General features: G+C 70.7%; 50 protein-coding genes and 1 tRNA gene. 21 read left to right on the forward strand and 30 right to left on the reverse strand.

Annotated features, from left to right (window positions below):
- A partial coding sequence (locus ABT009_RS25660) for an acyl-CoA dehydrogenase family protein (protein ID WP_351299838.1) occupies nt 1–176 on the reverse strand: 176 nt, incomplete at its 3' end.
- Between the two features lie 172 nt (nt 177–348).
- Here ABT009_RS25660 and ABT009_RS25665 point away from each other — a divergent pair.
- Both ABT009_RS25665 and ABT009_RS25670 read left to right on the forward strand, forming a co-directional pair.
- On the forward strand, nt 349–1,689 hold the full coding sequence (locus ABT009_RS25665; RefSeq protein ID WP_351299364.1) for a UDP-glucose dehydrogenase family protein: 1,341 nt from the start codon (nt 349–351) through the stop codon (nt 1,687–1,689).
- Nucleotides 1,690–1,788: 99 nt separating this feature from the next.
- Complete coding sequence (locus tag ABT009_RS25670) at nt 1,789–2,163, forward strand: VOC family protein (protein WP_351299367.1); 375 nt, start codon at nt 1,789–1,791, stop codon at nt 2,161–2,163.
- A 28-nt stretch (nt 2,164–2,191) separates the two neighbouring features.
- Here ABT009_RS25670 and ABT009_RS25675 read toward each other — a convergent pair whose 3' ends face one another.
- Genes ABT009_RS25675 through ABT009_RS25685 form a run of 3 tightly spaced genes read right to left on the reverse strand, consistent with a single transcriptional unit; the run spans nt 2,192 to nt 5,071 of the window.
- Complete coding sequence (locus tag ABT009_RS25675; RefSeq protein ID WP_351299370.1) at nt 2,192–3,379, reverse strand: dipeptidase; 1,188 nt, start codon at nt 3,377–3,379, stop codon at nt 2,192–2,194.
- Nucleotides 3,380–3,383: 4 nt separating this feature from the next.
- Nucleotides 3,384–3,887 (reverse strand): 5-(carboxyamino)imidazole ribonucleotide mutase, encoded by a 504-nt coding sequence (gene purE, locus ABT009_RS25680; protein ID WP_351299841.1) that lies wholly within the window; start codon nt 3,885–3,887, stop codon nt 3,384–3,386.
- A gap of 44 nt (nt 3,888–3,931) precedes the next feature.
- The gene (locus ABT009_RS25685; RefSeq protein ID WP_351299373.1) at nt 3,932–5,071 is read right to left on the reverse strand and encodes a 5-(carboxyamino)imidazole ribonucleotide synthase; all 1,140 of its coding nucleotides are present in this window, start codon (nt 5,069–5,071) and stop codon (nt 3,932–3,934) included.
- Between the two features lie 181 nt (nt 5,072–5,252).
- Between ABT009_RS25685 and ABT009_RS25690 the strand changes: the two genes are divergently transcribed.
- The gene (locus ABT009_RS25690; RefSeq protein WP_351299376.1) at nt 5,253–5,822 is read left to right on the forward strand and encodes a GtrA family protein; all 570 of its coding nucleotides are present in this window, start codon (nt 5,253–5,255) and stop codon (nt 5,820–5,822) included.
- A 38-nt stretch (nt 5,823–5,860) separates the two neighbouring features.
- Here the strand turns inward: ABT009_RS25690 and ABT009_RS25695 are convergent, their stop codons facing one another.
- Nucleotides 5,861–7,138, reverse strand: a complete 1,278-nt coding sequence (locus ABT009_RS25695) for a sensor histidine kinase (RefSeq protein ID WP_351299379.1) — start codon at nt 7,136–7,138, stop codon at nt 5,861–5,863.
- 73 nt (nt 7,139–7,211) lie between these two features.
- The gene (locus ABT009_RS25700; protein ID WP_351299382.1) at nt 7,212–7,889 is read right to left on the reverse strand and encodes a response regulator transcription factor; all 678 of its coding nucleotides are present in this window, start codon (nt 7,887–7,889) and stop codon (nt 7,212–7,214) included.
- 489 nt (nt 7,890–8,378) lie between these two features.
- Between ABT009_RS25700 and ABT009_RS25705 the strand changes: the two genes are divergently transcribed.
- Nucleotides 8,379–9,869, forward strand: coding sequence for an oligopeptide:H+ symporter (locus tag ABT009_RS25705; protein WP_351299385.1), 1,491 nt, complete (start codon nt 8,379–8,381; stop codon nt 9,867–9,869).
- Between the two features lie 92 nt (nt 9,870–9,961).
- Here ABT009_RS25705 and ABT009_RS25710 read toward each other — a convergent pair whose 3' ends face one another.
- The 6 genes from ABT009_RS25710 to ABT009_RS25735 all read right to left on the reverse strand — a co-directional run bounded on the left by ABT009_RS25710 (nt 9,962) and on the right by ABT009_RS25735 (nt 16,123).
- The gene (locus ABT009_RS25710) at nt 9,962–11,305 is read right to left on the reverse strand and encodes a hypothetical protein (protein WP_351299388.1); all 1,344 of its coding nucleotides are present in this window, start codon (nt 11,303–11,305) and stop codon (nt 9,962–9,964) included.
- 107 nt (nt 11,306–11,412) lie between these two features.
- Nucleotides 11,413–12,528 carry a hypothetical protein gene (locus tag ABT009_RS25715; protein ID WP_351299844.1) on the reverse strand — a complete coding sequence of 372 codons (1,116 nt, stop codon included), beginning with the start codon at nt 12,526–12,528 and terminating at the stop codon, nt 11,413–11,415.
- A gap of 146 nt (nt 12,529–12,674) precedes the next feature.
- Entirely contained in the window at nt 12,675–13,454 is a 780-nt protein-coding gene (locus ABT009_RS25720; RefSeq protein ID WP_351299391.1) for a COG1470 family protein, read from the reverse strand.
- A gap of 395 nt (nt 13,455–13,849) precedes the next feature.
- Nucleotides 13,850–14,536 carry an LPXTG cell wall anchor domain-containing protein gene (locus ABT009_RS25725; RefSeq protein ID WP_351299394.1) on the reverse strand — a complete coding sequence of 229 codons (687 nt, stop codon included), beginning with the start codon at nt 14,534–14,536 and terminating at the stop codon, nt 13,850–13,852.
- 265 nt (nt 14,537–14,801) lie between these two features.
- Nucleotides 14,802–15,428: an ATP-binding protein gene (locus ABT009_RS25730; protein WP_351299397.1), complete on the reverse strand. Its 627-nt coding sequence runs from the start codon at nt 15,426–15,428 to the stop codon at nt 14,802–14,804.
- Nucleotides 15,429–15,754: 326 nt separating this feature from the next.
- On the reverse strand, nt 15,755–16,123 hold the full coding sequence (locus ABT009_RS25735; protein ID WP_351299400.1) for an STAS domain-containing protein: 369 nt from the start codon (nt 16,121–16,123) through the stop codon (nt 15,755–15,757).
- A gap of 250 nt (nt 16,124–16,373) precedes the next feature.
- On the opposite strand from ABT009_RS25735, the gene ABT009_RS25740 reads away from it, so the two are divergent.
- Together ABT009_RS25740 and ABT009_RS25745 are read left to right on the forward strand one after the other, a co-directional pair.
- Nucleotides 16,374–17,351 (forward strand): RNA polymerase sigma factor SigF, encoded by a 978-nt coding sequence (locus tag ABT009_RS25740; RefSeq protein WP_351299403.1) that lies wholly within the window; start codon nt 16,374–16,376, stop codon nt 17,349–17,351.
- 244 nt (nt 17,352–17,595) lie between these two features.
- Nucleotides 17,596–19,380 (forward strand): RICIN domain-containing protein, encoded by a 1,785-nt coding sequence (locus ABT009_RS25745; RefSeq protein ID WP_351299406.1) that lies wholly within the window; start codon nt 17,596–17,598, stop codon nt 19,378–19,380.
- 159 nt (nt 19,381–19,539) lie between these two features.
- On the opposite strand, the gene hutI is transcribed toward ABT009_RS25745, so the two are convergent.
- The 4 genes from hutI to hutU all read right to left on the reverse strand — a co-directional run bounded on the left by hutI (nt 19,540) and on the right by hutU (nt 25,238).
- Nucleotides 19,540–20,721: an imidazolonepropionase gene (gene hutI / locus ABT009_RS25750; RefSeq protein ID WP_351299409.1), complete on the reverse strand. Its 1,182-nt coding sequence runs from the start codon at nt 20,719–20,721 to the stop codon at nt 19,540–19,542.
- A gap of 25 nt (nt 20,722–20,746) precedes the next feature.
- Nucleotides 20,747–22,126 carry a formimidoylglutamate deiminase gene (locus ABT009_RS25755; RefSeq protein ID WP_351299412.1) on the reverse strand — a complete coding sequence of 460 codons (1,380 nt, stop codon included), beginning with the start codon at nt 22,124–22,126 and terminating at the stop codon, nt 20,747–20,749.
- Entirely contained in the window at nt 22,123–23,331 is a 1,209-nt protein-coding gene (locus ABT009_RS25760; RefSeq protein ID WP_351299415.1) for an allantoate amidohydrolase, read from the reverse strand. Before ABT009_RS25760 ends, ABT009_RS25755 begins: the two co-directional genes overlap by 4 nt.
- 248 nt (nt 23,332–23,579) lie before the next feature.
- Complete coding sequence (gene hutU / locus ABT009_RS25765) at nt 23,580–25,238, reverse strand: urocanate hydratase (protein WP_351299418.1); 1,659 nt, start codon at nt 25,236–25,238, stop codon at nt 23,580–23,582.
- Nucleotides 25,239–25,379: 141 nt separating this feature from the next.
- Between hutU and ABT009_RS25770 the strand changes: the two genes are divergently transcribed.
- Nucleotides 25,380–26,801, forward strand: coding sequence for a type III PLP-dependent enzyme domain-containing protein (locus ABT009_RS25770; RefSeq protein ID WP_351299421.1), 1,422 nt, complete (start codon nt 25,380–25,382; stop codon nt 26,799–26,801).
- Between the two features lie 152 nt (nt 26,802–26,953).
- Entirely contained in the window at nt 26,954–28,315 is a 1,362-nt protein-coding gene (locus tag ABT009_RS25775; RefSeq protein WP_351299424.1) for an APC family permease, read from the forward strand.
- Nucleotides 28,316–28,358: 43 nt separating this feature from the next.
- On the opposite strand, the gene ABT009_RS25780 is transcribed toward ABT009_RS25775, so the two are convergent.
- From ABT009_RS25780 to ABT009_RS25790, 3 genes are all read right to left on the reverse strand, one after another.
- Entirely contained in the window at nt 28,359–28,943 is a 585-nt protein-coding gene (locus ABT009_RS25780) for a hypothetical protein (RefSeq protein WP_351299427.1), read from the reverse strand.
- 88 nt (nt 28,944–29,031) lie between these two features.
- Entirely contained in the window at nt 29,032–29,874 is an 843-nt protein-coding gene (locus ABT009_RS25785; RefSeq protein WP_351299429.1) for a MurR/RpiR family transcriptional regulator, read from the reverse strand.
- Between the two features lie 125 nt (nt 29,875–29,999).
- On the reverse strand, nt 30,000–31,550 hold the full coding sequence (locus tag ABT009_RS25790) for an aromatic amino acid ammonia-lyase (protein ID WP_351299432.1): 1,551 nt from the start codon (nt 31,548–31,550) through the stop codon (nt 30,000–30,002).
- 141 nt (nt 31,551–31,691) lie between these two features.
- On the opposite strand from ABT009_RS25790, the gene ABT009_RS25795 reads away from it, so the two are divergent.
- The 6 genes from ABT009_RS25795 (at nt 31,692) to ABT009_RS25820 (ending at nt 36,936) form a co-directional block, all read left to right on the forward strand.
- Nucleotides 31,692–32,741, forward strand: coding sequence for an ABC transporter ATP-binding protein (locus tag ABT009_RS25795; protein ID WP_351299435.1), 1,050 nt, complete (start codon nt 31,692–31,694; stop codon nt 32,739–32,741).
- The gene (locus ABT009_RS25800) at nt 32,738–33,385 is read left to right on the forward strand and encodes an ABC transporter permease (protein WP_181660820.1); all 648 of its coding nucleotides are present in this window, start codon (nt 32,738–32,740) and stop codon (nt 33,383–33,385) included. Before ABT009_RS25795 ends, ABT009_RS25800 begins: the two co-directional genes overlap by 4 nt.
- Nucleotides 33,386–33,389: 4 nt before the next feature.
- A complete protein-coding gene (locus ABT009_RS25805) occupies nt 33,390–34,052 on the forward strand; it encodes an ABC transporter permease (RefSeq protein ID WP_351299440.1) in 663 nt (220 codons plus the stop codon).
- 19 nt (nt 34,053–34,071) lie between these two features.
- A complete protein-coding gene (locus ABT009_RS25810) occupies nt 34,072–35,007 on the forward strand; it encodes an ABC transporter substrate-binding protein (RefSeq protein ID WP_351299443.1) in 936 nt (311 codons plus the stop codon).
- A gap of 61 nt (nt 35,008–35,068) precedes the next feature.
- Complete coding sequence (locus ABT009_RS25815; RefSeq protein WP_351299446.1) at nt 35,069–36,508, forward strand: purine-cytosine permease family protein; 1,440 nt, start codon at nt 35,069–35,071, stop codon at nt 36,506–36,508.
- Between the two features lie 11 nt (nt 36,509–36,519).
- Nucleotides 36,520–36,936, forward strand: a complete 417-nt coding sequence (locus tag ABT009_RS25820) for a hypothetical protein (RefSeq protein WP_351299449.1) — start codon at nt 36,520–36,522, stop codon at nt 36,934–36,936.
- Nucleotides 36,937–37,071: 135 nt separating this feature from the next.
- Here the strand turns inward: ABT009_RS25820 and ABT009_RS25825 are convergent, their stop codons facing one another.
- Nucleotides 37,072–37,254 carry a hypothetical protein gene (locus ABT009_RS25825; RefSeq protein WP_351299877.1) on the reverse strand — a complete coding sequence of 61 codons (183 nt, stop codon included), beginning with the start codon at nt 37,252–37,254 and terminating at the stop codon, nt 37,072–37,074.
- Between ABT009_RS25825 and ABT009_RS25830 the strand changes: the two genes are divergently transcribed.
- Together ABT009_RS25830 and ABT009_RS25835 are read left to right on the forward strand one after the other, a co-directional pair.
- On the forward strand, nt 37,192–37,644 hold the full coding sequence (locus tag ABT009_RS25830; RefSeq protein ID WP_351299847.1) for a CoA transferase: 453 nt from the start codon (nt 37,192–37,194) through the stop codon (nt 37,642–37,644). The genes ABT009_RS25825 and ABT009_RS25830 overlap by 63 nt on opposite strands.
- Before the next feature lie 266 nt (nt 37,645–37,910).
- On the forward strand, nt 37,911–39,692 hold the full coding sequence (locus ABT009_RS25835; protein WP_351299452.1) for a recombinase family protein: 1,782 nt from the start codon (nt 37,911–37,913) through the stop codon (nt 39,690–39,692).
- Between the two features lie 106 nt (nt 39,693–39,798).
- Here the strand turns inward: ABT009_RS25835 and ABT009_RS25840 are convergent, their stop codons facing one another.
- Nucleotides 39,799–41,184 carry a cystathionine beta-synthase gene (locus ABT009_RS25840; protein WP_351299455.1) on the reverse strand — a complete coding sequence of 462 codons (1,386 nt, stop codon included), beginning with the start codon at nt 41,182–41,184 and terminating at the stop codon, nt 39,799–39,801.
- Between the two features lie 188 nt (nt 41,185–41,372).
- Between ABT009_RS25840 and ABT009_RS25845 the strand changes: the two genes are divergently transcribed.
- The 3 genes from ABT009_RS25845 to ABT009_RS25855 all read left to right on the forward strand — a co-directional run bounded on the left by ABT009_RS25845 (nt 41,373) and on the right by ABT009_RS25855 (nt 44,938).
- Complete coding sequence (locus tag ABT009_RS25845; RefSeq protein WP_351299458.1) at nt 41,373–42,431, forward strand: SGNH/GDSL hydrolase family protein; 1,059 nt, start codon at nt 41,373–41,375, stop codon at nt 42,429–42,431.
- Between the two features lie 220 nt (nt 42,432–42,651).
- The gene (locus ABT009_RS25850) at nt 42,652–43,872 is read left to right on the forward strand and encodes an acetyl-CoA C-acetyltransferase (protein ID WP_351299461.1); all 1,221 of its coding nucleotides are present in this window, start codon (nt 42,652–42,654) and stop codon (nt 43,870–43,872) included.
- Nucleotides 43,873–44,164: 292 nt separating this feature from the next.
- Entirely contained in the window at nt 44,165–44,938 is a 774-nt protein-coding gene (locus tag ABT009_RS25855) for a hypothetical protein (RefSeq protein ID WP_351299850.1), read from the forward strand.
- Nucleotides 44,939–44,972: 34 nt separating this feature from the next.
- Here the strand turns inward: ABT009_RS25855 and ABT009_RS25860 are convergent, their stop codons facing one another.
- Nucleotides 44,973–45,284 (reverse strand): hypothetical protein, encoded by a 312-nt coding sequence (locus tag ABT009_RS25860; RefSeq protein ID WP_351299464.1) that lies wholly within the window; start codon nt 45,282–45,284, stop codon nt 44,973–44,975.
- 101 nt (nt 45,285–45,385) lie between these two features.
- Between ABT009_RS25860 and ABT009_RS25865 the strand changes: the two genes are divergently transcribed.
- Nucleotides 45,386–45,616 carry a DUF4287 domain-containing protein gene (locus tag ABT009_RS25865; RefSeq protein ID WP_351299468.1) on the forward strand — a complete coding sequence of 77 codons (231 nt, stop codon included), beginning with the start codon at nt 45,386–45,388 and terminating at the stop codon, nt 45,614–45,616.
- Nucleotides 45,617–45,739: 123 nt separating this feature from the next.
- On the opposite strand, the gene ABT009_RS25870 is transcribed toward ABT009_RS25865, so the two are convergent.
- Both ABT009_RS25870 and ABT009_RS25875 read right to left on the reverse strand, forming a co-directional pair.
- The gene (locus ABT009_RS25870; RefSeq protein WP_351299471.1) at nt 45,740–46,663 is read right to left on the reverse strand and encodes a Bax inhibitor-1/YccA family protein; all 924 of its coding nucleotides are present in this window, start codon (nt 46,661–46,663) and stop codon (nt 45,740–45,742) included.
- A 264-nt stretch (nt 46,664–46,927) separates the two neighbouring features.
- Nucleotides 46,928–48,103 carry a 4-hydroxybenzoate 3-monooxygenase gene (locus ABT009_RS25875; RefSeq protein WP_351299473.1) on the reverse strand — a complete coding sequence of 392 codons (1,176 nt, stop codon included), beginning with the start codon at nt 48,101–48,103 and terminating at the stop codon, nt 46,928–46,930.
- Between the two features lie 185 nt (nt 48,104–48,288).
- Between ABT009_RS25875 and ABT009_RS25880 the strand changes: the two genes are divergently transcribed.
- The gene (locus ABT009_RS25880) at nt 48,289–49,932 is read left to right on the forward strand and encodes an IclR family transcriptional regulator domain-containing protein (protein WP_351299476.1); all 1,644 of its coding nucleotides are present in this window, start codon (nt 48,289–48,291) and stop codon (nt 49,930–49,932) included.
- Between the two features lie 82 nt (nt 49,933–50,014).
- Here ABT009_RS25880 and ABT009_RS25885 read toward each other — a convergent pair.
- The 6 genes from ABT009_RS25885 to ABT009_RS25910 all read right to left on the reverse strand — a co-directional run bounded on the left by ABT009_RS25885 (nt 50,015) and on the right by ABT009_RS25910 (nt 56,041).
- Nucleotides 50,015–50,098 (reverse strand) — tRNA-Leu (locus tag ABT009_RS25885).
- 386 nt (nt 50,099–50,484) lie between these two features.
- Complete coding sequence (locus ABT009_RS25890) at nt 50,485–51,780, reverse strand: class I SAM-dependent methyltransferase (protein ID WP_351299479.1); 1,296 nt, start codon at nt 51,778–51,780, stop codon at nt 50,485–50,487.
- Nucleotides 51,781–52,107: 327 nt separating this feature from the next.
- Complete coding sequence (locus tag ABT009_RS25895) at nt 52,108–53,502, reverse strand: NAD(P)/FAD-dependent oxidoreductase (protein WP_351299482.1); 1,395 nt, start codon at nt 53,500–53,502, stop codon at nt 52,108–52,110.
- A gap of 397 nt (nt 53,503–53,899) precedes the next feature.
- Nucleotides 53,900–54,838, reverse strand: a complete 939-nt coding sequence (locus ABT009_RS25900) for a Ppx/GppA phosphatase family protein (RefSeq protein ID WP_351299485.1) — start codon at nt 54,836–54,838, stop codon at nt 53,900–53,902.
- A 130-nt stretch (nt 54,839–54,968) separates the two neighbouring features.
- Nucleotides 54,969–55,490, reverse strand: coding sequence for a DUF501 domain-containing protein (locus ABT009_RS25905; RefSeq protein ID WP_351299488.1), 522 nt, complete (start codon nt 55,488–55,490; stop codon nt 54,969–54,971).
- A gap of 74 nt (nt 55,491–55,564) precedes the next feature.
- Nucleotides 55,565–56,041 carry an FtsB family cell division protein gene (locus tag ABT009_RS25910; RefSeq protein ID WP_351299491.1) on the reverse strand — a complete coding sequence of 159 codons (477 nt, stop codon included), beginning with the start codon at nt 56,039–56,041 and terminating at the stop codon, nt 55,565–55,567.
- Nucleotides 56,042–56,111: the final 70 nt, after the last annotated feature.

Here is a 56,111-nt window from a genome sequence, read left to right on the forward strand (position 1 = left end):
GCCGCCAGCTCCGACGCCACCAGCGCATCCAGCGCCTCCTGCGGGAACCGCGCCTCCTCGTCCACCGCCGCCGCATACGGGGCGATCTTCGCCTCGGCGAGCGACCGCACCGTCTCACGGAGCATGTCGTGCTCTTCCGACGGCCGGTACAGATCGAAATCCGACGTTCCCGCCAAGGTCTCTCACCCTCCAAGGAAGCTAATTACCGTTAAGTAACCCAAATCTTAGGGGGCCGTTCGCACGACGTGCACGTGAGGTTGACGACAGCGGAAAGCATGACCGGGAAGGGGCCCGACTATGCTCGGGCAGGCACCGAAGCCGCTTTCGACTGGAGCACTGGAGCACTGCATGGCCCTCAAGATCACCGTGATCGGCACCGGCTATCTCGGCGCCACGCACGCCGCGGCCATGGCCGAGCTGGGGTTCGAGGTGCTGGGGCTCGACGTCGTGCCCGAGAAGATCGCGCTGCTGGAGTCCGGCCGGACCCCGATGTACGAGCCGGGGCTCGAGGAGCTGCTGCGCAGGCACGTCGCGGGGTTCGAGGGGTCGAGCGGGCGGCTGCGCTTCACCACGGAGTGGTCCGAGGTCGCGGAGTTCGGCGACGTCCACTTCGTCTGTGTGAACACTCCGCAGAAGCACGGCGAGTACGCCTGCGACATGAGTTACGTCGACTCGGCGATGGAGTCCCTCGCCAAGCACCTGCAGAAGCCCGCGCTCGTCGTCGGCAAGTCCACCGTGCCGGTGGGCAGCGCCGAGCGGCTCGCGGCCCGCATCGCCGAGCTGGCGCCCGCGGGCGACGAGGTCGAGCTGGCCTGGAACCCGGAGTTCCTCCGCGAGGGCTTCGCCGTCGAGGACACGCTGCACCCGGACCGGATCGTGGTGGGCGTACGCAGCGAGCGCGCGGAGAAGCTGCTGCGCGACGTGTATGCGACGCCGGTCGCGGAGGGCACGCCCTTCGTGGTGACGGACTTCCCGACGGCGGAGCTGGTGAAGACCGCCGCCAACTCGTTCCTCGCGACCAAGATCTCGTTCATCAACGCCATGGCGGAGGTGTGCGAGGCGGCCGGCGGCGACGTCGCGAAGCTGGCCGAGGCGATCGGGCACGACGAGCGGATCGGGTCGAAGTTCCTGCGGGCCGGGATCGGCTTCGGCGGCGGCTGCCTGCCCAAGGACATCCGCGCCTTCATGGCCCGCGCCGGTGAGCTGGGCGCGGACCAGGCGCTCACGTTCCTCCGCGAGATCGACTCCATCAACATGCGGCGCCGCGGGCAGATGGTCGAGATGGCACGCGACGCGGTCGGCGGCAGCTTCCTGGGCAAGCGGGTCGCGGTGCTCGGCGCCACGTTCAAGCCGGACTCCGACGACGTACGGGACTCGCCCGCGCTCAATGTCGCCGGGCAGATCCACCTCCAGGGCGGCCAGGTGACCGTCTACGACCCCAAGGGCATGGACAACGCCAAGCGGCTATTCCCGACGCTGGGGTACGCGGAGTCGGCGGCCGATGCCGTGAAGGGTGCCCACGTGGTGCTGCATCTCACGGAGTGGCGGGAGTTCCGGGAGCTGGACCCTGCGGGGCTCGGGGCCGTGGTGGCGGAGCGGGTGGTGCTGGACGGGCGCAACGCGCTCGACGCCGCGCGGTGGCGGGAGGCCGGGTGGACGTTCCGGGCCATGGGGCGGCCCTCGGCCTGAGGCGTTCCTTCGGTCGGCGCCCGGCGCCCGGCGGTTGAGTGCGCCTTCGGTGGGCACCCGTGCCCACGGCACGCAGTCGTGTCTGCCGAGGAGGAACGCATGGGGTTCGCAAAGCTGGGTCTCACCGCCCTGGACTGTCCGCGGCCGCGGGAGCTCGCCGAGTTCTACGCCGCGGTGCTGGGCGGGCGGGTCGAGGGCGAGGGCCACTGGGTGGATCTGTATCTGCCGGACGGGCAGCGGCTGGCCTTCCAGGAGGCGCAGGATCTCAGGCCGCCGGCGTGGCCGGCGGCCGATCACGACTCCCAGCAGCTGCACCTGGATCTGTTCGTCGACGACATCGAGGAAGCGCAGGCCCAGGTGGTGTCCCTGGGGGCGCGTGCGCTCGATCTCGACGACGACGGTGGGAGGCGGGACTTCCGCGTGTACGCGGACCCCGCCGGTCACCCCTTCTGCCTGGTCGTCCAGGCGTCGTAGGCCCCGATTTACCCAGCGGTAGCGGCGGTCAGCCGTCCAGCTGCTGCAGCGTCGCGTTCGACGGTGGGGTGCTGGAGCCCAGGTCCCGTGCCACGTCCTCTGCCGCGCCCAGGACCCGTACCGCGTTCTGCCAGGTCAGCTTGGCGAGGTCCTCGCGGGACCAGCCGCGGGTGAGCAGTTCGGCGATGAGGTTGGGGTAGCCGGAGACGTCGTTCAGGCCGTCCGGGGTGAAGGCCGTGCCGTCGTAGTCGCCTCCGATGCCGATGTGGTCGATGCCGGCGACCTCGCGCATGTGGTCGAGGTGGTCGGCGACCGTGGCGGCGGTGGCGACCGGGCGCGGGTTCGCCTCCTCGAACACCCGGTGGATCTTCATCGCCTCGGGCGTGGTGTCGAGGTGGTGGAAGCCGTGCGCGCGCATGTTCTCGTCGGCCGCCGCCGTCCAGTCCACTGCCGCCTGGAGGACGAACTTGGGGACGAAGGTGACCATCGCCACTCCCCCGTTGCCCGGCAGCCGCTCCAGTACGTCGTCCGGGATGTTCCGCGGATGGTCGCAGACCGCCCGGGACGAGGAGTGGGAGAAGATCACCGGCGCGGTGGACGTGTCCAGGGCGTCGCGCATCGTCGTGGCCGCCACATGGGACAGGTCCACGAGCATGCCGATGCGGTTCATCTCGCGTACGACCTCGCGGCCGAAGCGTGACAGGCCGCCGACGCCCGGCTTGTCGGTGGCCGAGTCCGCCCACGCGATGTTGTCGTTGTGCGTGAGCGTCATGTAGCGGACGCCCAGGGCGTACAGGCCGCGCAGGGTGGCCAGCGAGTTGTTGATGGAGTGGCCGCCCTCGGCGCCCATCAGCGAGGCGATACGGCGCTCGCCGCGCGCCGCCTGCATGTCGGCGGCCGTCAGCGCGCGCCGCAGATCGGCCGGGTAACGGCTGATCAGCTGCTCGACGCAGTCGATCTGTTCGAGCGTGGCGCTCACCGCCTCGTCCCCGGCCAGGTCCGAGCGGACGTACACGGACCAGAACTGCGCGCCGACCCCGCCGGCCCGCAGCCGGGCGAGGTCGGTGTGCAGATGTGCGCTCTGGTCGGTGGCGATGTCGCGCTTGCCGAGGTCGTAGCGCACCTGCTCGCGCAGCGCCCACGGCAGGTCGTTGTGCCCGTCGACGACGGGGAACTCGGCCAGCAGTTCCCGGGCCTGGTCCAGATACGCCGTCACGCCGTCACTTCCCGGAGCCGAAGCCGAACGACGCCGATCCCTCGACCTTCGTGCGCAGGCGCTTGCCCTTCTCGGTGGCCTGGTCGTTGAGCTCCTGCTGGAACTCCCGCATACGGGCGAGCAGTTCCTCGTCGTGCGCGGCGAGGATGCGGGCCGCGAGCAGCCCCGCGTTGCGCGCGCCGCCGACCGACACGGTCGCCACCGGCACGCCCGCCGGCATCTGCACGATGGAGAGCAGGGAGTCCATGCCGTCCAGGTACTTCAGCGGCACGGGGACGCCGATCACCGGAAGCGGGGTGACCGAGGCCAGCATGCCGGGCAGATGGGCGGCGCCGCCCGCACCGGCGATGATCGCCTTCAGGCCGCGTCCGGCGGCCTCCTCGCCGTACGCGATCATTTCGCGCGGCATGCGGTGCGCGGAGACGACGTCGACCTCGTAGGGGATCTCGAACTCGTCGAGGGCCTGGGCCGCGGCCTCCATGACGGGCCAGTCCGAGTCGGAGCCCATGACGATGCCGACGACGGGGGCGGCGGAGGATTCGGGAGAGGTGCTCACTCGGTGATCGTCCCTCGCAGATAGCCGGCGGCGTGGCGGGCGCGCTCGAGCACGTCGTCCAGGTTGTCGCCGTAGGTGTTGACGTGGCCCACCTTGCGGCCGGGCTTCACGTCCTTGCCGTACATGTGGATCTTCAGCTGCGGGTCGCGGGCCATGCAGTGCAGATACGCCGAGTACATGTCGGGGTAGTCGCCGCCGAGGACGTTGCACATCACGGTCCACCTGGCGCGCGGGCGCGGGTCGCCCAGCGGCAGGTCGAGCACGGCGCGCACATGGTTGGCGAACTGGGAGGTGATCGCGCCGTCCTGGGTCCAGTGCCCGGAGTTGTGCGGGCGCATCGCCAGCTCGTTGACCAGGATGCGGCCGTCGCGGGTCTCGAACAGCTCGACGGCGAGGTGGCCGACGACGCCGAGCTCCTTGGCGACGCGCAGGGCGAGCTCCTCGGCCTGCAGCGCCAGCTCCTCGTCGAGGTCGGGCGCCGGGGCTATCACCGTGTCGCAGACGCCGTCGACCTGCCGCGACTCGACGACGGGGTAGGCGACGGCCTGGCCGTGCGGCGAGCGGACGACGTTGGCGGCCAGCTCGCGGGCGAAGTCGACCTTCTCCTCGGCTAGGACGGGCACACCGGCGCGGAAGGGCTCGGCAGCCTCCTCCACGGAGTCCACGACCCACACGCCCTTGCCGTCGTATCCGCCGCGCACGGTCTTGAGGACGACCGGGAAGCCGTCACCCTCCGCGGCGAAGGCGGCCACGTCGTCCGGATCGCTCACGATCCGGTGGCGCGGGCACGGCACGCCGATCGCGTCGAGCTTCGCCCGCATCACGCCCTTGTCCTGGGCGTGGACGAGCGCGTCCGGACCCGGGCGTACGGGGATTCCGTCCGCCTCCAGGGCCCGCAGGTGCTCGGTGGGTACGTGTTCGTGATCGAAGGTGATCACATCGCAGCCCCGTGCGAACTCGCGCAGCGTGTCGAGGTCGCGATAGTCGCCGACGACGACATCGTTGACGACCTGCGCCGCAGAGTCCTGGGGAGTGTCACTGAGGAGCTTGAACCTGATGCCGAGCGGGATGCCAGCCTCGTGTGTCATACGAGCAAGCTGACCGCCGCCGACCATGCCGACTACCGGGAACGTCACGCCCCCAGGGTATCGGCCGCCCGGCACCGCCCCGACTCCGCGCATACCCATCGAAATCTCCGCATGTTCATCACGCAGAGATCACACGTTACCCACGTCTTACCTTTGTCCACGCGCGCCACGGAGAACCGCTGGTTAGCATGGCCAGGTTGACGAAACCAAAGACGGGGGCTGGCACACCATGGGCAAGGCTGGTTCTTCGGGGGCTCATGCGGTACCCAGAAGCGCCGCGCGTCAGCGCTTCGACCGCCTCGTACGCGAAGCCGCCAAGTTCGGCGCGGTCGGCGGCGCGGGCATCCTCGTGAACCTGGGCGTGTTCAACCTGGTGCGTAATCTCACCGGTCTGCAGGTGGTGCGGGCCAGTGTCATCGCCACGGTCGTCGCGATCGTCTTCAACTACATCGGCTTCCGCTACTTCACGTACCGGGACCGTGACAAGAGCGGGCGCACCAAGGAGCTCACGCTCTTCATACTGTTCAGCGCCGTCGGCCTGGTGATCGAGAACGGCGTGCTCTACATCGCGACCTACGCCTTCGGCTGGGACAGCCCGCTGCAGAGCAACTTCTTCAAGTTCCTCGGCATCGGCATCGCGACACTGTTCCGCTTCTGGTCCTACCGCTCCTGGGTGTTCCGGGCGCTGCCGGCCGACAACCCCGCCCCCGCCCCCGCGGTCAAGGCTGTGAGGGACGTCGCCGGCGCCGAATCGTTCCTCGAGCCCGAACGCCGACGGCCCAGGCAGCGCGTGAGGTGACCGCCGGCGCGGCGCGTCGGGTCACCTGACGGCTCGGATCACCTGACGGTGGGCCCGGCCGTCTCGTCGTCCACGGGCGTCTTCGGCGTCGTACGCGACAGGAACAGGCCGAACACCGGCGGCTTGGCCTGCAGCATCTCCAGACGGCCGCCGTCCGCCTCGGCCAGGTCGCGGGCCACGGCAAGCCCGATCCCCGTGGAGTTGCGGCCGCTGATGGTCCGCTCGAAGATCCGCGCACCCAGTTCCGGCGGCACCCCCTGGCCCTCGTCGGTGACCTCGATAACGGTCTGGTTGCCCGTGACCCGGGTGCGCAGCGCGACCGTGCCGCCACCGTGCATCAGCGAGTTCTCGATCAGCGCGGCCAGCACCTGCGCGACCGCGCCGGGCGTGCCCACCGCCTGCAGATGCCGTTTGCCCGAGCTGACGATGGCCCGGCCCGCGCTGCGGTAGGCGGGCCTCCACTCCTCGACCTGCTGCTTGATGACCTCGTCCAGGTCGAAGGAGACGGCGGAGCCGGTGCGCGGGTCCCGGGCATTGGTGAGCAGCCGCTGGACGACGTCCGTGAGCCGCTCCACCTGCGCCAGCGCGATCGTGGCCTCCTCCTTGACCGATTCCAGGTTTTCGGTGAGCGCGATCTCCTCGAGCCGCATGGACAGCGCCGTCAGGGGCGTGCGCAGCTGGTGTGAGGCGTCGGCGGCGAGCCGCCGCTCCGCGGTGAGCATCCGCGCGATCCGCTCGGCCGAGCGGTCCAGCACATCGGCGACCCGGTCCAGCTCCTGGACGCCGTACCGCTTGCTGCGCGGGCGCGGGTCGCCGGAGCCCAGCCGTTCCGCGGTCTCCGCGAGGTCGGTCAGCGGGGACGTGAGGCGGTTGGCCTGGCGTACGGCGAGGATCACGGCAGCGACGATGGCGAGCAGCGCGACGGCAGCGATGATCAGCAGCGTCCGGCCGACCTCCGCGGTGACCGATGAGCGCGACTCCTGGACGGTGACCTTCTCGCCCTGCTCGCCCGTGGCCGTGGACTGGATGACGTCGCCGACGGGGCGCTCGCCGACCTCGATGGGCGGGCGCCCCTCGATCTCGATCAGTGCGTACCGCTCGTCGGGGACCTGGGCCCGCAGTATGCCGGCCGTGATCGCCTCGTCGCCGACCAGGCGGCTGTCGACGATGCTGACGAGCCGCAGGGCCTCGGATTCCACGCGGTCCTGTGCGCTGCTGGTGATCGTGCGGGTCTCGACGATGACGAGTGAGATGCCGAACACGGCGATCACGATGAGCACCACGGCGAGCGTGGAGTTGATCAGTCGGCGGCGCATGACGGTGTCCGCACGTCGTTCGGTGTGTGCACGTCAGTCGTTCTCTCCCGGCGGGCGGTCTTCCCGAAGCCCGTCAGGACTTCTCGAAGCGGAAGCCGACACCGCGGACCGTGGCGATGTAGCGCGGGTTCGCCGCGTCGTCGCCGAGTTTCTTGCGGAGCCACGAGATGTGCATGTCGAGCGTCTTGGTCGACGACCACCATGTGGTGTCCCAGACCTCGCGCATCAGCTGGTCGCGGGTGACGACCCGGCCCGCGTCGCGCACCAGCACCCGCAGCAGGTCGAACTCCTTGGCGGTGAGCTGCAGCTCCTCGTCGCCCATCCAGGCCCGGTGCGACTCGACGTCGATGCGCACGCCGTGGGTGGCGGGCGGCTGCTGGGGCTCGGCCGCGCCGCGGCGCAGCAGGGCCCGTACGCGCGCGAGGAGCTCGGCGAGGCGGAAGGGCTTGGTGACGTAGTCGTCGGCGCCCGCGTCGAGACCGACGACGGTGTCCACCTCGTCGGCCCGCGCGGTCAGAATGAGGATCGGCACCGGAAGCCCTTCGGCACGCAGCCGGCGGGCCACCTCCAGTCCGTCCATGCCGGGCAGCCCGAGGTCGAGTACGACCAGGTCGACACCGCCCTGTATTCCGGCGTCGAGCGCGGTGGGACCGTCCTCACGGACCTCGACCTCGTAGCCCTCCCGGCGCAGGGCACGGGCGAGCGGCTCCGAGATGGACGAGTCGTCCTCGGCGAGCAGTACACGCGTCATGGGGGTGATGGTAGTCCGCGTCGGACTACGTCCGCGGTGTGATCTGCCACGCCTTGTCCCCGTGTGGACGGGCCTGCGGGTGTGGGGTGAGACACTTGAAGTGACCTTCGAAAGCAGGCTTTGGTTCCGGAACAGCCTGTGATTCGCGTCTCAACCACCTTCATATCACTCTGTGTCGTGCTTTATGGTGGCAGAACGCCTGTAGCACTACTGAATGACCTTTGGCACGCTATTGCGGGCCGAAGGTCATCTTCATGTGCGGGCCGGCAGCTGCCAGCCTTGCTAGGAATGACCTCTTGGCCGGGCCCTGCGCGCGAAGTTGCGCCAGGGCGTGGATCCCGGTGTCACCGTCCCTCGCTCCCGGACCGGAGCGAGCACATCCCCCCTGGGCGTTGGGTGGCTGGACGGCCCGATGCCGGTGCCGGCCGCCCCCCACCGGGCGCGTCTTCAGCTCCTGGCACCGCGTCCCGAACCCACAAGGAACGACCCATGGCGTCCAGCCTGACGAAGGACTCGGCCAGCACCCCTGGCTCCGAGAAGACCTTCTTCGGCCACCCCCGCGGCCTGGCCACACTCTTCCTGACCGAGATGTGGGAGCGCTTCTCCTACTACGGCATGCGGGCCCTGCTCCCGCTGTACTTGATCGCACCCGGCGGCCTCGGCATGAGCCCGGCCACGGCGACGGCGATCTACTCGGTCTACCTGTCGCTGGTGTACCTGCTCGCCATGCCCGGCGGCTGGTTCGGCGACCGGGTCTGGGGTCCCCGCAAGACCGTCGCCGTCGCGGGCGCCGTCATCATGCTGGGTCACCTCACGCTGGCCCTGCCCTCCGAGGGCACCTTCTTCGCCGGCCTGGGCCTCGTCGCCCTGGGCTCCGGTCTGCTGAAGGCCAACATCTCCACGATGGTCGGCCAGCTCTACGACGGTCCGGACGACCCGCGCCGCGACGGCGGCTTCACGCTGTTCTACGTGGGCATCAACCTCGGTGCCTTCGCCGCCCCGCTGATCATCGGCACCGTCGGCGAGAACGTGAACTGGCACCTGGGCTTCGCGCTCGCCGCGGTCGGCATGGCGCTGGGTCTCGCCCAGTTCCTCATCGGCACCCGCCACCTGAACCCCGTCTCCAGCCAGGTCCCGAAGCCGCTGTCGGCCGCGGAGAAGGCCTCGACGCTGCGCAAGGGCCTCATCTGGCTGATCATCGCCGTCGTCGTCTACGGCGCCCTCGTCGCCACCGGCACGTACACCCTGAACTGGGCGCTCGTCCCGATCACCCTGGCCGGCCTGATCATCCCGATCATGGTCCTGGTGCGCATCAAGCGCGACAAGGAGCTGTCCACCACCGAGCAGTCGAAGGTCTCCGGCTACATCTGGTTCTTCGTGGCCGCCGCCCTCTTCTGGATGATCTACGACCAGGGCGGTTCGACCCTGGCGATCTTCGGTGAGGCCTCGACGAACACGACGGTTCTCGGGTTCGACTTCCCGGTCTCCTGGTACCAGTCGGTCAACCCCATCCTGGTCATGGCGCTGGCCCCGGTCGCCGCGTGGATCTGGCTGGCGCTGAACCGGCGCGGCAAGGAGCCGAGCACGGTCGTGAAGTTCGCGTCCGGTCTGTTCCTGATCGGTGTCTCGTTCTTCGTCTTCCTGATCCCGCTCACCATGGCCGGGGACGGCGCGAAGGTCGCCGCGTGGTGGATGGTCGCCATCTACTTCGTCCAGACCGTGGGTGAGCTGTGCCTCTCCCCGGTGGGTCTGTCCGTCACCACCAAGATGGCGCCGGTGAAGTACGGCTCCCAGATGATGGGTGTCTGGTTCCTCGCCGTCACCGCCGGTGACTGCACCACCGGCCTGCTCTCGCTGGCGGGTGTCGACCTGAACAAGACCGGCATCGTCGCCTTCCAGGCCGCGCTCGCCGTGGTCGCGGGCCTCGCGGTGTGGATGTACCGCAAGCGGGTCAAGGAGCTCATGGGCGACGTCAACTGACGTAGTTCGTTCGCTTCCAGCAGTTCATACGAGGGGCCGCCGCACCATTGGGTGCGGCGGCCCTTCTTGGCGGGTAACTGCGCGTCGTACGGTCAGTGGGTCACACGCCGGCGCGGCAGAAACGTAAAGACGGCGCCGCCGAGCAGGATCACGGTGCCGGCGACAAGCCCGAGCGCCCGCAGCGCACCGTTGTCGTCCGCGCCCGTCTCGGCGAGTCCACCGCCCGACGCCGAGCCGCCGGAGCCTCCCGCCGCGCCACCCGGCTGGGCCGACGTGTCGAGCTCGAGCGACACCTCGGTCTTGGCCGGTGTGCAGGTCGTCGTCGTGCCGAGCGCCTTCACGGTGAGCACCCCGGGCGACAGGGTCGCCTTGCCGTCAGCACCCGGTTTGTAGGTGCCCGTCAGGTCGGGAATGTTGATCGGGTCGCCCGACTTGATGGGTTCCTTGTTCGTCGGGCCCTCCACATGGACCGTGCCCTTGTCGGCGCCGCCCAGCACGACCTCCATCGACGGCTTCACGGAGTCCGCCGGGATGTCCGCGGGGCTGTCCATCACCGACTTCTTGAACTGCACCGTGAGGTCGAAGTTCCCGCCGCTCTTCTTGGCGTTGATCTGCACAGGCGACGTCGCGCTCTTGTCGCCGATGGGCGTCTTGCACTCGTACGGGATCTGGACCTCCTTGCCCGTGAAGTCGGTCTGCCCACCGCCGCCACCGCTGGTGCCGCCGTCGTCCCCTCCGGTCGTGCCGCCGCTGTCGCTGCCCCCGGCGGAGCCGCCGGTGCCGCCTCCGGAGGAGCCGCTGGTGCCGCCCGTCGGAAGGCCGGTCGGCAGGCCCGTGGGGATGCCTGTGGGAATGCCTGTGGGCAGGCCGGTCGGCAGCCCCGTGGGCACACCGGTCGGCAACCCGCCCGTCGTACCGCCCGAACTCCCGCCCCCGCCGGTCACCTTGATGGTCGCCGCGGACTTCACCTCCTCCTTCGGCGTGCACTTGGTGTCCGTCGACATCGGCTTGCTGACGTTGATGTTGTACGCGTCCGGGGTCAGCGTGACCTCGCCGGCCGCCGTCAGCTTCAGCGTGCCCTTCATGTCGGACAGCTTCATGTCGCTGTTCTTGGGGATGGCCGGGTTCTCGCGCGGCCCCTCCATCGCGATGTCGGCGGTCTGCGCGCCGGCCGCCTTCAGCGTGCCGGTGGGCTTGACCGTGTTCTCCTCGAGGTCGATGACGTCGGGGTTCTTCGAGGCGGCCTGGACGAACTTCCACACCACCTCGACCTCGTCGCCGACCTTGGCCTCGGCCGGCGCGGTGATCTCCACCTTGGTGGTGCCCTGCACGGGATCCATGCCGGAGATCGCGGGCGGGATGCACTCGGTCTTGTAGGCGACCTCGGCCGCCTGCGCCGGGGCGGCGGCCAGCAGGATGCCGGCACCGCTCAGCATGAGGGCGACACCGCCCACGCTGATTCTGCGCGGACCGGCGGCCCCCCGGATCCTCTGACTCCGCGCACCAGGGGCCCCGCGGACCGGGCCGACCCTCCGTTGCCTGCTCACGTGTTTCCCTTCGTCGTCGGGCTGTTCTGTGGTGGTGCGGAGAGCTCTGACGGTGCGGAGAGCCGGCCTGCAGGCGCCCCCGGATCGGTGTCCGGGGTGAACCAGGGCAGGGTCGTGGTGGCCGTAGGGGCCGGGCCGCCCCCGGCCTCCTCCGTACGCGGCCGGCCCACCCAAGTGCCGGTCGAGGCGGTGCCGGTCGCCGACGGAGGGCCGGATGGCGTCCGCTGCAGCCCGAGTCTGGGCAGCCGGACGGTGATGTCGAGCAGGTGCACGCCCCGGTGCCGTCCGCCGCCGCCCGGTGCCCGCGGGCGTATCCGGTCGACGATCGCCATGCCGATGCGGAACACCGCGGACGGTACGACGACGAAGAGCAGGATCCAGAAGAGCGTGACGCCCCACGGACGGCCCACGCCCCATGGCTGCTCGGCGAGCACCTTCCCGCCGAACCTGAGCGAGACCGCGTAGTCGCCGTGGGCGCCCGCGGCCAGCTCGACCGGCAGCTTGATCCGGGCCTTCTTCCCCGGCGCGATGGTGCCGCGCCACTGCTGTTCCTCCCACTGCGGCGCGAACACGCCGTGGGAGGTGCCCACCTGGAAGACCGGGTCCTTGACGGGCGCCGAGCCGACGTTGCCGACGGTGAAGACCAGCTGACGGCCGGGCGGGGCGCCGAACCAGGTGAGGATCCCGCTCGACCCCTCGAGCCGGGTGTCCGTGAGCACCGACAGCTTCCCGGCGCCGTCTTGCTCCGGCAGCGGCTCGACGGGGTGGCCCGCGACCTTGAGTACGGCGTCGGCGGCGGCCTGTTCGCCGGTGACCGTGGCCACGTGCACGACGCACGGGCACGGCTCCGGCGGCTCGGCGACCGGCAGTTTCCTACTGAACTCCCCGTCGCCGTCCGTCGTGACGGCACGGCCGTCGCCGTTGGCACAGGAGTTGGTGCCGCCGATCACGCCTCTGCCGGGCGCCGACTGACCGCAGATGAGCAGCATCAACAGGGCCTTCGGGCGCCAGCCCTTCCCCGTGACGGTGAGGGAGCCACCCGCGCCCGCCTCGGACTTGGAGAGCGTCACGGCGGGCTTGTCGGCGGCGGAGGCGGGTACGGCCGCCGGCATGAGTACGAGGGCGAGGGCGGCCACCAGGGCGAGAACGGCCCCGATTGAGCCTGTCCGGCGATTGAGGACGAGCCCGTAGGGCGATTCGGGGATCCAGGGGGCTTGCCCCTTGGTTACGGGAAGGGGCGGGGTGGGGGAACAAGAGATCACGTGGCTGCTCCCGTCAACTCGTACTCCCTCTGTTGGGGTCGACCGTCCGGCCTGCGACCGCTCCGGCCGCGCAGGCCTCCTCCGCGGCGCACCCACCAGAAGGCGCCACCGCCCGCAGCCGCCAGCCCCGCCGCCACCCCCGCGAGCACTCCCCACGGCACGAAGCGGGCGGACGCCGTGGCCGTGTCCCGCGCGCCGCCCGCCGCCGTGGCCGTCAGCCTGATGTCCACCGAGTCGAAGGCCGGCGCGTCCGGCCACGGCTCGGTGAGCGTGACGCGGCGGCCGGGCAGCAGCTCGACCGGAAGCGTCCGGGCGCCGCGGTGCAGGACCTCACCGAAGACTCCGTCGGCCCGGACGGTGAGCCTCGGCGTCAGCACGGTGTTGCCGCGGTTCACCAGGTCGTACGAGATGTGCTCGCCCTCGGCCCGCACGTGTTCGACGGTGAGCGCCGCCAGTGTGGGCCCGCTGACCCGCAGCTGCAGCCTCACCGCTGCGTCGCGCCCGCCACTGCTCGCGACGATCGCACCGGGATGGTCGCCGGGCGTCGCGTCCCCCGGGACGGTCACGGTGAACGGCACGTCGGCCCGCGTGCGCGGCGGGATCCTCACCTTGCGCTCGGCGAAGGTGACCCACGCACCCGTGTCCGCCGACCGCTTGCGCAGCGACAGTCCACCGCCCCGGGTGTTGTCCGCGTCCGCACCCCGCAACTCCACCGTGACCGCCTTCGCCCCGGGGTTGACGACGGACACCGTGTCCTCGAGCACGGCCCCGGGCACGCCTTCGGCGTAGAAATACGACCGCCCACCCTTGGCAGGTCGCGTCCCCCCTCCGACGGAGGGCACGACAGACCACTCCGTGCCGCTGTCCGATGCCGTGGTGGTTGCGTTGTGGGCAGGCGTTCCGCATGGGCGATGGGGGTCCCCCCGCTCGAGCGAAGCCGAGAGTGGGGGAGGGTGGGCACAACCCACGACCGCGGGCGCCTCGGCGTATGACCTGTGCACCGGCGGTGCAGCCGCCCCGGCCACAAGTGGCAGAAGGAACACAAGCCACGCGGCACGGGTGGTGACGCGTGACGGCAAGGGCGGCGACATCGGCGGCTCCTGGTCGGTCATCGTGCAGGTGCAGCTCGGCTCGTACAGATCGCGTGGCGGGCGCTGAGGGCGCCGGCCCGTCAGCGCGCCGGCTGGTGGCGCCGCGTAAGCCACAACACTCCCGCGGCCCCCGCAAGCAGCACCGTGCCGCCGAGCGTGCCCAGCGCCACCGCCGAGTCCTCAGGCCCGGTCTGCGGCAGCTCCTCACCGCCCGCCGGCGCGCTCTGCGACGTACCGCCGCCTCCCGCGGCGGTGACGTCCAGGGTCAGCGACGGCTTGGGGTTGTTGGCGGGGGTGCACGTGGTCGTCGTCCCGAGGGCCTTGATGGTGAGCACGCCCGCGGTGAACGTGACCTTGCCGCTCTTCTTCGGCGTATAGGTCCCCGTCAGATCGCTGATCTTGATGGGTGTGTTGGCGGGGATCGCCTTTGCGTTGGGCGGCCCCGACACGGTGACGGAGCCGCTCTCCGCACCGCCCAGCTTGATGACCGCGCTCGGCTTCATCGCGCCCTTGCCCAGCTCGACCGGGCTGGACGAGACGCCTTTCTGGAATGACATGGTGAGCTTGTAGCCGCTGCCGCTCTTGACACCCTTGATGTCGATCGGCGAGACGGCCCCCTTGTTGCCGATCGGCGTCTTGCACTGGTAGTCGACGTCCACGACTTGGGCGTGGGCTGCGGGGGCGGCCATCAGCACCGCCGAGCCGCCGGCCAGGGCCGCGCCGAGCGCCAGCGCGGCCGTTCGCTTCTGGTACGTCCGGTACGACACCTCGAGTTCCCCTCATGCCGGTGACCCGTGCCGCAGTTCCTCGGTGCGTCCGTGCGCCCATGCATCCGTGTGTCCATGCATCCGTGCTTCGGCGTCGTCCGCACAAGTTACTGACGGCACATCAGATTGGGCGCTCAAGGTACGCCTGGGACCTTGTCGAGGGAAGACAACGGACGCGCCGGATCTCTGACGATCCGACGCGTCCGACAGCGGGCACGAAGAAGGGTTCGAACCGCGGGTAACAAATGGTGGGGGGCGGTGAAGGTTATGCGGGGGCGCCGAGTTCGGCCCACACGGTCTTGCCCGCCACCCCGGGGGTCCGTACAACTCCCCAGTCCAGACAGAGACGCTGGACGATGAACATGCCGTGCCCGCCGGGGCGTCCGGCGCGGTGCGGGGTGCGCGGGGCCGGGTGACCGGCGCCGCGGTCGGTGACCTCGACGCGCAGCACCTTGCTGTCGCAGGCGACCCACAGGCTCTCGGGCCCCTCGGCGTGCAGGCAGGCGTTGGTCACGAGCTCCGAGACGACCAGCAGCACGTCCTCGGCGGCCGCGCGCCGGTCGGCGGTCGCGGCGGGCAGCCAGCCCCAGTCGTAGAGCGCCTGCCGGGTGAAGTCGCGGGCGAGAGGGACGATTCCGCTCGCGCCGTTGAGGCTCAGCCTGCGGGAATGGAGGCCGACGGGGCGCTGCACGGACGCACCGTCCGCGGACGCGCCATTCGCGGACGCGCCGCTCTCCGACACGGCGTCCGCCGCCACGGCGAACACGCCATCGGATCCCGCGACACCCTCGGCCATCCCGGCAGCGCCGCCGGGTACCCCGGAAGCGCCGTCGGCGGCGGCACCCGATTCCGGGCCGCAGTCGCCCGGCGAGCAGGACCGGGTGGTGCTCATCAGCGCTTCACCTCACCGATTCACCGATTCACGGTTCAGGACGTTGGGACTGGGCTCGACTCGGCCTCAGGGCCGGACTCGGCGGGGACGGAACGGGGACGGAACGGAGACGAACAGGAGGACACTACGCACTCGCTGTGATGGCTGTTGACGGATTCAGGAAGTCTCCTGCCCGGCCGAACCGTGAGAACACCCACTTATTCGACACGGGACATGTGACACTCGTAACGCAGCAATCACGCTGAGACAACTGAGGCGTAACCATTCGGAGGTCTTTCCGAAGTCTTTGCCTGCGAGCCGTCGGCACGCCCGGCACTCTGGGACGCTCAGTCGGCCAGGGCCGCCTCGAGGGTCTCGTGCACCGTGAAAACGGCTTCGGCCCCGGTGATCTCGAATACCCGCGCCACCACCGGCCGCATTCCCACCAGATGGACTCCGCCACCCTGGCCGTCCGCCTTGAGGCGTGCGCCGAGCAGCACGTTCAGTCCGGTGGAATCGCAGAATTCCAGCTGGGAGCAGTCGACCACGAGGCGCGCATACCCGTCGGCGAGACAGCTTTCGAGGGGCTCGCGCAGCAGATCCGCGGTGTGGTGATCGAGCTCTCCCGCCGGTGTCACCACGGCGCTCGGTCCCTCTTCCCGGACTTCGACCAGAAGCCGGCCTCGATGTGCGCTGCCGACCGTCCCGCGGTCCATGCCGTCTCTCTCCCGACAGTCGTTCACTGCTGATTGACGCCCTTGAACACTACGCCCTCACCACGCCCTCTGGCACCCGAACAACCGCCCAGAATCGGGCATATCGCCAGATAACGCACTTGCGACAACGTCGCCAAAGCGGGTAGGGCTAGAGATAACAACTATCGACACGGCCGGCTTTGGAGGCGCCGCACACCGCAGTGCACGTATTGGCATCGGCAGCCATATGCCGAGAACGATGGAGGACATCATGTCACCCCGGCTCGACGAATCGCATGCTGACCTGGCGACGTCGACACCCCCACCGGTACTCCTCGAGACCGACCCCACCGGTCCCGACATCGAATCCGAAGTCACAGGTCCCGGCCTTCGGCCCGAACCCGCGGACTTGGGTTCCGGTTCCGGCATCGAGGCCATGGAAGGCCTCGACGGTCTCCCGGCGATCCCTCCGTACGACGAAGTGGCACCGGCGGACGCGCGGGCCCTGTCCAAGACCCTCTTCGAGCGGCTCGAGTCCCTTGAGGAAGGCACCCACGAGTACGCGTACGTACGCAACACCCTCGTCGAACTGAATCTCGCCCTGGTGAAGTTCGCCGCCTCGCGGTTCCGCTCCCGCAGCGAGCCGATGGAGGACATCATCCAGGTCGGCACCATCGGCCTCATCAAGGCCATCGACCGCTTCGAGCTCAGCCGGGGCGTCGAGTTCCCGACCTTCGCGATGCCGACCATCGTCGGCGAGATCAAGCGCTTCTTCCGCGACACCAGCTGGTCGGTGCGCGTACCCCGTCGGCTTCAGGAACTCCGTCTCGACCTGGCCAAGGCGGGCGACGAACTGGCCCAGAAGCTCGACCGCGCCCCCACGGTGGCGGAGCTGGCGGAGCGCCTGGGCATCTCGAACGACGAGGTGGTCGAGGGCATGGCCGCGAGCAACGCGTACACCGCGAGCTCGCTGGACGCCCAGCCCGAGGAGGACGACTCCGAGAGCGCACTCGCGGACCGCATCGGCTACGAGGACCACGGGCTCGAAGGCATCGAGTACGTCGAGTCGTTGAAGCCGCTGATCGCGGAACTCCCGCCCCGCGACCGGAAGATCCTCTCGCTCCGCTTCGTCGCCAACATGACGCAGTCGGAGATCGGCGACGAACTCGGCATCTCGCAGATGCACGTGTCGCGCCTGCTGTCGCGCACGTTGGTGCGGCTGCGCAAGGGGTTGACGGTCGAGGAGTGAGGGGCGGCCAGGGGCAACCGTGTCCCGGCCACCGCTGGAAGACATCCCGGACGGGCTGGGTACTCCAGCCCGTCCGGCGTTTGAGGACGAGCCCGAAGGGCGATCCGCCTCACGCCGCTACTGCGGCATTACCGCCGGAAACACCTTTCCCCGAACGCCCGCTTCCACCACTATGGGCACTCGTTACTCGCCGGTACACCGAAGTACCGGGCGGTCAGGCCTGCTTGGGCGAGGAGGCGTGCGGATGGAACGGCTCGGCCGAACGGACAGCATCACTTCGACCGCACACTCGGCCGGACAGCCGCCCGGACAGCCGACCCCGCAGGGCATCCACGCGCAGACCCCCGACGCCCGCCTCACCGAACTACTCCGCGCCAACGCCCCCACCGCATACCCGGCACTGCGCGAGCTCCGCCGACGCCACCGCCCCGCCGTCCTCGGCTACGCCCGTCTGTGCGGCATCGGCGAGAACTCCGCGCGGCAGCTCACGGCACAGGCGTTCGCGCTCGCCGCGCACGAGGTGAAACAGGGCGCGGAACCGCGTGGGACGTGGCGGCACCACCTGCTGCGGCATGTACTGCGCGTGGCCCGCGCCTGGGCCGCCGACGCCCGCAGCGGACGCCTCGCCCCCGGGCTGCTCGCCCGCTTCGACGCGGCGGCGGAGGCGAGTGATCCGTACGGGCCGGCGTCCCCTGGCTCCTCCCACCCCGGCGATCCGACATGCCCGGCCGACCCGGTCGTCCTGGCCGCCTTCCACAGCCTCCCGATCCGCCTGCAGGGCATCCTCTGGTACGGCGTGGTGGACGAGGAACCGGACCCGAACACGGCCGTCTACGTGGGCGCTTCGTCCCACGAGGTCGCCCAGCTGAAGGACTCGGCCCTGAACGCGATGCGCAGGGCCTGGCTGAACTCGCACCTGACGCACTACGGAGACACCCGCTGCCGCGGCTACGGCCGCCTCATCGAGGAGGCGGTACGCCCCGGATACGCCCGGCACAGCCCGGACCTCCACACCCACCTCGCCGAATGCACGTGCTGCAGCACGGCGTACGCGCGGCTGGCCCGCCTGCGGGACACACCGCGGGAGGTGCTGGCGGAGGGGTTGCTGGGGTGGGGCGGGGCCGAGTACGCGGGCCGCGGCGTTGCGTTCGCAGGGGGCGGCGGCGGTACGGCGGGCGGCGTCGGCATCGCGTATGGCCTTTCGCGGCGCGCCGGTAGGGCCGGTCGGGCCGGGATGGCCGCGCACGCCCGCTCAGGGCCGGGTGCGGCCGCGACCGGGTCGGCATCCGGCCGCTGGGGCGGGGGCGAGGCAGCTGACTGGTGGCCCTCGCGGCGCGTCATACTCGCCTCGGTCGCCGTGGGCGTGGCCCTGGCCCCGCTCCTCGTAATGCTGCTGTCGAGCGACTCCGAACCGGCCGGGCGCGGGGCCATGCTGCCCCCGCAGCAGCCGCCCGTCACGGTGACGGCGACCGCGACGGTCTCCGCCTCGGCATCCCCGCCGACCGCGCCCACGATGTCCGCAAGGCCGACCAACTCGGCGAACCCCTCCCCACGGCCCCCGCTGCCCCCGTCACCGACCCGGACAAAGGCCCCCGCACCCCCGCCACCGGGCGCCCGCTTCACCCAGTTCGTCAACGCGGCCTCGGGACTGTGCCTGGACATCCGCCCGTACGCCTACCCCCAGAACGGCACGGACGTGGTCACCGCGCCCTGCGGCTCCTCCCCCACCCAGCGGTGGCGCGTGGACGCCGACCGCGGCGTCATCCAGTCGTACGCGGCTCCCGCATACTGCCTGGACAGCCGCGGAGACACCGACAAGACCATCGGCATCTGGACCTGCTCCTCCGCCGACGGCCCCAACGGCCTCAACCTGACCTTCACCGTCGACACCCACGGCACGATCCACCCGGCCATCGCCCCGGACCGAGCCGTCACCCCGTACTCGGAAGCCCCGGGCTCCCGGCTCGCCCAACTCCCCGCCGAGGGCGGGCCCGCCCAGCGCTGGACAGCGGGGGCAACCCCGGTCTGACGGACGCTGCGAGCGCCCCGGACCCTGACACCGACACCTCTAACTGACGCAACACTAGGGAAGCCGGGGATCCAGTCGGCAAGTTCCTGGCGGTTGCATAGCGGCGGCTCGGGCGACGTCGCGCCGGGGCTCGGCATAGGTGAAGGCGATGACCTGCCGTCAGACCTCGCGCACCCCTCGTCGCCACACCCCCGCCACCAGCGGCACCCCCGGCCGGTACGCCAGGTGCACATGGCTCGGGGCGTCGAGCAGGGCGAGGTCGGCGTGCGCGCCGGGGGCGATGCGGCCGATGTCGGCCCGGCGCAGGGCCGTCGCCCCGCCCGCCGTCGCCGACCACACCGCCTCGTCCGGGGTCATCCCCATGTCCCGTACCGCGAGGGCGATGCAGAAGGGGACCGAGGAGGTGAAGGACGAGCCCGGGTTGCAGTCCGTCGAGAGGGCGACTGTGGCGCCTGCGTCGAGGAGGCGGCGGGCGTTCGGCCAGTCGGCCCGGGTGGAGAACTCGGCGCCGGGGAGGAGGGTTGCGACCGTCTGAGAGTGGGCCAGGGCGTCGACGTCCTCGTCCGTCAGGTGCGTGCAGTGGTCGGCCGATGCCGCGTCCAGTTCGACCGCCAGCTGGACGCCCGGGCCGTACGAGAGTTGGTTCGCGTGGACGCGCGGGTGCAGGCCCTTCGCCTTGCCCGCCGTGAGGATCGTGCGGGCCTGGTCGCCGTCGAAGGCGCCCTTCTCGCAGAAGACGTCGATCCAGCGGGCGTACGGTGCACAGGCGTTCAGCATGGCGCCCGTCACCAGGGCTACATACGCGGCCGGGTCGTCGGCGTAGTCCGGTGGGACGATGTGGGCACCCAGGTACGTCACCTCGTCCGTGTGCGCCGACGCAATGCGCAGGGCTCGGGCCTCGTCCTCCACCGTCAGGCCGTAGCCCGACTTCGTCTCGAACGTCGTCGTGCCCTGGTGCAGGGCCTCGCGCAGGTAGCGGGTGAGGTTCGCCTCCAGGTCGGCATCCGTCGCGGCGCGCGTCGCGGCCACCGTCGTGCGGATGCCGCCCGCGGAGTAAGGGCGCCCCGACATACGGGCGTTGAACTCCTCCGTACGGTCGCCCGCGAAGACCAGATGCGAGTGGGAGTCCACGAAGCCGGGGATCACGGCCCGGCCGTCCGCGTCGTACGCCGTGTCGGCGGCGGGGGCCCCGGCCGCCGGGCCGACCCAGGCGATGCGCTCGCCCTCGATCACCACGGCCGCGTTCCGCAGGAGGCCCAGAGGGCCCTCGCCCGCGCTCGGGTCGTTGGTGACCAGGCTGCCGATGTTGGTGATGAGCGCAGTGGTTCCGGCGGTGGTCATGGTTTCAGTGAGTCCTCTCGGCGAGCTAGCCGCGCAGCGCTTCGATCGATTCCGCCAGCGCCGACGGTACGTCCGGGATCAGGGTGTGCACCCCGTCGCGTACGACATGGCGGCCGCCCACGACCGTGTGGCGGATGTCCGCCGACGTGGCCGCGAAGACCGCCGTTTCGGCACCGAGGCGGGGCAGGGTGCCGGCCGTGCGGACCGAGTCCAGGGTGACGGTGGTGAAGTCGGCGAGGGCGCCCGCCTCGAGTACGCCCGCTTCGGGGACGCCCGCGTCGTCGGCCCAGCCGAGCGCCGCGTAGCCGTCCGCCGTGGCCGCCCGCAGCAGGGCAGCCGCCGTCCAGTGGCCGCGGGTCCGGGTGCGCAGCCGCTCGTTCAGCTCCATCGCCCGCGCCTCCTCCAGGAGGTCGATCACCGCGTGGCTGTCGGAACCGAGGGAGAGCGGGGAGCCTGCCTTCTGGAGGGCCGCCGCCGGGCCGATGCCGTCTGCCAGGTCCCGTTCCGTCGTCGGGCACATGCAGGTGCCCGTGGTCGTGGAGCCGATCAGGCGGATGTCCTCGGGTGTGAGGTGTGTGTTGTGCACGCCTGTCGTGCGCGGGCCCAGCACGCCGTGGTCGGCGAGGAGTTGCGTCGGCGTGCGGCCGTGCGCCGCGCGGCACGCGTCGTTCTCGGCGGTCTGCTCGGAGAGGTGGACGTGGAGGGGTGCCCGGCGGGCGCCGGCCCATTCGGCGACCGTCGCGAGCTGGTCGGCCGGGACCGCTCGTACCGAGTGGATCGCCGCGCCGATCCGCGCGTGGTCCTGCTCCTTCAGCAGGGGGCCCTCCAGCAGCGACGCCCGCTCCGCCCACGCCTGCGCCGTGCCGTCGGAGAACCGCAGCTGGTGCTTGTTCGGTGGCTCGCCGAAACCGGACGAGACGTACGCCGTGTCGAGGAGCGTGATGCGGATACCGGCCTCCGACGCCGCCGCGATCAGCGCCTCTCCCATCGCGTTCGGGTCGGCGTACGGGGTGCCGCCCGGCGCGTGGTGCAGATAGTGGAACTCGCCGACCACCGTGACGCCCGCGAGCGCCATCTCCGCGTACACCGCCCGCGCGAGCGCGTGGTACGTCTCGGGGGTCAGCCGGTCCGCGACCGAGTACATGATCTCGCGCCACGTCCAGAACGTGCCGGAGCCGACCTGCACGGTGCCGCGCAGCGCACGGTGGAAGGCGTGCGAGTGGGCGTTGGCGAGGCCGGGGATCGTCAGGCCGCGGAGGATCTCGGCGCCGGGGGGCGGAGTGTCGGCTCCCTTGCGGACGGCGGTGATGCGGCCGTCCGCCACCTCGACGGCCACGCCCGGCTCGACGTACGTGTCGAGCCAGGCCTGTTCCAGCCAGTACGTCTGCGGGTTCTGCGGATTCACCTGCACGCCAGACCTTCCAGTACGTCGGCGAGTGCGGTCACGCCGGCCAGGCAGTCGTCCTCCGACGCGTACTCGGCCGGCGAGTGCGAGACGCCGGTGGGGTTGCGTACGAACAGCATGGCGGTGGGGATCGAGCCGGAGAGGATTCCGGCGTCGTGTCCCGCGCCGGTGCCGAGGACGGGGACCCTGATGTCCGTGTCCCTGCCCTTGCCCAGGATGCGGGCCATTTCGTCTCGTAGTGCGTGCTCGAACTCGACGACCGGCGTGAACGATTCCCGTACGACGGCCAGTTCGATGCCGTGCCGGTCCGCGTACTCGCGGGCCGCCTTCTCGATGCCCTCGACGACCGTGTCGAGGGTCCCCTGGTCGGCGGCGCGGGAGTCGAGCCAGCCGCGGACCAGGGACGGAATGGCGTTGACGCCGTTCGGCTCGACCGCGATCTTGCCGAACGTGGCTACAGCGCCAGCGAGTTCCGCCTCGCGGCGGGCCGCCAGGACCGTCTCCGCGTACGACAGCATCGGGTCGCGGCGGTCGACCAGGCGGGTCGTGCCCGCGTGGTTGGCCTCGCCGCGGAAGTCGAAGCGCCAGCGGCCGTGGGGCCAGATGGCGCTGGCGATGCCGACTCTGTCGCCTGTCAGGTCGAGGGCTCGGCCCTGTTCCACGTGGAGTTCGACGAAGGCGCCGATACGGGCCAGGCGGTCCGGGTCCGGGCCGATCGTCTCCGGGTCGTAGCCGGCCCTCTCCATGGCCTGCGGGAGGGTGATGCCGTCCGCGTCGCGGAGCCTGTGCGCCTGCTCGGGGGTCAGCTGTCCCGCGGTGAGGCGGGAGCCTACGCAGGCCAGGCCGAAGCGGGCGCCCTCCTCGTCGCCGAAGTTCGCGATCGCCAGGGGCCTGGTGAACTCCGCTCCCCTGTTGCGGAGTTCGTCCAGGGCGGCGAAGGCGGAGACCACGCCGAGGGGGCCGTCGAAGGGGCCGCCGTCGGGGACGGAGTCCAGGTGGGAGCCGGTGACCACGGCGTCTCCCTGCGTGGGGTCGCCGAGCCAGGCCCACTGGTTGCCGTTGCGGTCCAGTTCGTAGGTCAGGCCGCGGGTTTCGGCCTGCGCCTTGAACCACGACCTGCAGTCGGCGTCTGCGCCGGTCCATGCGTACCTGCGGTAGCCGCCGCTTTCCGGGTTGCGGCCGATGGGTTTCAGGTCCTGCCACATCTGGTGGAACGACGGTGGATGTTCCCCGACCCCGCCCCTTCCCGAAACCGGGGGCTCTGCCCCCGGACCCCGGGGTGGTGACTGCCGTCCGCCGTCTGCGGGTGCGTCTGTGCCCACCCTCCCCCACTCTCGGCTTCGCTCGAGCGGGGGGACCCCCATCGCCCCAGCGGAACGACTGCCCACAGACGCTGCGGCACCGCCGCCCACGGACGCCGCGGAGCGGCCGCCCTCAACGCCCTTCGGCGAGTTCACTCGCCCTCCCGCATGGGAACCCGAACCCCGCGCTCCCGCGCCACCTCGTCCGCCCGGTCGTACCCCGCGTCCACATGCCGGATCACGCCCATCCCGGGATCGTTCGTCAGCACGCGGCGGATCTTCTCGCCCGCCAGCGGCGTACCGTCCGCCACCGTCACCTGGCCCGCGTGGATGGAGCGGCCCATGCCGACGCCGCCGCCGTGGTGGATGGACACCCACGACGCGCCCGAGGCCACGTTCACCATCGCGTTCAGCAGCGGCCAGTCCGCGATCGCGTCCGAACCGTCGAGCATCGCCTCCGTCTCGCGGTACGGGGACGCCACCGAGCCGCAGTCGAGGTGGTCGCGGCCGATCGCGAGCGGTGCCGCGAGTTCGCCGCTGGCCACCATGTCGTTGAAGCGTTCGCCGGCGCGGTCCCGTTCGCCGTAGCCGAGCCAGCAGATGCGGGCCGGGAGTCCCTGGAAGTGGACCCGCTCCTCCGCCATCTTGATCCAGCGCGCGAGCGACTCGTTCTCCGGGAACAGGTCCAGGATCGCCTTGTCCGTCTTGGCGATGTCCGAGGCCTCGCCCGACAGCGCGGCCCAGCGGAACGGGCCCTTGCCCTCGCAGAACAGCGGCCGGATGTAGGCCGGTACGAAGCCGGGGAACGCGAACGCCCGGTCGTAGCCCGCGAGCTGGGCCTCGCCGCGGATCGAGTTGCCGTAGTCGAAGACCTCGGCGCCCGCGTCCATGAAGCCGACCATCGCCTCCACGTGACGGGCCATCGACTCCCGGGCGCGCTGCGTGAAGTCCGCAGGCTTCTCCGCCGCGTACGAGGCCATGTCGTCGAAGGCCACGCCCAGCGGGAGGTACGACAGCGGGTCGTGGGCCGACGTCTGGTCGGTCACGATGTCGATGGGGGCGTTCATGGCGAGGAGCTGCGGGACGAGCTCGGCGGCGTTGCCGAGGACGCCGATGGAGAGCGGACGGCGGGCGTCGCGGGCCTCGACCGCCAGCTGGAGTGCGTGGTCGAGCGAGTCGGCCTTGACGTCCAGGTAGCGGTGCTCGATGCGGCGCTCGATGGCGCGCGGGTCGCAGTCGATGCAGATGGCGACGCCGTCGTTCATGGTCACGGCGAGCGGCTGGGCGCCGCCCATGCCGCCCAGACCGGCGGTCAGCGTGATGGTTCCGGCGAGGGTGCCGCCGAACTTCTTCGCCGCCACGGCCGCGAAGGTCTCGTAGGTGCCCTGCAGGATGCCCTGCGTACCGATGTAGATCCACGAGCCGGCCGTCATCTGGCCGTACATCGTCAGGCCGAGGGCCTCCAGCCTGCGGAACTCCTCCCAGTTGGCCCAGTCGCCGACGAGGTTGGAGTTGGCGATCAGCACCCGCGGCGCCCACTCGTGCGTCTGCATCACGCCGACCGGGCGACCCGACTGCACGAGCATCGTCTCGTCCTGCTTGAGGGTCTGCAGCGTGCGGACCATGGCGTCGAAGGAGCGCCAGTCGCGGGCCGCCTTGCCCGTGCCGCCGTAGACGACGAGCTTGTCGGGGTGCTCGGCGACCTCGGGGTCGAGGTTGTTCTGCAGCATCCGCAGAGCGGCCTCCTGCTGCCACCCCAGGGCGCTCAGCTCGGTGCCACGCGGCGCTCGTACGGGGCGGGGTCCTGACATGGTCTGCCTCCTTGCCTTGCGGCGGGCCTGCGGATGTTGCATCGGATATTCACATCCTGGCTTCCTGAATAGAACTAGTCAATACATTCCCTTCGGTCGGTACGGCGGCGCGGGCGCGCGCCGGGTGGTTGTCTGGAACGCATGGGCGAGGGTGCGGAACACGAGAACGGACAGAACGAGCGGCACAGGCACGAGGACGAACAGAACGAGCGGTACAGGCAGAGGGAACAGCGCGACGCGGGCGCTCGACGCGACGAAGCCGTGCGCGCCGCCGTCGAGCAGGGGCTCATCGGCCCTGGAAGTCCCATCATCGGGCTCCTCGACGTGGCCGGCATCCGCGCCGCCGCCACCGCGCTCCGCGACGCGTTCGACCAGGTCACCCCACCCGGTACGCCCGTACTGCACGCCTTCGCCGTGAAGGCGACCCCGCTCGTGCCCGTACTGCGACTCCTCGCCGCCTGCGGCATCGGCGCGGAGGTCGCGAGCCCCGGCGAGCTGGCGCTGGCCCGCGCGGCCGGGATACCGGTCGGCCACACCGTGCTGGACTCCCCCGCCAAGACCGTCGACGAACTGCGCGAGGCCCTCACCCTCGGCATCGCCGTCAACGCCGACAATCCTCAGGAGCTGTCCCGCATCGACGACCTGGTCGCATCGGCCCCCACCGCCTCGCCGCTGGGCCTGCGCGTGAACCCGGGCGTCGGCCGCGGTTCGATCGAGGCCCTGTCCACGGCCACGGCCACCTCCAAGTTCGGGGTCGCGCTGCTCGACGAGGGCGCCCGCGCCTGGGTCGTCCGCGCCTATCTGGACCGCCCGTGGCTGACCCGGCTGCACGCGCACTCCGGCTCCCAGGGCCTGCCGCTGGAGCTGATGGCACAGGGTGTCGCGACGACATACGAGCTGGCCGAGGAGATCAACGCGGCGGCCGGGCGGCGGCAGATCGACACCATCGACATCGGCGGCGGCCTGCCGGTCGACTTCACGACGGACGATCCGACCCCGGCCTACGGCACGTACGCGCGACTGCTCAAGCGGGAGGTGCCGGGGCTGCTCGACGGGCGCTACGGGCTGGTGACGGAGTTCGGACGGTCACTGCTCGCCAAGCACGGCACGGTGCTGGCGCGCGTCGAGTACGCGAAGTCGTCGGGCGGCCGGCCGATCGCGGTCACGCACGCGGGCGTGCAGGTCGCGACCCGTACCGTCTACGCGCCGGAGCTGTGGCCCCTGCGGATCGCCGCGTACGACGCGAAGGGCCGCCCCAAGACCGGGCCCGACGTCGTCCAGGACATCGCGGGCCCGGCCTGCTTCGCGGGCGACCTGCTCGCCACGAACCGCTCGCTCCCGCTGCTCGAGCAGGGCGACCACGCCGCGGCGCTGGACACCGGCGCGTACTACTTCGCGCACCACTACGCGTACAACTCCCTCGCCCGGCCCGCGATCTACGGGTTCACCGCCGACGCGGGCCGCGGGGTGCGCTTCGCCGTGGTCCGGGGCCCGCAGACGCTCGACGAGATCGTCGCCGAGTCGGGCGGGGCCCACGCGGGGGCGCTCACGGACGGCATCTGACCCACCTCGCAGACCCTTGCGGGTGCGCCACGCGCGCGTGGGCGCATTCCGTTCCCCGGACGGGGCAGACAGTTCTCCGACGGAACGACGGAAGATCCGACGGACCGGTGAAACGACGGAACGGCGGATCGCACGGATCGGGGGAGGTTCTCGTGTCCACCGCAGAAACCGCTGCCGCCACACAGCCGGCCGAGGAGCCGTCGCTCAAGCGCGCCATCGGCCCCAGACTGCTGATCCTCTTCGTGATCGGCGACATCCTCGGCACCGGCATCTACGCCACCACCGGCAAGGTCGCCGGCAAGGTGGGCGGGGCGCTGTGGCTGCCGTTCGTCATCGGCTTCGTCGTGGCGATCCTGACGGCCGCCTCGTACGTGGAGCTCGTCGGCAAGTACCCGAAGGCCGCGGGCGCCGCCCTCTACACGCAGAAGGCGTTCCAGCTGCCCTTCTTCACGTTCATCATCGCCTTCATGGTGATGTGCTCGGGACTGTCGTCCGCGAGCGCGGCGGCCCGTGCCTTCAGCGGCGACTACATGAGCGAGCTGACGAACAACGTGCTGCCGCCCACGCTGATCGCGATCCTCTTCATCGTTGCCCTCGCCGCGCTGAACCTGCGGGGCGTCTCGGAGTCGGTGAAGGCGAACGTGGTCTTCACGCTCGTCGAGCTGTCCGGTCTGCTGATCATCCTCGGCATCGGTGCGTACGCCGTCCTGACGGGCGGCGGGGACCCCTCGCGGCTGGGCGACTTCGAGGCGGAGGGCACCGGATACGCCCTGCTCACCAGCGTGCTCGGGGCCACCGCGCTCGGCTTCTTCGCGTTCGTCGGCTTCGAGGACTCGGTCAACATGGCCGAGGAGACGAAGGACCCGGGCCGCAGCTTCCCCCGGGCGATCTTCATCGGTGTGGCCGTGACGGGCACGATCTACGTCCTGGTGGCGCTGATCTCCTCGCTCCTTGTCGACTACCGGGTCCTGGAGGGATCGAGCGGGCCGCTGCTCGAGGTCGTGAAGGCGGGCGGTGTCGACTTCCCGCACAAGCTCTTCGCGCTCATCGCGCTGTTCGCCGTCAGCAACTCGGCGCTGATCAACCTCATGATGGCGTCGCGGCTGTGCTACGGCATGGCGAACGAGCGGATCCTGCCGCGCGGCATGGGCCGGGTCCTGCCCCGGCGCCGCACACCGGTGGTGGGCATCGTCTTCGTCTCGCTCCTGGCGATCGGCCTGGTCTCGACGGGCGAGATCGAGGGCCTGGGCGACACCACGGCGTTCCTGCTGCTGTGCGTGTTCGCGGTGGTCAACGTCGCGGTACTGGTGCTGCGCCGCGACCACGTCGAGCACAAGCACTTCCGTACGCCGACGCCGCTCCCCGTCCTGGGCGCCCTCACCGCCATCATCCTGGCCAGCCCTCTCGCGGACCGGGCCGCCGACGTCTACATCCGGGCCGGTGTGCTGCTCGCGCTCGGGATCGCCCTGTGGGGGGTGAACAAGCTGGTGCTGCGGGCGCGGGGCGAGGACTGAGGGCCGGCGGACGCTCGGCAGCTGACTGACTCTCGGCAGCGCACTAGACGAGGGCGTCCGTTCGGCGCCGGGAGCCGCCGGGGGCCGCGTCGCCTGCCGCGACGCCCGTGGTGCGGTAGCCCTTGACCTGCTTGCCCGCCGGGGCTCCTGCGCCGCGGCCGAGCCAGTCGACGCGTACCCACAGCAGCGCGTTGTCCTTGCGCTCGCGGCGGCCCAGGCGCGCGGCCTTCAGCCAGAGCCCGGCACCGAGGCCGGCGAGCAGCATGCCGCCCGCCGCCGGCACGGCGAAGGCGCTGCCCAGCGCGGCGAGGAAGGCGAGCAGCAGCCACCAGCGGTGGCCGCGCCGCCAGTTGCGCACGGTCACGGCGCGGTCCTGCAGCACATCGTGCTTGCCCGCGCGTGCGGCACCGGCGGCGAGTGCGGCGTACCGCTTCCTGCGCGTGTACGCCACCGTGGCGGCGGCCAGCAGGAACAGGGCGGCGCCGCCGAGCACCCCGATACGGCGGCCGGTGAGGCCGGGCGGTAGTACGCCGATTCCGGCGGCGAACACACCGAGCCACCACAGCGGTGCGGCTCCGGCGCGCACGACCACCGCGACCCGAGCCAGTCCTTGACCTCCGCGTGCCACGCTCTGCCTCCCTACGGCTCTGTTCAGCGAGGGAGGGTAGTGGCGGACTCTGAGGAGGCGATGAGAAACGGGGCACTCCACCGGGTGATTACTCGACGAACAGGCCCCGCCCCGCCGCCTTCGTGTCGAACTCCTCCAGGCGCGCCTGGGCGTCCGGCAGGTCGTCGCACATGGCCTCCAGCAGGACCCGGCCGAGGAGCATCGGCGCGCAGGCCGTGTCGAAGGCGAGGCCCGTGCCGACGGCGGCGGGCAGCAGAAGGTCCGACACCTTCGCCACCGGGGCGAATGCGCTGTCGGCGACGGTGACCACCGTCAGCCCCACCTCCTGTGCGTACGTCAGCGCGTCCACGACCTCCCGCGGATGGCGCGGCAGCGCGAAGCAGAGCAGCGCCGTCGCCCCGGCCCGGGCGGCCGCGTCGATGCGGTCGGCGAGCATCGAACCGCCCTCGTTCAGCAGCCGTACGTCCGGATGCACCTTCGCGGCGAAGTACGCGAAGCCGTACGCCTGGGACGCGGCCGCGCGCAGGCCGAGGACCGGGAGCGGGCGGGACGCCGCGAGCAGGCGTCCGGCGCGGGCCACCGGCCGCGGATCGGCGAGCAGTTCCGCGAGATGGCGGAGGTTCTCGATCTCCGCCTCGACCGCCTGCTGGTACTCGTTGTACGAGGTCGCGCCCGCCGGGGCCTCCGCCGGTGCCACCTCGCGCAGGTGCCTGCGCAGCGCCGGATAGCCGTCGAAGCCGAGCGCGACCGCGAAGCGGGTCACCGACGGCTGGCTGACGCCGGCGAGCTCGGCCAGCTCCACGCTGGACAGGAACGGCACGTCGGCGGCCCAGCGCACCATGCTGTGCGCGATGCGGCGCTGGGTGGGCGTCAGCCGGTGGCCCTCGAAAAGCGCCTGCAGCCGCGCAGCCGGGCTGTCGTTCACGCTCATGTCCGTGTTTCCCCTCGTCACGTCGGGTCCCGTCACGGCGTCGCCCCCGTTCCTCACGTCGGACGCCGCCATCGCGTCGGACCCGTTCATCGCGTCGGACCCCGTCATGCCGTCGCCCCCGTTCCTCACATCGGACCCCGCCATGCCGTCGCCCCCTCCCTCGCTTCGGACCCCTTCACCACGTCGGATACCAGGTCCGTGAACCGGTCGAGCAGTGCGGCCGCGGCGCTTACGTCGTCGGTGAGCGGCCGGTCCGCGAGGTCCGGGTCGAGCACCGACTCGGCCAGCTCCAGCGCCCGCCCCACCGGCAGCTCCGGCTCGGGCCGCAGGTCGCGCTGGCGCAGCGCGCGTACGGCGGCGACGAGTTCGCAGCCGACGACGAGCCGGAACGCCCCGCAGGCCCGCAGCGTCTGCCGGGCCGCGAGCGACGCGAAGCTGGCCTGCTCCTCGACGCCCCGGGAGAGTACAGCGTGGCCGAGCGAGGCCGGCGCGGAGAAGGCCCGCAGATCGCCGAGCGCGGCCCCGGCGGCGTACTCCAGGATCATCACCCCGGACGAGGCGGGCTCGTGGTCGGCCAGGAAGGGCCGCAGACGCGTGTACGCCGGTTCGTTGAGGGTCGACAGGCGCGAGGTCGACAGGCGGGCGACCGAGGCGAGGGCGAGCCTGAAGTGGTCCAGGGCCAGGGCGAGCTGGGCCATGTAGAAGCCGCCGTGGTGGTAGGCCGCCATGTCCTCGGGGGAGATCAGCGGGTTCTCGGCGGCCGCGTTGATCTCGACGGTCAGTATGTCCTCGAGGGTGTCCGCAGCGTCGTGCGCGGGCCCGTGGATCTGCGGCAGGCAGCGGAAGCCGTACGGGTCCTGGATGCGGCCGAGCGGCGGGACGGGGCGTTCGGCGGCGCCGATGAGCTCGCGCATGAGCCGGGCGACCTCGTACGAGCCGCGGTGGCGGCGGGCCGCGTGCACGGGCTCCGCGTACGCCTCGTGCGAGCCGTCGACCGCGAGCAGCGACAGCGCGGCGACGACCTGGGTGGCGTCGATGAGGCCGCGCAGTTCGTGCAGGGCGAGCGCGGACTGGCCCAGGGTCAGGGCGTTGCTGCTGATGAGGGCGAGCGCGTCGTTGTTGTCGAGCGGCTGCGGCTCGGGGCCCTGACCCCGCCAGGGGTGTTCGCCGGCGAGCGCGAGGCCTACCTGGGCGAGGGCGGCTATGTCGCCGGTGCCGACCGAGCCGAATTCGTTGACGACGGGGTACGCGCCGGTCTCCAGCGCGTCGCACAGCGCGGTGACGACGCCGGGGCGCAGGCCCGCGCCGCCCGCGAGCAGCTGGTTGGCGCGCACCGCGAGCATCGCCCGGACCTGCCGGGCGGGCAGCTCCTCGCCGATCGCGCCGGCGTGGCTGCGCAGCAGGCGCAGTCCGTGTCCGGCGGCGGCCTCGGTGGGCACGTCCTCGCTGCGGTTGGCGCCGACCCCGGTGGAGCGGCCGTAGACGCGACCGGTCGCGGCGATCTCGCGCGCGGCGTCCCAGGACTCCTTGACGCGCTTCAACGCCTCGGCGCCCGCCAGGGGGCGGGCGGTGCCGTCGGCGAGCCGCACGACGTCGGCGATCGCCAGCTCCTGCCCGTCGAGGACCACGCTGCCGGACGGCCTACGAGCCGCCGTATCCACACTGCGAGACGACATCACGCGCAATTCCTCCCTCTCCGGACGCCGGCGTCTTACCCCTCGGCCATATGTAACCAGCGATTAACGCCGAAGCATTGACAACCTATTCATTACCGAGAACTCTGCATGACGATATGCAGACCGGGCAAGGGACAACTCATGATCCAATTCGATGCGGTCCACAAGCGCTTCCCCAACGGCACAACGGCGGTCCATGACCTCTCCCTCGACATGCCGGAAGGCGGCGTCACCGTACTCGTCGGATCCTCCGGCTGCGGAAAGACCACGACCCTCCGCATGATCAACCGAATGGTCGACCCGACCTCCGGAACCATCCGGGTCGGCGGCCGCGACGTCCTCCAGCAGGACGCCGCGGAGCTTCGCCGCTCCATCGGCTACGTCATCCAGCAGGCCGGACTCTTCCCGCACCGCACCGTGCTCGACAACATCGCCACCGTGCCGCTGCTGCTCGGCTGGGGCCGCAAGAAGGCGCGTACGCGGGCGGCGGAGCTGCTGGAGACCGTGGGCCTGCCCACCGAGGCCGGCAAGCGCTACCCGCACCAGCTCTCCGGTGGCCAGCAGCAGCGCGTCGGCGTGGCCCGCGCACTCGCCGCCGACCCGCCGGTGCTGCTGATGGACGAGCCGTTCGGTGCGGTCGACCCCGTCGTACGCACCCAGCTCCAGGACGAACTGCTCAGGCTCCAGAAGGAGTTGAGCAAGACCATCGTCTTCGTCACGCACGACATCGACGAGGCCGTCCGGCTCGGCGACCGCATCGCGGTCTTCCGCACCGGCGGCCATCTCGTCCAGTGCGCCTCGCCCGCCGAACTCCTCGCCCGCCCGGCGGACGACTTCGTGGCGGACTTCCTCGGCGCCGAACGCGGCCTGAAGCTGCTCTCGCTGACGACGCTGGGGGACGTCCCGCAGGGCCCGGCGCCGGAGGGCGCCCGCTGGGAACTGGTCCTCGACAGCGCCCGTACGCCCCTCGGCTGGCGCGACACGGAGGCCCCGAAGGACGCTCCCCTCACGCCCGTACGCCCCCTGCGCGACACCGACGCGCTGCTGTCCGCGCTCAACGAGGCCGTCGCCTCACCTGCCGGGTTCGTGGCCCGCGTCGACGCCGACGGCGCCCTCACCGGCGTCACCTCGCGCGACGACATCCACATCCACGCAGGACGCGCCCACGCCGAAGCGAGTGTCGCCGCATGACCATCGAGTGGAGCTGGATATCCGGCCATGCGGGCGACCTGGCCGCCCTCACCGTCTCGCATCTCCAGGCCGCCCTGTCCGCCGTCTTCTTCGGGCTGCTGATCTCCCTGCCGCTGGCCGTTGTGGCGCACCGGATCCGCCCGCTGCGCGGCTTCCTGCTCGGCCTGTCGAACGTCTTCTTCACGATTCCGTCGATCGCGATCTTCGTACTGCTGCTCCCGGTCTCCGGTCTGACGCGCACCACCACCGTCATCGGCCTGACGGTCTACACCCTGGTCGTGCTGCTGCGGAACACCGTCGAGGGCCTCGACTCCGTCCCCACCAGGACGAAGGAGGCTGCGACGGCCATGGGCACCAGGCCGCTGCGCGTGCTGCTCACCGTCGAGCTCCCGCTCGCCCTCCCGGTGATCATGGCGGGCGTCCGGATCGCCACGGTCATGTCGATCTCCCTCGTCTCGGTGGCGACCTACATCGGCGACGGCGGCCTCGGCCAGCTGTTCACCGACGGCTTCCAGCGCAACTTCCCCACCCCGGTCCTGGTCGGCGTCGCCCTGACGCTGCTGCTGGCCCTGGTCGCGGACGCGCTGCTGGTCGCCGTCCAGCACGTCCTGACTCCCTGGACCCGTCAGAAGCGGGGGGCCTGAGCCCATGTACGAGCTGTTCAAGAACCTCGGCGCCTGGCTGGTCAGCGGCGAGCAGTGGTCCGGCCCCGACGGCATCGCACACCGCCTCGCCGAGCACCTCCAGTACTCGCTGCTGGCCACGCTCATCGCGGCCGCCATCGCCCTTCCTGTCGGCCTGCTCATCGGCCACACCGGCCGGGGCGCCTTCCTCGCCATCAACCTGTCGTCGTTCGGCCGGGCCCTGCCCACCGTCGGCCTGGTGGTGCTGGTCTTCCTGGCCAGCGGCCTGTCCATGTGGCCGGTGTACGTGGCGCTGGTCGCCCTCGCCGTCCCGTCCATCGTGACCAACACCTACGCGGGCATGACCGCCGTCGACCCGGAGGTGAAGGACGCGGCACGCGGCCAGGGCATGCGCGCCCACCAGGTCCTCTTCCAGGTGGAACTCCCCCTCGCCCTCCCGCTGATCATGACCGGGCTGCGGCTCGCGCTGATCCAGGTGGTCGCGACGGCCACCATCGCCGCGTACGTCAGCTTCGGCGGCCTCGGCCGGTACGTCTTCGACGGCCTCGCCCAGCGCGACCTCGTGCAGGTGCTGGGCGGCGCCGTTCTGGTCGCGGTCATCGCCGTCGTCCTGGACCTCGCGCTCTCCGCCCTCCAGCGCGCCCTCTTCCGACACCGCCCCGCCTAGGGCCAAGGAGCAACGAACCATGAACCGCAGGACTCTCCTCGGCGGCCTGTTCGCCGCCGCCTCCGTCCCCGCGCTCGCCGCCTGCGGCAGCGGCATCACCTCGCTGGACGGCCAGGGCAGCGTCGGCAGCGGCGCCGGCTCCAGCAAGAACGGCATCACCATCGGCACCGCCAACTTCACCGAGAACCAGGTGCTCGGCTACCTCTACGCCGCCGTCCTGGAAGCGGCCGGCGTGAAGACCACGGTCCGCCCCAACCTCGGCACCCGCGAGATCCTCATCCCCGCACTCAAAGGCGGCGACATCGACCTCCTGCCCGAGTACCAGGGCGCGCTGCTGCACTACCTCGCGCCGAAGGCGACGGCCACGGAGGAGGGCGAGATGCAGAACGCCCTCGCCATCGCGCTGCCCGACGGCCTGCAGGTCCTGCCGTACGGGATGGCCGAGGACTCGGACGCATTCGTCGTCACGCGCGAGACGGCGAAGAAGTACGGGCTGACGTCGCTGGCCGACCTGGCCAAGCAGAACGGCAAGCTTGTCATCGGAGCCGCCCCCGAGGTCAAGAAGCGCGCCGTCGGTGTGGTCGGCCTGAAGGACGTCTACGGCGTGGAGTTCAAGGAGTTCAAGTCGCTGGACTCCTCCGGGCCGCTGGTAAAGGGCGCCCTGAAGAAGGGCGATGTGGACGTCGCGAACCTCTTCACGACCGACACCGACATCCAGGCCGAGGGCTGGGTCGTCCTCACCGACCCCAAGAACCTCATCCCCGGCCAGCACGTCGTCCCCCTCATCGCCGACCGCAAGGCCGACTCGACGGTCCGCAAGGCGCTCGCCGAGCTGGGCAACGTACTGACGACAGCGGACCTCACCGAACTCAACCGGCAGGTCGACAAGGACAAGAAGGATCCGGAGGACGTGGCGAACGCCTACGCCGAGAAGCACGGCCTCACAAAGAAGTAGCCCAGCAGCAAACCGCCGAGCAGCAGGACGACGGAAAGTCGACAGGAAGGGAATCCGGCTCATGGCCCAGGGCCTCGTGGAGCTCCGCTCCATCGACGTCGTACCCGACGAGGAACGGCACGGCACCGCGTTCAGCCAGTTCACGCTCTGGCTCGGCGCCAACCTCCAGATCACCGCCGTCGTCACCGGCGCCCTCGCGGTCGTCTTCGGCGGCGACGTGGTGTGGTCGATCGCCGGGCTCGTCCTCGGCAATCTGCTGGGCGGCGCCGTGATGGCCCTGCACTCGGCGCAGGGCCCGAAGCTCGGGCTGCCGCAGATGATCCAGTCACGCGCCCAGTTCGGCGTGCGCGGGGCGGTCGTACCGCTGCTCCTCGTCATCCTCATGTACGTCGGCTTCTTCGCGAGCGGCAGCGTCCTCGCCGGACAGGCCGTCGGCGAGCTCACCCACACCGGCGACACCACCGGCATCGTGGTCTTTGCCCTCGTCACCGCCGTGACTGCGACCGTCGGCTACCGCGTCATCCACGCCCTGGGCCGGGTCGCGAGCGTCGTCTGCGCAGTGGCCTTCGTCTACCTCGGTGTACGCCTCCTCGACCACGCCGACGTCTCGGCGCTGCTGGACAACGCGCACTTCTCCCTGCCCATGTTCCTGCTCGCGGTCTCCCTCTCCGCGTCCTGGCAACTGGCCTTCGGGCCGTACGTCGCTGACTACTCGCGCTATCTGCCGCGTACGACGTCCACGCGGGCCACGTTCTGGTGGACCCTGTCCGGCTCGGCGCTGGGCTCGCAGTGGTCGATGACGTTCGGCGTACTCGTCGCCGCGACGGCGGGCGAGAAGTTCCTCGCCAACCAGGTCGGCTACGTGGTGGGCCTCGGCGGCACCGGCCTCATCGCGTCGTTCCTCTACTTCGTGATCGCGCTCGGCAAGCTGACCGTCAACGTGCTCAACACATACGGCGGCTTCATGTCGATGGTCACGAGCATCAGCGGCTTCCGCGGGCAGCGGGTGCTCTCGCAGCGCGGCCGCGCCCTCTACATCGCCCTGATCATGGTCGCGGGCACGGCGGTGGCTCTTCTCGGCAAGGACAGCTTCCTCACGTCCTTCAAGGACTTCCTGCTCTTCCTGCTGACCTTCTTCACGCCGTGGTCGGCGATCAACCTGGTCGACTACTACCTGATCTCGAAGGAGCGGTACGACATCCCGGCCCTCGCCGACCCGGGCGGCCGCTACGGAGCCTGGCGCTGGGACGCCCTCGTCGTCTACGGCGTCGGCCTGCTCGCCCAGCTCCCCTTCCTCGTCACGCACTTCTACACCGGCCCTCTGGTCGAACCGCTGGGCGGCGCGGACATCTCCTGGATCGTGGGCCTCGTCGTACCGGCGGCTGCCTACCGGGCGGTGGCGCGCCGGCACCGCGACGGCGGTGGCCAGACGGGTGAGGGGGCTGAGCCCAGTACGAAGAGGGGGGCTAGCCCCACTGTCTCGGAGGCGTCGGCTTCGTAGCGTAAGGCGGTATGGAAGCCGGCGACACCGAACTCAAGAAGGAACTCGACGCCACCCTGCACGCACGCAGGGAACTCGGCGAGGAGTACGAGTCAGCGCTGGTCGACTCGTTCCTGGAAAAGGTCGAGCAGCGCGTCGACGACGCGGTCGACCGACGCGTGCGACGGCGGCTCGCCGAGCAGCAGACAATCGTGGCCAGAGGCGCCCGCGCCCCCGGGTCCGGCGACTCCTGGGGCGAGCGCTTCGGCTTCGGCGTGATCTCCCTGATCCTCGCCATCCCGCTCTCCGCAATCGGCGCGACCCAGGCGGGCATGTCCGGCCTCTTCGTCACCTGGGCGGGCATCGTCGGCGTCAACACGGTCCAGGCCTTGCGCAGCCGCCCGCATTTCGGGAAGCGACGCGAGAAGTCCTCGGACTGGGAGGAGTAGGCCAGGAAGCCGGGGCGACCGCACTCTCTGCGGCCTGCGCGACCGCCGGGCGTTTCGTAGTGGCGCCGCACCCGCAGGCCAGGAGGGGATTTGAGACCGTCCGGCAGACCGGCCGATAATCTCGGCGTGCCCGTGTCAGTCGCCGATCTCCTCGCCGAGCCCAAGCTGCGACTCCGGGCCCTGACCAGCCACTGCCATCAGCCGGACCGGCAGATCGGCTGGGTTGCCACCACCGAGCTGCGGTTCGCGGGACTGGTGGGTCGGCCGGAGCTGCCCGCCGACCCGAGGTTCGCCGACGACACCGCTCGGGCCCAGCACATCGACGAGGTCAAGCGGATCACCGAAGAGTGGTCCAGCCGGCTGACCACGGTCGAGGCCCTCGAGCAGGCGCGGTCGGCGGGGGTTCCGGCCGCGCCTGCTCGAGGGCCTCGCAGAGGTGACGAACAGCGAGCAGATACGTCAACGCGGCCTGCTCGGGGAGTTCGAGCATCCGGTGCTCGGCCGTATCCCCTTCCTTCGCCAGCCTGTGCACTTCCGCACCGGTGCGACGGGCGGGCCGGAAAAGGAATCCGGCACCGGCCGGGTCACGGCGCCGAGCCCGGTGCTCGGCGAGCACACCGAGGAGGTCCTCGAGCAGTGGCTCTCCCGGCCTCCGGCCTCAGCCGTTTCCCGGTGAGCGCGGGCGACCGGCAGGGCGGGCTTCGCTGACACCGGATCATCGGCGCAAAGGGTTGTGCGCGGGGACCGCCGCACCCCCGTTACCGGGGGGCGGGACGACGGCGGTCCCCGCGAGGGACGCGGGCCTGGTCAGGGCCGGGCTGGCGCGTCCGTGGCGTCCATGGAGGTCCGGGAGCCGCTCCGGAGGTCCTTGGCGCCGTTTCGGTTGCCGGCCTGGGAGGGGAGCCGCTCCCTCCCTGCCGACACCCACTAATGTGCCGGACCCGTGTTAAGCGGGTGCTGCGCGGACGTGACGCGTGCGTACCACTTCCGCGAAGTCCGGTCGGCCATCGTCCGCAGTGTCAACCTGCGGCGCCTCCACTCACTCGATACGCGGATCCATTCAGTCATCCACTCCCCAGCCTCACGCCCGCCTGCATATTCAAGGTGATCGAACTGTTCACCCATCCTCGAAGGGGCGCTCGTATGTCCGGCTGGTCTCGGAGCTTCCTCAATCCCTCGTCTCGGCCCTGGAGACCGGGCGCACCTTCGAGGAGTGGCTCGGCGGCCGGATACCCGGCCTGGACTACGCCCGCATCAGCGCCGACCAGAGCACGCGGTCCTCGGTCCTGGCCAAAGGGCGCGAGGCCGGGACGGGAGTTCGTCACCAGCACGAAGAGAACATCGAGGCGGGCGCCGGGTTCGGGGTGGCCATCGTCAAGTGCTACGAGGACAACGGCATTACGGCTGCGCACTCGGACGTCGTACGACCGGCGTTCGTCGAGATGGTGGACGCACTGCACTACCGGAGAACGAGCGAGGGCTACCCGGTCCAGGCCCTCGTCGCGACAGAGCATGAACGGGTATGGCGCCTGGCTGCGGACTGCGCCAAGCTCCGCCGGGCCGTCACCGTCACCGAGGACGGACTCTTTATCGAGCGTCGAGCCGTTTTCGACCTCCATGCCAAGGACGCCACGGGTGACGCGACCGCCAGTGAGGACGAGGTCAGGAAGACGAAGGAGAGGATCGAGCGCCACATCCGCCGACGTGCCATCGACGGCGGAACCCCGGGCGGGCGCAGGCGCTTCGGCTGGCTTCCACCAGACCCTCGATCCGGCCGCAAGATCAACATGGACAGGGATCCCCATGAGTGGCCTGTTCTGCGGGAAATGATCGAATCAGCGCTGCGCGGGGCGAGCTGGAACGACATCGCGCGGGGACTGAACAGTCGGGGGATCACAACCGCTGCGGGAAACCGGTGGAGCGGAGCAACTGTCCGCCAGGCCCTGACCAATCCGGTGATGTGCGGATACCGAGCAATCCACGGGGAGCTGGTCAGAGACTCCGCGACGGGCTCTCCGATCGTCGGCCAGTGGGACGCACCCGCGACCGTGGAGGAGTGGCAGATGCTCGTGGAGCTGTCCCGGCAACGCGGCGCGAAGCGGGGCACACGCCTGACCAATGGCAGCCCGCCTCCGGGCAAGGAGCCCAAGAGCCATCGCAAGTACCTGTTCAGCGGCTATCTCCGCTGTGGCGCCACCCGAAAGGACGGAGCTCCCTGCAACGCCAAGATGGGTGGTTGCGCTCGGTCGACCGAGAAGAATCCCGACAACGCGGTTTACGTGTGCACTGCCTTGGACTGCTCAGGCGCAGCGCGGAATGTCCCCGACGTCGACGACTACCTTCAGGAGATCGTTTTCTCCATGCTCGACAAGCGGCACATGGACGCCCGCTCCGAGCGACAACCAGAGTGGGCCGGAACAGCGCTACTGCGGCTTCTCGTCGAGAAGCATGAGTCCCTCGAAGATCAGCGTGATGCAGGCACCCTCCCCTACGCCGACGGTTCCCGGAAGATGTCCGACCTCGAAACCCGGATCTCCGGGCTCGAAGCAGCACGAGAGGAACACTTCCGGGCCTGGCAGGCCAGTGTGAGCGGCTGGAACCGGTCGCAGTGGCCCGCAATGAGTCTCACGCAGCGGCGGGCGGCGATCGCCGATGTACTGCAAGCCGTGATCGTCCTCCCCCTCCCTCGTGGTCGGTCCCGTCGCGCGCCGTTCGACCCACGGCTGTTGCAGATCGTGCCCGCAGAAACGCCCTGAGGCCCTGAAAGGACATGCCGGGTGATGCCGTCCCGTACGCGTGTGCGTTGTACGCAGACGTACGAGGAGGACACAAGGGCCTGGGAGGACGGCATCACCCCTGCGCTCACTGCCCCGTTCGCGCCATGTACGCCAGGAGATCCTGTCGGGTCACCACGCCGGTCGGCTTGCCCTCCACCAGCACGATCGCCGCATCCGCGTCGCCCAGAACCGACATGAGATCCGAAACCGGCTCGCCGGAACCCACCTGCGGAAGCGGGGACGACATGTGCTTCTCCAGTGGGTCGACCAGCGAAGCGCGCCGCGTGAAGAGCGCGTCAAGCAGATCCCGTTCGACAACGGAACCGACGACCTCCGCCGCCATCACATCGGGGTGCCCGGCCCCCGGCTTCACAACGGGCATCTGCGAGACGCCGTACTCGCGCAGCACGTCGATGGCTTGGCCGACCGTCTCTTCCGGGTGCATATGCACCAGGCTGGGGATATCGCCTTCCTTGTGTTTCAGCACGTCCCCGACGCTCGCGGCCAGCCCCGTCTCCTCCAGGAATCCGTAGGACGCCAGCCACTCGTCATTGAAGATCTTCGACAGGTACCCGCGCCCGCCGTCCGGCAGCAGCACGACCACGACGTCGTCCGGTCCAAGCCGTTCGGCGACGCGCAGTGCCGCGACCACCGCCATGCCGCAGGAGCCGCCGACAAGGAGGCCCTCCTCGCGCGCGAGGCGGCGGGTCATCTGGAAGGAGTCCTTGTCGGAGACGGCGACGATCTCGTCGGCGATCGTGCGGTCGTACGCGGTCGGCCAGAAGTCCTCGCCGACGCCCTCGACGAGATACGGGCGCCCGGAGCCGCCGGAGTAGACGGAGCCCTCGGGGTCGGCGCCGATGACCTTCACGCGGCCGTCGCTGACGTCCTTCAGGTAGCGGCCGGTACCGGAGATCGTTCCGCCGGTGCCGACGCCCGCCACGAAATGGGTGATCTTCCCCTCGGTCTGCTCCCACAGCTCGGGGCCGGTGGAGTGATAGTGCGAGAGCGGGTTGTTGGGGTTGGAGTACTGGTCCGGCTTCCACGCGCCGGGGGTCTCGCGTACGAGCCGGTCGGAGACGTTGTAGTACGAGTCCGGGTGCTCGGGGGCGACGGCCGTGGGGCAGACGACGACCTCGGCGCCGTACGCGCGAAGGACGTTGATCTTGTCGGTCGACACCTTGTCAGGGCAGACGAAGATGCACTTGTAGCCCTTCTGCTGGGCCACGATCGCCAGGCCGATGCCGGTGTTTCCGCTGGTCGGCTCGACGATGGTGCCGCCCGGCTTGAGTTCGCCGCTCTGCTCGGCGGCCTCGATCATGCGCAGGGCGATGCGGTCCTTCACGGAACCGCCGGGGTTGAAGTACTCGACCTTCGCCAGGACGGTCGCCTGGATACCCGCGGTCACGTTGTTGAGCCTCACCAGCGGGGTGTTGCCGACGAGGCTGATCATCGAGTCGTGGAATTGCACCGTTGTCTCCGGAGCTGCAAGAGGAAGCCGCACAAAGGATCTGTGCAGGGATCCACACGGGATCCGCATAGGGATGGTGCGGTCAGCCTAAGGCCGCCGGGGCCGCCGTTCACGCGCCGTTGAGATTGGGCGGCCCACTCCACGGGGCAAGGTGTGGTTGTACGGCTACGAGGAGGTGGCACCGGCGTATGTCGAGGGCGAGGGTGGCACGGCGGATCGCCGCGGGAGCGGCGTACGGCGGTGGCGGGATCGGATTGCTGGGCGTCGCTGCGGTCGGGGTGTTACTGACCGAGGTGCAGATGGCGAAACGTCACGTCGGGAACGGCGGCTCGGATGAGCCGCCGCCTCGCGCGGACGGGCTGTACGGGCTTCAATACCCGGGCCTCGACGGCCCTCTTCGGCTGACCATGCTGGGGGACTCGACGGCGGCCGGGCAGGGCGTGCACCGGGCCCGGCAGACCCCCGGAGCGCTGATCGCCTCGGGGCTCGCGGCCGTCGCCGAGCGGCCCGTCGACCTGCGGAACGTGGCGCTGCCCGGGGCCAGGTCCGACGACCTGGACCGACAGGTGACACGGGCGCTCATGGACGCGGACCGGTTCCCCGACGTCTGCGTGATCATGATTGGTGCGAACGACGTGACGCACCGGGTGGCGCCCACGCAGTCCGTGCGCTACCTCTCCGCGGCGGTACGCCGGCTGCGTACCGCGGGCGCCGAGGTCGTCGTCGGGACCTGTCCCGATCTGGGCACGATCGAGCCGGTCCAGCAGCCGCTGCGCTGGCTGGCCCGCCGTGCCTCGCGCCAGCTGGCCGCCGCGCAGACGATCGGCGCGGTCGAGCAGGGCGGCCGGACGGTGTCGTTGGGCGATCTGCTCGGCCCCGAGTTCGAGGCGAATCCCCGGGAGCTGTTCGGCCCCGACAACTACCACCCTTCGGCCGAGGGGTACGCCACCGCGGCCATGGCCGTCCTGCCCACCGTCTGCGCCGCGCTGGGTCTGTGGCCGGCCGAGGAGGAGCGCCCGGACGCGTCCCGCCGCGAGGGCTTCCTGCCGGTGGCCCGCGCTGCCGTGGAGGCCGCGTCGGAGGGCGGTACGGAGGTCACGGCCGCGGTTCCCTCGGGACCCCGCGGCCCCTGGGCCCTTCTCAAACGCCGCCGCAGGCGCCGCCTCCCGGCAACGGACCCGACCCCGGCACCGGACCAGGCCCAGCAGGCCCAGTCCGCGGACCCGGCCCCGAACCGGGCGACATAGACCTGAAAGGGCGCTCGCGGGTCTTCGCCGCGTCAGCCAAGGCGAAGGCCCTTGGTTCCTCCTGCTCGTCATTCCGGTCGTCGAAGAACTACCCTGGCACTGAGCGAGCGCTTAGAAATGCGGTCCTCATCACAGTGCGTACCGCATGACCATCGCGATACGTACGGGTAACTTCCCAGTGAGTCCTGCCCGATTCCCTCACCGGACACCTGGAGCCGTGATGCCCGAAGCCGTGATCGTCTCAGCCGCCCGTTCGCCGATCGGCCGCGCCTTCAAGGGCTCGCTCAAAGATCTGCGGCCGGACGACCTGACCGCCACGATCATCCAGGCCGCCCTGGCCAAGGTCCCCGAGCTGGACCCGAAGGACATCGACGACCTGATGCTCGGCTGCGGTCTGCCGGGCGGCGAGCAGGGCAACAACCTCGGCCGCATCGTCGCCGTACAGATGGGCATGGACCACCTGCCGGGCTGCACGATCACCCGTTACTGTTCCTCGTCCCTGCAGACGTCCCGCATGGCGCTGCATGCCATCAAGGCGGGCGAGGGCGACGTCTTCATCTCGGCCGGTGTCGAGATGGTCTCCCGCTTCACCAAGGGCAACTCCGACAGCCTCCCGGACACGCGCAACCCGCTCTTCGCGGAGGCCGAGGCCCGTACCGCCGCCGTCGCCGAGACCGAGGGCGCCGACTGGCACGACCCGCGCGAGGACGGCCTCGTGCCCGACCCGTACATCGCGATGGGCCAGACCGCCGAGAACCTCGCCCGCATCAAGGGCGTCACGCGCGAGGAGATGGACGAGTTCGGCGTGCGCTCGCAGAACCTCGCCGAGCAGGCCATCGCCAAGGGCTTCTGGGAGCGCGAGATCACCCCGGTGACGCTCCCGGACGGGACTGTGGTGAGCAAGGACGACGGTCCGCGCGCCGGCGTCACGCTGGAGGGCGTCCAGGGCCTGAAGCCCGTCTTCCGTCCCGACGGCCGCGTCACCGCCGCCAACTGCTGCCCGCTCAACGACGGCGCCGCCGCCCTCGTCATCATGAGCGACACCAAGGCACGCGAGCTGGGTCTGACCCCGCTCGCCCGCATCGTGTCCACCGGCGTCTCCGGCCTGTCCCCGGAGATCATGGGCTACGGCCCGGTGGAGGCGTCGCAGCAGGCCCTGTCCCGCGCCGGGCTGACCATCGACGACATCGACCTGGTCGAGATCAACGAGGCCTTCGCCGCCCAGGTCATCCCGTCCTACCGCGACCTCGGCATCGACCTCGACAAGCTGAACGTCAACGGCGGCGCCATCGCGGTCGGCCACCCCTTCGGCATGACGGGTGCCCGCATCACCGGCACCCTGATCAACAGCCTCCAGTTCCACGACAAGCAGTTCGGCCTGGAGACCATGTGCGTCGGCGGCGGCCAGGGCATGGCCATGGTCATCGAGCGCCTCAGCTGACCCCGCCCGACGCCTCAGCTGAGCCGGCAGAGCGCCTCGGCTGAGCACCGCCGCGGCCGCGAGCGGGTGGGCCCCTCCCGGGCCGATTCGTGATCCAATCTCCCCCAGGATGTGACTTATCTCCTGGGGGAGAGTCATATCTGCAGGTCAGCCCAACATCGGGGGTAAACCCCGGGACCAAAGAACTGTCCACTTCGTGACGTAATGCACTGACAGCCGACCGGTACAGGCCCCAAGCTGAGATAGGAAGTCGGGGGTCTCTGTCTGAATTCAGGAGTACGTCGTGAGTGCCATGCCTCTAGCCCTGCTGCTCACCACGACCGCCGCCACGGTCGTGGGCGCCGCCGCCCTGCGCTCCCTGCACGGGGTGCGCAAGCAGATCGCGGCGCTGCGTGCGGAGCTGGCCGAGGGACGCACGGCATTCACCCGCGCCGTGGTACCCGCCGCCCGTACGACGTCCGACTCCGACGCGATACGCCTTGCCGTCGCCGCCGCCCTCGCCGACGAGCGCGAGCGCGAGCTGGCCGAGGCCCGCGCGTTCTGGGCCGCCCAGGAGGCGCGCGACGCCACGGACGCCCCGTCGCTGCTCGGACTGCCGATGGACGACGTGTATCTGCCCCGCCCGTCCGACTTCGCGGGCCTGGAGCCGGTGGTCGAGCCCGTCTCGGAGGCCGACGAGTTCTCCGGGGAGTCCCCCGAGCTGGCCGCGGCCCGGCGCCGCCACCCCTCGCACCCGGACTTCGTCCCCGCCCAGACCCGGGGCGCCGACGACCACGAGCGCACCGTGACCCGTCTCGAGAAGCTCGCCGAGTCCGGCACGGCGCTGGCCGATGTGCGGCCCGGGCCGCTGGGCACGCTTGATGTGTACGTGTTCGCGGACGGTACGACGCTGTGCATGACCCCGGGCCACCGCGACACGGCCGAGCGGCTGGCCGCCGCGCTGCGGGAGGGCGACGCGCCCGTGCTGCTGGGCGGGTCCGCCATCTCCGGGGCCTATGCGTTGACCTTCGCGTGCGGTGACGAGAACGTGTACGTGCTGGCGGACCGGGTCATCGCCAGCCTCTAGCACCGTGGCCGGCAGTCGTGGCCGGGGTGCATCGCTACACCCCGGCGCGCTTCTGGGCCTCCGCCACCACTGCCAACGCCTCGGCGAGCTGATTCTCGTCCTGCAGTACGAGCGCAAGGTCGCGGGCAGCGACCGTGATCTGGTCCGCGGCCGCGAACATCCCCGCGTCCGGCATCTCGCGCGGCTCCGCCTCAGGGTCCTCCAGATGCTGGGCCCGCAGGGAGAGCTCCCTGGCCAGAGCCAGTGCCTCGGCCGCCGCGCCACGCTGCAAGCGGCTCTGCGGAGCGGCCCTCAGACGGTCGGCGAAATGGTCCACGGCGGACGTCAATGGAGTCGTATCTAGCACGCCGCGACCCTATGCGCCTGACCCGGGCTGTTGCCAACGGGCGAACGCTCAGGCACGGTGGCGTGAAGGACGGAACACATCGAGTGCGTCCGGAGGCGCCGATGTCCCAAGTCTTCTCCGAGGAGACCCACCGCAATCTGCTCGCTCGCATCCCTCACTGCACCGGCCGCGAAGTCTCCGACTGGCTTCGGGCTGTCGACGAAGGCCCCGCTCTCTTCCGGTTCGAGGAGAAGGTCAGCTGGCTCCGCGCCGAGCACAATCTCGCGTACGGGCACGCCAAGGCAATCATTCACGAGCACGACCTGAGGCGGGCCGCGCGCAAACTGCTCTGAGCGCGCTCCGCCGGAAGGCGTCACTACCCGCAACGGCGAGGGGCCCGCGAACCACCTGGTTCGCGGGCCCCTCGCCGTTGCTGTGTCGGTGACGGCCGCTGTCGTCGCAGCCGTCCGCGGCCTTTAGTCGTCGCCGCTGAAGATGGCGACCAGCCGCAGCATCTCGACGTAGATCCACACGAGCGTCATGGTCAGGCCGAACGCGGCCAGCCAGGACTCCTCGCGGGGAGCGCCGTAGGCGATGCCGTCCTCGATCTGCTTGAAGTCGAGGGTGAGGAAGAAGGCGCCGAGCACGATCGCGATGATGCCGACGATCGCACCGAGCGGGCCCATGCTGCGCAGCCCGCCGTCCTCGGCGACACCGAAGGCGACCAGCAGCAGGTTCACCGCCATGACCAGGATGAAGGCGATGGCGATCGCCATGCCGATGCGCGCGTACCGGGCGGTGACGCGGATCCAGCCCGCCTTGTAGATCAGAAGGGTGGCGCCGGAGACCGCCATGGTGCCCAGCACGGCCTGGAAGGGCGCGCCGTCCCAGCGGGTGTTGAACATCTCGCTGAAGACCCCGAGGAAGACACCCTCGAAGGCGGCGTAGGAGAGGATCAGCGCGGGCGACGCCTTGCGCTTGAAGGACTGGATGATGGCCAGCACGAACGCCACGAGTGCGGAGCCGATGGCGAGGCCGTAGCTCGTGGACGACACCGGCAGCACCGCCCACGCCAGGACGGCGAAGACGGCGACCGTGCCGAGGGTCATGGCCGAACGCATGATGACGTCGTCCATCGTCATGCGGCCGGTGGTGACCGGGGCCTGCGGCGGGGCGCCGTACTGCACGCCCTGCTGGGCCGCGTACGGGTTCTGGGCGTAAGCGTTGGCGGGCGCCTGCGCGTACGGGTTACCGCCCGCGTAGGGGTTGCCCTGGGCGTAGGGGTTGTCCTGCGTCCCGACAGCGGGTCCCCCGGCCTGCGGCTGCTGCGCGTTGAAGCCCGCGTAGCCGTTGTCGCGGCTGAACCCCCGTCGCGAGAAGACCGGGTTGCTGCTCCTCATTTCACTCCTCCATGGCCGCCCTGCGCGGCCTTGCCCCAAGAGTAATGGCCGGGCAAAGAATTGCCTCTAGTGCTTGGGGAGGATCTTTCCCCGCTTGTGACCTGGAACACCGGTGTTTGATCAGGCATTCCCCCGATGTTCCTTCGGTCGCTACCACGCCGCCGAGGGCGGTTCGGTTGCGCCGGCCGGCCGAACGATTCTTCTGTGGCCGGCCCGGGCTTACGTGGTCCGGCCGGCCAGCCGGTCGGTGGTCCGGCCGGCCGGTCAGTCGAGGGGGAAGCCGGTGTACCCCTCCGCGAGATCGGTCTCGGCCGAGCGGGCGGTGGCGATCCGGTCCAGCTGGGCGAGCTGGATGCGGTCGTCGAAGGGGGTGGCGTCGGGGGCGCGGTGCAGCATGGTCGTCATCGCGTACGAGAAGCGCTCGGCCTGCCAGACGCGGCGCAGGCACGTCTCGGAGTAGGAGTCGAGCCGGGTCGCGTCGCCCGCCGCCCGGTACTCGATGAGGGCGCGGGCGAAGGTGACGACGTCGCCGACGGCGAGGTTGAGGCCCTTCGCGCCGGTGGGCGGCACGATGTGCGCGGCGTCCCCGGCGAGGAAGAGCCGGCCGTGCCGCATGGGCTCGTGGACGAAGCTGCGCATGGGCGTCACGGACTTCTGCGTGATCGGCCCGCGCTCCAGCCGCCAGTCGTCGTCCGTCTCGAAGCGCCGCTCCAGCTCGTCCCAGATGGCCTCGTCGCTCCACTCCTGCGCGTCCGTGCCCTCCGGCACCTGGAGGTAGAGCCGGGAGACGGACGGGGAGCGCATGCTCAGCAGGGCGAAGCCGCGGTCGTGGCGGGCGTAGACGAGCTCGTCGTGCGAGGGCGGTACGTCGGCGAGGATGCCGAGCCAGCCGAAGGGGTACGTCCGTTCGAAGACCTGGGAGAGTTCCGCGGGGACGGCCTTGCGGGCGACGCCCCAGAAGCCGTCGCAGCCGACGACGTAGTCGCACTCGAGGACGTCCTCGCGGCCCTCGTGCCGGAAGCGGACCCGCGGGCTGTCGGTGTCCGCGCCCTCCACGGCCAGCGCCTCGGCCTCGAACAGCAGCGGGCCGCCCTCCTTGAGCTGCAGTGCGATGAGGTCCTTGCACACCTCGGTCTGCGCGTAGACCATCACCGACCTGCCGCCGGTCAGCGCCGGGAAGTCGACGCGGTGGCGGCGGCGGTCGAAGCGCAGCTCGATCCCGTCGTGCGGCAGTCCCTCGCGGTCCATGCGCTCCCCGGCCCCGGCCTCGCGCAGCACGTCGACGGTGCCCTGCTCCAGGATTCCGGCGCGCTGGCGGTGCTCGACGTAGTCCCGGTCGCGGCTCTCCAGGACGACGGAGTCGATGCCCGCGTTGTGGAGCAGGCGGGCGAGGAGGAGACCTGCGGGACCGGCTCCGATGATGCCGACGGTGGTGCGCATGCAAAAACCCCTTGTCCCTCTGTTCGCTGTCTTGTTCGTGACTTGTTCGTGTGGTGAACTTAAGTTCATAATCTTGCCTAGCGGGAGTGTCTTCCGGCTTCGGGCCGGTGTCAACGGGTCGTGCCGTAATCCGCATCGGCGCCGGGCCTCTCGCTACGGGCACGCAGCACGCAAGGAGGGCCCTGATGGCCGATGAGTCCGTACGCCCGCTGGAGCGCGGCCTCGCCGTGCTGCGCGCCCTGGCGTCGGCCCCGTACGGGGACCAGGTGCGCGCGGGCGACCTCGTGCGCGCCACGGGCCTGGCCCGCTCCACCGTGGACCGGGTCGTGGCGACGCTGATCCGGCTCGGTCACGTGCGCCAGCAGGGCCAGGAGCTGCGTCTGACGCCGGGGCTGATGGAGCTGGGCAACGCGTACCTGGCGGCGGCCGGCCTGAGCCCCGAGGTCGCCGTCCGCACGGCACGCCTCGCGGACGAGCTCGACGAGTCGGTCTCGCTCGCCGTGCCCGACGGGGACGGCGCCCGGTTCGTCGCCCAGACGACCCGGCGCCGCACCATGTCCGTGGCCTTCCGCATCGGCGACCTGCTGCCCGCCGAGCGGTGCGCGCCGGGCGCGCTGTTCGCCGCGGGCTGGGACGAGCGGCAGTGGGCGCAGTGGCGCACCCGCCGGGCCGCCGACCCGGAGGCCCACACGTTCACGGCGGTGCCACCGCGCCACACCCCGGAGACGGAGTTCGCCGACCGGGCCCGGCGGGCGGGCACGGAAGGCTGGGCGCTGGACGACCAGCTGATCGAGCCGGGGCTTGTGGCCGTGTCCGTGCCGGTACTCGGGCCCGACGGTGCCGTCCGGTGCGTGCTGAGCGCGGTCAGCCATACGAGCAGGCACACGGCGGAGGGCCTCGCAAAGGCCGTACTGCCACGGCTGCGGGACGAGGCGGAGCGGCTGGCCGCCGCGCTCGAACGCGCGCACACGGCGCCGCCGCCTTCGCCACCGGCATGGGAGGCGACGCCCGCCGACGCCGCGCGCCACGCCAAGGCCGAGCTCGGGGCCGGTTTCCTGCAGTCGCTCGCGCGTGGGCTGGCCGTGGTGTGCGCGCTGGGGGCAGCGCGGGGCGAGGGGCTGCCGCTCACGGCACTCGCCGCGGCGACGGGGCTGCCGCGGGCCACGGCCCGCCGCTGCCTGATCACCCTGGAGCAGGAGGGGTACGCGGCCCACGACGGCCGCCTCTTCCGCCCCCTGCCCCGCATCCTGGAGCTCGGCTACGCCCGCCTCTCCGCGCTCTCCTTCGCCGAACTCGCCGAGCCGCACCTGCGCGACCTCGTCGGCCGTGTCCACGAGTCCGCATCCGTGACGGTGCTGGACGGCACCGACATCCTGTACGTGGCCCGCGTACCGACCGTCCGCATCATGAGCGTGCACATCGCACCGGGGACGCGCTTCCCGGCGTTTGCGACCGCCATGGGCCGGGTGCTGCTGGCCGGGCTGCCGGAGGCCGAACGCACCCGCGCGCTGACGGAAGCAACGCCACAGCCCCTCACCCGCCGCACGGTCGCCGCGGTCCCGGCTCTCGCCGACATCGTGCGGACCACGGCCGAGCAGGGCTACGCGGCCATCGACGAGGAACTGGAGGAGGGCCTGCGCTCGGTCGCCGTACCCGTGAGGGACGCGGAAGGCCGTGTGATCGCCGCCCTCAACGTGGCGCAGCACTCCGGTGAGGCGCCTCTCGAGGAGACCCGCGACGCCCTGCTGCCCGCCCTTCGCGAGACGGCCGCAGCGATCGAGGCCGACCTGCACACGGCGGGGCGCTTCAACACCGTGCGTGTGCCGTAGCCGACGGCGCTGGGGGCCCGGCGGGTTCATTGCGCGCGCGCAAGGCGGCCGTTTGCTCAAGCCGGTTGCCTGAGCGTGGGAGTGCCCGGAGCCGGACTTGAACCGGCACGCCCGCGAAGGGGCAGCGAGGTTTAAGCTCGCCGTGTCTGCATTCCACCATCCGGGCAGGTCGTGGCTCCGCATCGAGGGTCAGAGCCTATCCGGCAGACATCCCCCGAACAGCGGAACGACAGACCGATGTTGTCTTATTTTATTGACGTCTGAGGGTGCATCAGGCCACGCGCCGCGTAATCCGCACTTGCCAAGAGCCCGTAGGCTTCCCCGGCCCTGCGGCATGGAATGACGGAATTTCACCGTCCCGTCATCTGTCAGGCGGGCCTGCGGCCGCGCCGTACCGCGGATTCGGGTGCCCGGCTCTCCCGGAAGTCGATGTCATCCCAACGTATGACACCGAGTTGCGCCGTTCCGTGTGGAGGCCGCACGGCGGCAGAAGGGCCCGAACGGTGCGTCCGTCCGGGCCCTTCTGCCGTCGTGCGTGTGCCGGTTCGGGCGTCAGCCCCAGGTGCGGGCCCGCAGCGGCATCCCCGACGTGCCGGACTCCGGCGACCTGACCGCCAGGATCTGGTTGACGCCGATGCGGTTGCGCTCGAAGGACAGCGCCGAGGCCGCCATGTAGAGACGCCAGACACGGGCCCGACCGAAACTCGTCAGCTTCACGGCGGCCGGCCAGTTCGCTTCCAGGTTGGCCACCCAGCGGCGCAGCGTCAGGGCATAGTGCTCGCGGATCGACTCGAGGTCGCGCACCTCGAAGCCGGCCTGCTCCAGGAGCCCCACGGTGGTGCCGGCCGGCTGGAGCTCCCCGTCGGGGAAGACGTAGGCGTCGATGAACTCGTCCACCGCGTACGACGATTCGTCGTCTTGCGGGCGGCGCGCGATCTGGTGGTTCAGCAGCCGCCCGCCGGGCTTGAGGAGGGCGTACAGGCTCTTCGCGTACTCCAGATAGCGCGCGGATCCGACGTGCTCGGCCATGCCGATCGAGGAGATCGCGTCGAACGGGCCGTCGACGACGTCGCGGTAGTCCTGGACGCGGATCTCGATCCGGTCCGTGAGTCCCTCCTCCGCGATCCGCTTGCGCGCGTACGCGGCCTGCTCGCCGGAGAGCGTGATGCCGACGACGCTGACGCCGTACTCGCGGGCCGCGTGGATCGCCATGGAGCCCCAGCCGCAGCCGACGTCGAGGAGCCGCTGCCCGGGCCTCAAACCCAGCTTCCTGGCGACGAGTTCGAGCTTGTCGCGCTGCGCGTCCTCGAGTGTGCCGTCCGGGGTCTCCCAGTACGCGCACGAGTAGACCATCGACGGGCCGAGCACCAGCTCGTAGAAGTCGTTGCCCACGTCGTAGTGGTGGCTGACGGCCCGTTTGTCGCTGCGCCTGGTGTGCAGGTGCAGGCGCCCGTGCTGGCGCATCTCCTCGCGCGGCGGGGGCGGCGGCATGAAGGGGCCGGCCAGCTTGAAGAGGCCGCGGACGGCGGCGCGCGCCTCCGGGTCGCGCAGCGTGTCCCACGTGCCCCTGGCGTCGTCGTCGCGCTCCCAGATGAGCCCGGCCATCAGGCCCAGGGCCTCGTAGAGGTCGCCGTCCACATCGAGGTCGCCGGCCACCCAGCCGCGGGCCAGCCCCAGTTCGCCGGGCTTCCACAGCAGCCGCCGCAGGGCGCGGCGGTTGTGTACGACGAGCACGGGTGCGCCCGGCGGACCCGCTTCCGACCCGTCCCAGGCGCGGACACGCACCGGGAGTGGAGTACCCAGCAACTGCTCGGCAAAAGTCTTCAGCCGCAGTGCGGCATCCTGCATGGCGCACACCTCCGTGACGAACGGACGATCGCGGAACGGTCCAACACCACGTAAACACCAACGAGGCCCGCGCGCAGTCCCACTGAGGCGTTACGTCCACGCAAAATGCTTGCTGCCCACACGTATGGCTCACGTGCACGGGGTCGGAGCCGGGCCGCGGAAGCCCATCCGGCAGCCGTCCGGGGTCTGTTCGGAGGCAGGCCGGCGACTGCCGGACATGCCGAAGGGGCCGCCCGCACCACGGATGGCGGGCGGCCCCTTCGGGCTGAGCAGGTGACTGGGGCCAGGAGGCCTGGCCCTCAGGTCAGGAGGCGATGACCCTCGGGGTCAGGAGGCCTTGGCCTTCTCCTCCGGCTTGGCGGCGGACTTTGCCGACGCCGGCGCGGGGGTCGGCTTCGCGGCCTCGTAGAACTCCTCGCGCGGGGTCTCCATGGCGCCGAGGGAGACGACCTCGCGCTTGAGGAACATGCCGAGCGTCCAGTCGGCGAAGACCCGGATCTTGCGGTTCCAGGTCGGCATCGCCATGCCGTGGTAGCCGCGGTGCATGTACCAGGCGAGACGTCCCTTGAGCTTGATCTTCATCTTGCCCATGACGATCATCGCGACGCCCTTGTGCAGGCCGAGACCCGCGACGGCGCCCTTGTTGCCGTGGCTGTACGTCTTCTGCGGGAAGCCGCGCATACCCGCGATGACGTTGTCGCCGAGGACCCTCGCCTGACGCAGCGCGTGCTGGGCGTTCGGCGGGCACCAGGCGTTGGGGTTGCCGGCCTTGCGGCCGATGACGTCCGGCACCTGGGCGTTGTCGCCCGCGGCCCAGATGTAGTCGGAGCCCTGGACCTGGAGGGTCTCGCTGGTGTCGACGTGGCCGCGGGGGCCGAGCGGCAGGCCGAAGCGGGCCAGCGCCGGGTTCGGCTTCACACCGGCGGTCCACACGATGGTGTTGGAGTCGACCTCGAGGCCGTTCTTCAGCACCACGTGGCCGTCCACGCAGGAGTCCATGGAGGTGGAGAGGTAGACCTCGACCCCGCGGCTCTCCAGGTGCTCCTTGCCGTACTGGCCGAGCTTGGGACCGACCTCGGGGAGGATCTTGTCCGCGGCGTCGACGAGGACGAAGCGCATGTCCTCACGGGACACGCTGCTGTAGTACTTCGCCGCGTCGCGGGCCATGTCCTCGACCTCACCGACGGTCTCCGCACCGGCGAAGCCGCCGCCGACGAAGACGAAGGTCAACGCCTTGCGGCGGACCTCCTCGTCCGTGGTGGAGTCGGCCTTGTCGAGCTGCTCGAGGACGTGGTTGCGCAGGCCGATGGCCTCCTCGATGCCCTTCATGCCGATGCCCTGCTCGGCGAGGCCGGGGATCGGGAAGGTACGGGAGATCGCGCCGAGCGCGATGACGAGGTAGTCGAAAGGCAGCTCGTACGCCTCGCCGACCAGCGGGGCGATCGTGGCGACCTTGCGGTCCTGGTCGATGGTGGTGACCCGGCCGGTGAGGACCTCAGCCTTGGGCAGCACGCGTCGCAGCGGGACGACGACGTGCCGAGGCGAGATGCTGCCGGCGGCGGCTTCGGGGAGGAAGGGCTGGTACGTCATGTACGAGCGGGGGTCGACGACCGTGACGGTCGCCTCGCCGTAGCGCATCTTCTTGAGGATGCGGCGAGCTGCGTACAGGCCTACGTACCCGCCCCCGACTACGAGGATCCTGGGACGCTCCGTGGTGCTCATGCCATCGAGTATCCACCCGTACAGAGGGGGTCGCTCGTGCGCCCCTTCACAAGCTTGGGTGGGGGCTCTGCTACACTGCCCGGCCCTCGTGACGGAGGTCATGGCGCCCGGGGGAACCACTGCGCCTCACCAACCGTTGTCAAGCCCTCGTGAGCTGCTCCTCAGCGTCCCGCAGGGGTTGAACCACCGCTCCTGCGCACGGGACTTCCGTCGAACCCGGAAGGGGCCGATACGGACCTTCCGGGGCCCGACGACCCTTGGCGGCGGGCCCGTCGGCAGGAATCCATGCCCTACCGGGCGGATTTCCTTGTGAAGAACTTCACGAAGTTTTCCGACAGGGAGTCGCCGAGGGGGTTTTCCGGCCCTCTCGGGCGCGCTCAGACGGTATCGGGCGTGCTCAAGCGATCGACAGAGCGATCCCGTCGAGGATGTCGTGCTCACTGACGACGACCTCGCCGACGCCGACCCGCTCCATGATCGAGAGCAGTACGAGGGCGCCCGCGCCGATGACGTCAACGCGGCCCGGGTGCATCACGGGGATGGCCGCGCGCTCGTCGTGCGTGGAGGAGAGCAGCCGCCGGGTGATGGCGGCGACCTGCTCGTACGAGATCCGCGAGTGGTGGATCGCCGCGGAGTCGTACTCCTCGAGGCCCAGCGCGATGGCGGCGACGGTGGTGACCGACCCTGCGAGCCCGACCAGCGTGCGCGCCTCCTTGAGCGGCACCGTCTGCTCGGCGAGATCGAGCGCGGCCTCGATGTCGGCGCGGATGGCGTCGACCTGACCCTGCGTCGGCGGGTCGGTGACCACTCCGTCGTGTACGAGATGGCGCTCGGTCATCCGTACGCAACCGATGTCGACGGAGCGGGCGGCGCGCACGTGCTCCTCGCCGACGACGAACTCGGTCGAGCCGCCGCCGATGTCGACGACCAGGAAGGGCTTCTCGAAGTGGTCCCGGCCGACCAGTTCCTTGGTGGCGCCGGTGAAGGAGAACTCGGCCTCCTGGTCGCCGGTGATGACCTCCGGCTCGACCCCGAGGATGTCGAAGACGCCCCGGACGAAGTCGTCACGGTTCTCGGCGTCGCGGGACGCGGAGGTGGCCACGAACCGGATCTTCTGCGCACCGTGCGCCCGGATCGCCTCCGCGTACTCGCGGCACGCGGCGAAGGTCCGCTCCAGCGCCTCGGGCGCCAGCCGCCCGGTCCGGTCGACCCCCTGCCCCAGCCGCACGATCTTCATCCGCCGGTCGAGCTCGACGAGCTCACCGTCGGAACGCACGTCGGCGACGAGCAGCCGGATGGAGTTGGTACCGCAGTCGATGGCGGCGACACGGGTCATGGGCGGATTCCTTCTGCGGTCATGGGCCGAGTAAGCCCGTCCGGCGATTGAGGACGAGGCCGTCCCGGCCGAAGCGGGGGTCTGGGGGCGCAGCCCCCAGGGACGGCATGGGTAGGGGCGGCGGGGGCGATCACCCTTCGGCAGGCACCACGCACGCTCCCTTGCGCCACCACTCGGGAAGCATCGCAAGGGCCTCGTCGCCGAGCGGGTTCACGCCCGGGCCGGCGGCCAGCGAGTGCGCCACCAACACGTGCAGACACTTCACCCGGTCCGGCATCCCGCCCGCGCTCGGAAACCCGGTGAGCTCCTCGATCTCGTCCCGCCGCCGGATGTAGTCCTCGTGCGCCGCCCGGTACGCGGCCGCCAGCTCGGGATCGGTGGCCAGCCGCTCCGTCATCTCCTTCATGACGCCGTCGGCCTCCAGCGTGCCGATCGCGGACGCGGCCCGCGGACACGTCAGGTAGTACAGCGTCGGGAACGGCGTACCGTCCGGCAGCCGCGGCGCCGTCTCGACGACGTCCGGCTGTCCGCACGGGCAGCGGTGCGCGATGGCGCGCAGCCCGCGCGGCGGCCGGCCGAGCTGCTGCTTGAAGGCCTCGACGTCCGCGTCGGTCGGCTCGGTGCGCGGGGTGGGCGGCGGGGGCGTTTCCATGCCGTGAGCTGCGTCTTTCAGTAGTCAGGTGCGAGGTTGTACAGGGGTCGTACGGGTTGGCCGCTGGGTGTCGGTCAGTCGTCGGAGCGGTCGGCCTTGTCGACGCCGTCCCAGACGTTGGCGTACCAGGGGCGGTCGGCCGCCCCCTCGTCCGTACGCGTCTGCTTCGCCGTCTGCGGGTCGATCACGATGTAGCCGGTCTCGCCCGGCATCACATAATGCAGCCGTTCCCGGATGCGCTGCTCCGCGTACGCGTCGTCCTTCCAGCGTGCCTTGAGGTCGCGCAACTGCTCGACCCGCTCGCGGGCCTGCTGCCGCTGCCGCTCCAGATCCTCTATCTCGGCGCGCTGCGCGACGTACTGCCTTATCGGATACGCGAGCGCGACGATCAGCGAGCAGAACACCAGCGCGAGCAGCGCGGCACGGCCGGTGAGGCGGGAGCGGCGGGCCTGGCGCCGGGTCTGGGAGCGGTAGACACGGGCGGCGGTCTGCTCGCCGAGCAGGCGCAGCCGGGTCGTGGTGGAGAACCGGTCCCGGTCCTTCACGGCCATGTGTCCCGCCTCCCCGTCACGTGCGTACGTCCCCGCACACGGTACGGGACCGGGTACGGGGACGTACGTA

Origin of the sequence: Streptomyces sp. NPDC002896 (genome assembly GCF_040295225.1) — a bacterium.
Lineage (GTDB): Bacteria > Actinomycetota > Actinomycetes > Streptomycetales > Streptomycetaceae > Streptomyces.

What these genes read in the sequence shown, in the direction of transcription:
- ABT009_RS25665 (WP_351299364.1), top strand. Translation starts at nt 349, where the DNA reads ATGGCCCTCAAGATCACCGTGATCGGCACCGGCTATCTCGGCGCCACG.
- ABT009_RS25670 (WP_351299367.1), top strand. Translation starts at nt 1,789, where the DNA reads ATGGGGTTCGCAAAGCTGGGTCTCACCGCCCTGGACTGTCCGCGGCCG.
- purE (WP_351299841.1), bottom strand. Translation starts at nt 3,887, where the DNA reads ATGGGCTCCGACTCGGACTGGCCCGTCATGGAGGCCGCGGCCCAGGCC.
- ABT009_RS25690 (WP_351299376.1), top strand. Translation starts at nt 5,253, where the DNA reads ATGGGCAAGGCTGGTTCTTCGGGGGCTCATGCGGTACCCAGAAGCGCC.
- ABT009_RS25695 (WP_351299379.1), bottom strand. Translation starts at nt 7,138, where the DNA reads ATGCGCCGCCGACTGATCAACTCCACGCTCGCCGTGGTGCTCATCGTG.
- ABT009_RS25700 (WP_351299382.1), bottom strand. Translation starts at nt 7,889, where the DNA reads ATGACGCGTGTACTGCTCGCCGAGGACGACTCGTCCATCTCGGAGCCG.
- ABT009_RS25705 (WP_351299385.1), top strand. Translation starts at nt 8,379, where the DNA reads ATGGCGTCCAGCCTGACGAAGGACTCGGCCAGCACCCCTGGCTCCGAG.
- ABT009_RS25710 (WP_351299388.1), bottom strand. Translation starts at nt 11,305, where the DNA reads ATGCTGAGCGGTGCCGGCATCCTGCTGGCCGCCGCCCCGGCGCAGGCG.
- ABT009_RS25715 (WP_351299844.1), bottom strand. Translation starts at nt 12,528, where the DNA reads ATGCCGGCGGCCGTACCCGCCTCCGCCGCCGACAAGCCCGCCGTGACG.
- ABT009_RS25730 (WP_351299397.1), bottom strand. Translation starts at nt 15,428, where the DNA reads ATGAGCACCACCCGGTCCTGCTCGCCGGGCGACTGCGGCCCGGAATCG.
- ABT009_RS25735 (WP_351299400.1), bottom strand. Translation starts at nt 16,123, where the DNA reads ATGGACCGCGGGACGGTCGGCAGCGCACATCGAGGCCGGCTTCTGGTC.
- ABT009_RS25740 (WP_351299403.1), top strand. Translation starts at nt 16,374, where the DNA reads ATGTCACCCCGGCTCGACGAATCGCATGCTGACCTGGCGACGTCGACA.
- ABT009_RS25745 (WP_351299406.1), top strand. Translation starts at nt 17,596, where the DNA reads ATGGAACGGCTCGGCCGAACGGACAGCATCACTTCGACCGCACACTCG.
- hutI (WP_351299409.1), bottom strand. Translation starts at nt 20,721, where the DNA reads ATGACCACCGCCGGAACCACTGCGCTCATCACCAACATCGGCAGCCTG.
- ABT009_RS25760 (WP_351299415.1), bottom strand. Translation starts at nt 23,331, where the DNA reads ATGTGGCAGGACCTGAAACCCATCGGCCGCAACCCGGAAAGCGGCGGC.
- hutU (WP_351299418.1), bottom strand. Translation starts at nt 25,238, where the DNA reads ATGTCAGGACCCCGCCCCGTACGAGCGCCGCGTGGCACCGAGCTGAGC.
- ABT009_RS25770 (WP_351299421.1), top strand. Translation starts at nt 25,380, where the DNA reads ATGGGCGAGGGTGCGGAACACGAGAACGGACAGAACGAGCGGCACAGG.
- ABT009_RS25785 (WP_351299429.1), bottom strand. Translation starts at nt 29,874, where the DNA reads ATGAGCGTGAACGACAGCCCGGCTGCGCGGCTGCAGGCGCTTTTCGAG.
- ABT009_RS25790 (WP_351299432.1), bottom strand. Translation starts at nt 31,550, where the DNA reads ATGTCGTCTCGCAGTGTGGATACGGCGGCTCGTAGGCCGTCCGGCAGC.
- ABT009_RS25795 (WP_351299435.1), top strand. Translation starts at nt 31,692, where the DNA reads ATGATCCAATTCGATGCGGTCCACAAGCGCTTCCCCAACGGCACAACG.
- ABT009_RS25800 (WP_181660820.1), top strand. Translation starts at nt 32,738, where the DNA reads ATGACCATCGAGTGGAGCTGGATATCCGGCCATGCGGGCGACCTGGCC.
- ABT009_RS25805 (WP_351299440.1), top strand. Translation starts at nt 33,390, where the DNA reads ATGTACGAGCTGTTCAAGAACCTCGGCGCCTGGCTGGTCAGCGGCGAG.
- ABT009_RS25810 (WP_351299443.1), top strand. Translation starts at nt 34,072, where the DNA reads ATGAACCGCAGGACTCTCCTCGGCGGCCTGTTCGCCGCCGCCTCCGTC.
- ABT009_RS25815 (WP_351299446.1), top strand. Translation starts at nt 35,069, where the DNA reads ATGGCCCAGGGCCTCGTGGAGCTCCGCTCCATCGACGTCGTACCCGAC.
- ABT009_RS25820 (WP_351299449.1), top strand. Translation starts at nt 36,520, where the DNA reads ATGGAAGCCGGCGACACCGAACTCAAGAAGGAACTCGACGCCACCCTG.
- ABT009_RS25845 (WP_351299458.1), top strand. Translation starts at nt 41,373, where the DNA reads ATGTCGAGGGCGAGGGTGGCACGGCGGATCGCCGCGGGAGCGGCGTAC.
- ABT009_RS25850 (WP_351299461.1), top strand. Translation starts at nt 42,652, where the DNA reads ATGCCCGAAGCCGTGATCGTCTCAGCCGCCCGTTCGCCGATCGGCCGC.
- ABT009_RS25855 (WP_351299850.1), top strand. Translation starts at nt 44,165, where the DNA reads ATGCCTCTAGCCCTGCTGCTCACCACGACCGCCGCCACGGTCGTGGGC.
- ABT009_RS25865 (WP_351299468.1), top strand. Translation starts at nt 45,386, where the DNA reads ATGTCCCAAGTCTTCTCCGAGGAGACCCACCGCAATCTGCTCGCTCGC.
- ABT009_RS25870 (WP_351299471.1), bottom strand. Translation starts at nt 46,663, where the DNA reads ATGAGGAGCAGCAACCCGGTCTTCTCGCGACGGGGGTTCAGCCGCGAC.
- ABT009_RS25875 (WP_351299473.1), bottom strand. Translation starts at nt 48,103, where the DNA reads ATGCGCACCACCGTCGGCATCATCGGAGCCGGTCCCGCAGGTCTCCTC.
- ABT009_RS25880 (WP_351299476.1), top strand. Translation starts at nt 48,289, where the DNA reads ATGGCCGATGAGTCCGTACGCCCGCTGGAGCGCGGCCTCGCCGTGCTG.
- ABT009_RS25890 (WP_351299479.1), bottom strand. Translation starts at nt 51,780, where the DNA reads ATGCAGGATGCCGCACTGCGGCTGAAGACTTTTGCCGAGCAGTTGCTG.
- ABT009_RS25895 (WP_351299482.1), bottom strand. Translation starts at nt 53,502, where the DNA reads ATGAGCACCACGGAGCGTCCCAGGATCCTCGTAGTCGGGGGCGGGTAC.
- ABT009_RS25900 (WP_351299485.1), bottom strand. Translation starts at nt 54,838, where the DNA reads ATGACCCGTGTCGCCGCCATCGACTGCGGTACCAACTCCATCCGGCTG.
- ABT009_RS25905 (WP_351299488.1), bottom strand. Translation starts at nt 55,490, where the DNA reads ATGGAAACGCCCCCGCCGCCCACCCCGCGCACCGAGCCGACCGACGCG.
- ABT009_RS25910 (WP_351299491.1), bottom strand. Translation starts at nt 56,041, where the DNA reads ATGGCCGTGAAGGACCGGGACCGGTTCTCCACCACGACCCGGCTGCGC.